This window comes from Paenibacillus sp. GYB003, from assembly GCF_036577625.1.
GTDB lineage: Bacteria > Bacillota > Bacilli > Paenibacillales > NBRC-103111 > Paenibacillus_AB.
This window is the reverse complement of the sequence record NZ_JARBDC010000042.1, coordinates 1-56875: the sequence shown is the minus strand read 5'-3', so window position 1 is coordinate 56875 and position 56875 is coordinate 1. Positions and strand designations below refer to the sequence as shown.

Genomic DNA, 56875 nt, shown 5'->3' with positions numbered 1-56875 from the left:
CGTGGAGCTCGCATCTGTTCATGATGGGGTTCGCCTATCTCCTTTCCCTTTGCTCGACGTCCGACGCGTTCGTCGCCTCCTCGTTCGCCTCCACGTTCACATCCGGCTCGCTGCTTACGTTTCTCGTTTTCGGCCCGATGCTCGATTTGAAAAACACGCTCATGCTGCTGTCCGTCTTCCGCGTCCGGTTCGTGCTGGCGCTGGCCGCCTTGTTGGCCGCCGCCGTTCTGACCGGCTCGCGTCTGTTCGAGCTGTATGTTTTGAATTAACGCGAACCCGTCCGCGATTGGAGATGAAAAGGACGCCATGAACAGCCGAACGGCCTGGATCCATCCGCTCGTCAAGGCGGTGTTGTTGATCGGCTTCGCCGCATATGTCGCCTATTTGGTCAAAACCGATCGGATGCTGTACTACATCGCTCCGCGCATGACGCTTTACGTGAAGCTTTCCGCGCTCGGCTTGTACGCGGTCGGGGCGTTCCAGCTGTATGCCGCGTACCGGGCGGCCTCGGGAAAACGCGACGCAGGCTGCGATTGCGGTCACGACCACGATCACACGGCCGCCGGTTCGCCCTGGAAAAGCGCCGCCCTGTACGGGCTGTTCGCGTTTCCGCTGCTGCTCGGCTTTTTGACGCCCGACGCGACGCTCGGCAGCGCGCTAGCCGCCAAAAAAGGGATGAATCTCAGCTCCGCTGCGCCGATCAAACCGGCGGCGCGGGGCGACGGCGAAGCCGGGGATGCGGGCGGCGCCGACCGGCTTTTTCCGTCCGATCCGTTCACCGCCCCGTTCGCCAAGCTCGCGCGCGAGCTGTATCCGCTCGACGTCGTTCCGGTTTCGGACGATCGGTATATCGAAACGCTGACGACGCTCGACCTGTACGCCGACCGGTTCGCCGGCAAAACGGTCAAGCTGAGCGGGTTCGTCTACCGCGACGAAACGATCCCCGCCGGCCGGTTCGTGCTGGGCCGGTTTTCGGTCGAATGCTGCTCCGCCGACGCCGCCCCGTACGGCGTTCTCGTCGAATACGACCGGGCCGCCCTTTACGCCACGGATCAATGGCTCGAAGTGACCGGCACGATCGGCAAAACGAAACGGGACGGCGACGAACTGCTCTCCGTCCGCGCGCAAAAAATCGTCAAAATCGACGCACCGAAGGAGCCGTACGTATACCCGAATTTCGAGCTCGGCCGGTAGCCTCCGCGCGAACGCGACGGACCGGACCGCCCTGCCGGCAGCCGGTCCTTTTTTTGCGCGCAAAAAGGCCAATGACAGCGTCCGCCCCGTTTGCTACAATGGATAGCGAGAATTTGTAAGCGGGGAGGAGCTTGACGCCGCATGGCAGCAGTTCAGCAGCAGCAATGGGACGGAGCGACCGTATACGTTTTGGAAAACGGCCAATTTTCGCTTTCCGTCATTCCCGAGCTCGGCAGCAACGCGATTCGGCTTTGGGACAAAATCGCCGGAAGAAACGTGCTCCGTACGCCGGACAGCTTGGACGCCCTGCGTCTGAAGCCGGTTCATTACGGCATTCCGCTTCTGCTTCCTCCGAGCCGGATTCGCGAAGGAACGTTCCGCTTCGGCGGACGGACGTATCGAATGGAAAAAAATACGCCCGACGGCCACCACATACACGGCTTCGTGCTGAATCGGCCTTGGCGCGTCGCGGACACGCATGCGGACGGGGAAGCCGCCTCGATTACGACGGAGTTTCGGACGACGGATTTTCCGGAGCTTCTGGAGCAATATCCGCACGATTTAACCATCCGGCTGCGCACGGAAATCCGCGGTGCGTCGCTTCTGCAGACGATCGCGTTCCGCAACGACGGCGAGACGGCGGCCCCGTTCGGCTTCGGAACGCATACGTGGTTTATGCTGGACGGCGAGCCCGAAGCGTGGACGCTTACGCTGCCCGTCGCGGACATTTGGGAGCTGAACGACAAGCTGCTGGCGACCGGAAACCGGCTGCCGCTCGGCCGCTTCGAGAAGCTGAACGAAGGCTTGAACCTGCAGGGCCAAAACATGGACATGGCGTTTCGGATCGGCGCCGGCCGGCCGGCATCCGCCGTATTGGAGAAGCCCGGCTATACGATCCGGTACGAGGGCAACGAGCCGTTTACGCAGTGGGTCGTCTATACGAGAGGGGAAGCGCGCGACACGATCTGCGTCGAGCCGCTCACCTGGACGCCGGATGCGCCGAATTTGGACGCGGGACCGGAGCTGACCGGCATGCGCTCGATCGGCCCGGGCGACGAGCTGACGCTGACGCTTGCGCTTCATATCGAGCGAGAGTGACATAGAGGGAGAGAACGAGATGAGTTTGAATGCTGCGGTCATCGGGACCGTATTTATCGATTGCAAAGGTTTCGCCCGGGACGCGTACATCCCGACGGGGCGCAACCTGGGGACGATCCGGTTCGTGCATGGCGGCGTAGGACGCAACGTGGCCGAAAATTTGGCCCGGACGGGCTTGCCGACCCTCTTCGTATCGTCGGTCGACGCGAGCGGACTCGGCCAGGAGGTGATCGACCGGCTGAACGGAACGAACGTGGACACCCGTTACGTGAAAGCCGCCGAGCAGGCGGGCATGGGCATGTGGCTCGCCGTGCTCGATCAAGCCGGAGATTTGGCCGGCTCGATTTCGCAAATGCCCGACTTGTCGACGATGGAGCGGATGATCGCCGAGCACGGCGAAGAGATCGTGAAGACGGCGTCGCACGTGTTGCTCGAGCTCGATTTGAACGCCGGCATTTCCAAAACGGTGCTGGAGCTCGCCGCCCGTTACGGGAAACCGGTATACGGCATACCGGGCAATCTCGACGTCGTGCTGAATCATCCCGAACTGATGCGCTCCTTGTCCTGCTTCATCTGCAACCACGTGGAGGCCGAACGGCTGACCGGCGTGCCGATTCACGAGCTGGATGCGGCGAAGCAGAAAGTAGCGCTTCTCGACTATATGAGCCGCAGCGGCCTCCCCTCCATCGTCGTCACGCTCGGAGCGGAAGGCTCGCTGTACGCCGTTGCGGACACGGGCGAATTCGGCTCGCAGACCGTATTCCCGGTGCAAGTGCAGGATACGAGCGGCGCGGGTGACGCGTTTTTCTCCGGAACCGCGTTCGGGCTTATGCGCGGCTTGCCGCTCAAGGACGCGATCGTTTGCGGCACGAAGGTCGCCGGGTGGACGATCGAATCGCCGGAAAACAACTGCATGCGGCTCGGAGAGCTGATGAAGCGGGACGAAACGATCCGGCGGCTCGTCGGCGGCGGGGCATAGACGCAAAAAAAATAGGCCGGGCTTGCGGATCGGCATGGATCCGCAAGCCCGGCTTTCTTTTTCGGCTTACTCGGTCTGCGCCTTGCGCTTCAGCTTCTCGACCAGCTCGCGCACGATCGGCACCGTGTCGGCGAAATACGGCCGATAATCGAGCGGCGCGACGAATTCGAGAAATCGCTCGCCGAGCCCGATCAGCTGCTCCCGGCAAGGTCCGAGCGGCACGACGTACGTCTCGTGCTCGCGGAACGAGCCGTCCTCGGCTTCGTCGATCAGCGTCCATTCCGCTTCGTCTTCGCTCGTATGCGTCACCCGGAACGAGTGCGCCCTGCATTCCGGATCGCCGCAGCCGCACACGAAGAAAGGCATTTTCCGCCACTCGCGCGCGGGCGCCCAGCGATAGGGCGACATGTTTTCCAGCCCGCTCAGCAGCAGCGCCGGAAGTCCCACGTCGATGCACAGCGGCTCGTCGACGATCGCTTCCCCGCCGATCGCAAGCGATACGTCGGCCTGTATGATTTGCAGCCCTTTGTCGAACGACATCCGGCTCACGCGCAAATCGAACACGTCATCCCGCCTCCATTCCATTGGTCCAAATTTCCAATTCCGGACATGAGTATTATTTCGATTTCGGATCATACTACCATCATCGGAGGTGATAAATATGGCAGCAGGACAAAGTCGTTCCAGCAACCAACTCGTAGTTCCCCAAGCTTCCCAAGCTTTGGACCAATTGAAATACGAGGTGGCTCAAGAACTGGGCATTCAAATCCCTCAAGACGGTTACATGGGCTATATGGCTACCCGTGACACCGGTGCAATCGGAGGTCACATCACTCGCCGTCTCGTGCAAATCGCCGAGCAGCAACTGAGCGGCGGCCAATTCGCCCGCTAATCGATACTTAACCGAAAAAACCCGGCTTACGCAGGAGTCGATCCAGCGGAAGCCGGGTTTTCATTTGCCGGTCTGCCTAGTTCCATTATAGCACGAAACGGGCGCTTCGTTCATGCGGCCTACGCCTTCGCCGCTTCCTTCAGCTCGGCGAGCTGCCGCAGCGCGCATTCCACGAACAAGTCTCCGGTATTTTCCTGCAAACGATTGCTTGCCGTTATTCTCGGCTCATAGCCTCCGAGACGGTACGACTCGCGCGTGCAGACATACGTGCCGACGATCCCGTTGCACAGCTCGTTGACGAGCGTAAGGCCGAACGGAGAGCCGGCCTTGATGCTCAAGCCGAATTCGACAAACATTTCCGCGGGCAGCCCGACGATCGCCGCGTCGCCGATCGCGATCGTCTGAATTTCCGCCGACGTCTCGCCTTCCCCGCGCCTCGCCGCTTCGAGCAGCTCCAAGGCGAAGCTATATTCCGCGTCGGTCTGCGGCAGCGCGGCAATCGCGCGGCGAGCCGCCTCGATCTGCTCCCCGGTCGGCTGGCGGTACCGGAGAACGACGTCCGACTTCCGCTCGTCGATCCGCGCCTCCGGCGACGTAACGATTTTTTCCCGCACTTTGCAAACTTCCCCGGCCAAAATGCGCCCCATCTTCAAATAGTGGCGGGACGGCTTCGCATAATCCTCGGCCCGGCCGTTCAGCACGTCGTAATGGTTGATGTTGCCGCTCGCGCCCATCATGAACAGGCTGACCGTCCGCTCGCCGAGCGTCCGTTTCAGCACGGCGGACAGCTCGCCCGGAAAATCGGCGCAATATTCCGTTCCTCCGACCGTATCGGTATGAACGGCGTAATTCGTCACGACGCCCATCGGCCGTCCCTCCGCGTCGTCGATCCGGATGACGCCGACCTGCGGGTCGATCGGCCCGGCCGGCTTGACGACATCCGGATGACGCAGGCCGGGATTCGTCCGGACGGTGCCGTCCTTCATGAAAAACCGGCGATGGAAGGCGATGTCCGCCTCGAATCCGGAGCCGAAGCCGATGCGCGCCTCCCGGCGCGTCCGATAGGCGAGGACGACCGCGTCGGCCGCCTTGGCGGCCATCCATGCCAAATAAGCGTCGTCCGCCTTCAAAAACGTCGTATTCGCGACCGCCGGCCCGGTATGCGTATGCGTCGCCGAAACCATGACGCGGCCCGGAGGAATGCCGGTCAAGGCGCCGACCCGCTCGCGGACGGCGACGACGACTTCGCGCGGCACCAGGATGGCGTCCAGCACGACGAAGGCGACGGCGCTTCCGTCTTGTTCGACGACGAGCGCCTTGGCGTACAAACGGTCGATAATCCCCGTCGATTTCCGGTCGTGAAAATAGCCGGGAATCGTGCTCCCGATCGGCGGGGTAATGTCCAATTCGCTTACACCGCAAAGCAGCATGAAGCGTCACTCCTCGTTCAGCCGTTTTCGTTATTCTATACTATAGAAGCAGTCGAACGGAAAATCTTTGGACAAAGCGACTTGAAAGTTGTACTTTTCGAGCGAGAGCCTTTGTTGTCCTCCCAAACGTTTGCGCGGCTGGGGGAACGGCAAAGTTTACCGGGAAAACCTCCTGTTCTTTTACCGGTTTTTCCTCGCTCGCCCAAAGCTGCAGGAATTCCTCCCGTTAAACTCGCCCGAATCGCGCTTTTTGCCGATGGGGTGCCGATTTATCGGGAGCTTTTCCCGTTCGTACGAGCCGGCACCCGTTTTGGGTAAAAATAGCATGAGAAATTCCAGTATGCTTTGGAGGCGAGCGGCTTCGACATGTCAAAAAAAGAACCGCCCGCGGTCGTCGCAAAGACGCCCGGGCGGCCCCCTCCTGCATACCAGCTATGCCGAATTCCCCGGCCTTGACCCACACTGCCCCGCCCCGCCCCGACCAACCCGTCTCCGCTCCGTCACGGTTCCCGACAGCCGGAGACCGCCGGTTACGGCTTGAGCCAGGCGTACAGCACGTCGGCCATTTGCCGATACCCTTCCGGCGCGGGATGGACGCCGTTGTTTTGCCGGATCTCCGTCCGCACGTTGCGGGCGTTGCCTTCGATCAGCTCGACCGGCATGTTGCGCGCCGTATCGAGATTGACGTGCAGCGGGATGAGCTCGATGCCGGCGCGATCCGAAAACCGGCGGAGCAGCTCGCGATTCCACATGTACCATTTGCGCTTGTACCGTCTGCGGCTTTGCAGCGCGCCGTAGCTTTTGCCGAAGCTGTCCTGCGTCCGGGAAGGCGGAATCGCGATCATGATCCCGACGCGGACGTTCGGGTTGAAACGCCGGAACTGCCCGATCATCGTTTCGAGCATCGGCATCGACTGCCCGAGCAACGCCGACATTCCGTCTTCTTCGCTCGCGTGGAACACGTCGTTGATGCCGAGATGGATGCATACGTCGTCCACCGCGTCGTATCCGCAGCGCTCCATATACTTCGCAAAGTCGAACCGGCCGTCGAACAAAAACGGACTTTCCGGGTTGCCGAAGTAATCGGCCACCTTCCAGCCGCCGCGTCCTTCGTGCCGGTTCAAACCCGCCCCTTTCGTTCCGAGCAGCTCGATTCCGCCCGGGTCGGCGGCGAACAATCGGAGCAGCTCCGCGGTGTACTGTCCCGCCGCCGTCGTGCTGTCACCGATGAACATCAAGCGCCGGCGCTCGCCGGAAACCGCGTCCGCCGCCTTGACGCGGACGATCGTATCGCCCGCCGTCAGCAGCTCGCCTTCCTCGGAATACACTTCGACGGTCAGGGCGTAATCGCCCGGCCGGTCCGCGACGCACGTCCAACGGTCGTCGCAGTGGCGTCCGATCGAGACGCGTACGTCGAAATCGTAGCGGGATGCGTCCCCGGCGATCAAATTGTCGAAGTAAACGTTCATCTCGTGCCCGGCAACGGCCGGGATGACGGGCGGCAGAAGCAAATCGTAAGACCGGATCGTCTTGTCGCCGTTATCCATGCGAACACTCCTTTAGCGAAATGAGAACATATCAAGATTTCGCCGAAGGGAACTTCAATTCCTTGTAGGTGACGGCGAAAGCTGCGCCGTCGTAGCCCGGATAGCCGTCCGGAATTTCCTGCAGAGCGATCGCGCTCCCTCCCTGCTCGGACGACAGCTTGGCGGCGATGGCGGCGAGCTCGACCTCGATCAGCTCCCCGATCGGCAGCGGGGCCGGGGCTTCGCCGGCCAAGTAAGGCAGCGTCGCCTCGAGCAGCGAACGATACAGCTTGCCGTTGTCCGCCTTCAAATGATCGACCCGCTTCTGCGTCACGACCGTGGCGTAGAACGGCAAATAGCCGGGCGTCTTGCCGACGCTGACGACGCCCGTTTGGCCGTCCTCCCATGTCAGCTCCGCCTGCCGCTGGCCGCCGGACTCGCCGAGGCAGCGGACGGACCGGACGCCGGGCCCCAGGAGCCCGTGCAGCATCGCGTAAGCGTGAATGCCGTAATTGAATTCGTCGACGGCGCAGCCGACCAGCGCGTATACCCATTCCTCGCGCGGGACGCCCAGCTCGCGCCACTCGCGCACTTCGCCGCAGCAGCGGAGCGCCGAGCCGCCTGTAATCCGCGCCCCGCCCCGCACCCAATCGGCGATTTGCCGCAAATCGCGGACGTTGCCGGCGAGCGGCTTGTCGATGAACACCGCTTTGCCCGCTTCGACGAACGGCTTCGCCCGCTCGACGTGCACGTCCCAGTTGCAGCTGTGGATAATGGCCGCATCGACTAGCGGAACCATGTCCGCCAGCGTTTCGCATACGCCCGCAATACCGTGGTCCTGCGCGAATTTCGCCGCATAACCGTCGGGATAAATCGTTCCCCCGTCATAGACGGCGGTCACTTCGTGCCCCATCTCCCGCAAAATCGGCACGAAGCTGCCGGGATGGGACGTATCCAGATCGACGAGCCCGATCCGCAGCTTTTTCGTTTCGCTCATGCCCGCTTTCCTCCTTCGAATAACGACTCGTACGGGCCTCCCGCTTCGAGAGCGCCCCCGTTCGTTTCGTAAAACGGCGCCTCGAGCCGGTACACGCCCTTCCGCGCGTCGATCCAATCCGCTCCCGCACGGGGGTGCCAGCTTTTCATCCGTTCCCAGTCGCGGTAATTTTGATGGCCGTTCGTCTCGACGACGCCGATCCGGAAGCCCGGCAGCGGGGCGAGTCGGGCCGCAAGCGTCTTGTTCCAATCGGCAAGCACCGGGTTCGCCGTCAAATCGGCGCAAAAGCACGGAACGCCTTTGCTTTGCGCCAGCTTCGCCACCTTCAGGCTCATGCTCATCGTTTTGGCGACCGGCTTGAGCGCCAACGCCCCGTAGCCCAGCTCGATCCGCTCCAGCGCGTCGTGCGCATCGTGGACGCTTTCGTCCGCCGCCAGCCGAACCGGGACGTCCGAGACGTCGAGCTTCGCTTCTTCCGGAAACGGCTCCTCGAACAGCGCGATGTTATCGAGCGCTCCGATCCGGTCGGCGTGATCGAGCAATCGGAGCAGCCGGTCTTTGCCGTCATAGCGCCCGTTCGCGTCCAAATAATAGGCGATTTTGCCGTTCAACGTATGCTCCGTCTCGTATGTCGAGGCGATCGCGTGAATGTGCGTCAGCCGGGCGCAGTCCCATTCGAGCATTTTGTCCTGGCTGCCGTCCCGGTCCGGATCGGCCCCGACTTTGATTTTCAGCAAAAAATAGCCGTCGTCCAGCACTTGGCGGATTTCGTCCTCGGCCATCCCGTACGGAATGAGCGGTATGCCCGCCAGCTCGTCCTGGCGCCCGGCAAGCGCGGACCGGTATTCTTCCGGGACGAGCCGCTCGAAGGGCAGCCGCTTCTGTTTCGCGTACAGCGCCCAGGCGGCGTGATCGACCGTAACGAGCGCGTTCAGGGCGAACGTGCTTCTCAGGTCGGGAAGACCGGCCGACTTCATGCCGAAGGCGAGCGCCTCCGGATATATCCGCTCCAGCAGCTCGAGAGGCGTGGCGAACTCGCCCCCTCGGCGGGCGGCTTCGAGCGCGCAGCGGGTAATGCCGGCCATCAGCTCGTTGCCGGCCGCTTCCCCGGCGGAGACGAACACGCGCGCGTCCGACCAGAGCACGCTTTGCACGCCGACCCCGATGCCGGTCGAGCCCTCCTCCCCGCGCAGCATCGCCACGGACTGCCACAGCTCGGTCAAATATGCGCCCTTGAAGCCGAACGGAGACAGGAGCGGCTCCTTGACGACCGCATGCTTCGCCTCCGCGATCCGGATCATGCCCGCACCTTGCCGGAACCGGCGGAAACGGCGCGCTCCACGACCGATTTGATCGGCTCCGGCTTGCCGCTGCGCAGCGATTCGAACGCCTGCAAAATCATCAGCGTCGCGTACAAGCCGTCCACATGGTCGATCGGCGCCGGCGCATCGTCCTGCAAGCAGCGCAGAAACGCCTTGTTTTCCTCCATAAAGCCGGATTCCGTGCCTTTGAAAACCTGCGGCTCCTTGCCGGCCTCCGTATACGTCAGCGTCGTCAGCCGGTCGCTGATCGTAATCGACTTGTTTTCGGCGAACAGCTGCATGAAAAATTTGCTCGTCAGCGGCGGACAGCCGGCGTCGCCCTGAACGAGATTGCCGGCCGTTCCGTTGTCGAACCGGAACACCGCGGCCATATTGTCGACGACGCCGGTCGGTTGGTAGTAGTTGCTGCCGGCGGCGTACACTTCGATCGGGTCGCCGCCCGCCACGAAACGAAGAATATCGGCGGAATGGCAGCCTTGGCTCAGCACGTTGCCGCCGCCTTTGACCGGATCGTTCGCCCAAGACGCGTTGCCCCAGCGGTTGTCCATCATTTGCATCGTCACCATGACCGGCTGCGGAATAAGCTCCTTCGCTTTCCAGAGCAGCTCGTAATACCGCATCTTGAACGCGGTGAACAGCTTTTTGCCGCTGCGCGCGACCGCGTCGCCGATCCGCAGGCAGTCCTCCGCCGTCATCGCCAGCGGCTTTTCCACGAGAACGTGCTTGCCGGCTTCCAAGGCGCGAATGCAATAGTCCGCATGCGTGTCGTGCTGCGTCGTCACGTAAATCGCGTCGAGCGACGGATCGTGAAAGAAACGGTCCGTGTCCGTCGTCGCGTAGTCGCCCCCGAACCGCTCCAGCATCGCTTGAGCGCTCGTCTCGAATACGTCGCAATAGGCGGACAGCTCCATTCCTTCGAGCTCCGCGATGCATGTCGCGTGCGTTTTTCCGAGATTGCCGCAGCCGATAATGCCCACCTTAACCGTTTTCATGTGAAGGCTCCCTTCCTCGTTCGGATCGATTGTTTCGCTTCACTGATGTACATCTTAACCAATGATTGCCGTAAATGAATGAACTGATGTACATGTTGATGTACATGTTCGCCTTAATCATACATACGCCTTCCGCCTACTGTCAATACGCAAAAAGCGCATTTTCGCAGCTCCTTGTCCGACTGTGCGCATCCGCCGCTCTGCTGTACATTCAACGGGGAATCCGCTATGATAGGAAGCAGAATACGAATCGGAAAGGTTGCTCTCCATGAATGACGCTACTTTCGACAAGCCGAGCCGCAAATCGTTCGACGCCCGCCTGAAGCGCATGGTCGACCGGCTGCGCTCGCAAATTTGGAACGGCGAATACAACCCCGGCGACTTCCTGCCGTCGGAAAAAGCTTTGACCGAGCAGTTCGGGCTGAGCAACAAATCGGTTCGCAAAGGGCTCGAGACGCTCGTTCGCGAAGGGCTGATCGTCAAAATCGACCGGGTCGGCAGCCGCGTCACGGAGGGCGCTCCCGGCGGCTCCGCAACGATTACGCTCGGCTATACGCATTCGATCGAGCGCGATATCGCGCTCTCGGCGCTGCTGGACGATTTTCGCCTCGCCCATCCGTCGATTCGCGTAAAGACGCTGGAAATCAGGTCCGTCTCGAATTATATGGCCGCGGTCAAAGAATATTCGGACAACGGCCTGCTCGACGTGTTTACGCTGAACAACATGGATTTTCAAATCGCGCTCGACGAAGGCGACCGGCTGCGGCTGGAGCGGTTTCCTCCCGATCCGCGGACGTACCGGTTCGCGCAGGACGCTTTCGTCAGCGACGGGGAGCTGCATGCGCGGCCGCTCGTCTTTTCGCCGATCATTTTGGCTTACAACCGGGCGCATTTTCGCGAAGAAGGCGTTCCCGAGCCGGACAGCAGCTGGACGTGGGACGAGGCCATCCGTCATGCCGCGGCGCTGACGAAGCCGGGAACGCGCCACGGGCTTTACTTTTATTTGCTGTCGGACAACCGGTGGCCGGCCTTTTTGCTGCAAAGCGGGGAACGATTCGAAACGGACGCGGACGGCAGGCTCCGGCTCGCCGGAAGCCGGCTGTTGGAAAGCGTGCGGCTGTGCCGCCGCATCGTCGCCGACCGCACCGTGTTCCCGAGCTATTTGTCCGAAAACAGCGACGATGTGAACGAATTGTTCCAGCAGGGCAAAGTATCGATGATCATGACCAACTATATGACGATCAACGATTTCAAGCATTCGGATTTGGAGTACGACATTTCTCCGCTGCCGTACATGTACGAGCCGAGGTCGCTCATGAACGTAATCGGGGTGGCGGTGTCTTCGAAGACGAAGCATCCCGAGGCGGCCCGCCAGCTGGCCGATTATTTGGCTTCGCCGCGGGCGCAGCGGATCATTCGGGAGCGGACGCTCAGCTTGCCCGCGCACAAGGAAACGGCGGAAATGCCGAGCGATCCGTCGGAAGGAATGAACCGGCCGTCCCGTTACTTCTTATTCCGCGAAATTATGGCGTCGTACCGGCTTCACCGGGAGCTCAACTTGTCGCCTTCCGCGTTCGCCGCCTTCCGTCAGCTGCTCAAAAAATACGGCTCCGGCCTGATCGACGAGGACGAGCTGTGCAGGCAGACGGCGCAGCTCCCGAACGGGGCGGGACGGGGCGCCGCGGCCCATCCGGCGCCCGCCCGGGACTAGCGGCCGCTCAGCCGCCCCATGCACGAAAACGCCTCCGAAACCGCGAACGGGCGGTGACGGAGGCGTGTTTGCGTTTTCATAAAAAGGAATGGGGATAAACGGAATCAGTTCGTCTTGCGCATAAGCAAATTCGACATATTATAATTCGACTCAAACTGGACGCTCGCGCACAGCTTGTTTTGCCGGACGGTGAAGTCCAGATTGATTTCGCCGTGCGTCCAATTCGTTTTGTACTTCAGGGCGTCCAGCGCCATTTTCTGAAATGTTCGCTGCTGGATGTCCGTAAGACCCGACCCCTTCGGCTCGACTTTGCCGTCCGTTCCTTCCAGCGGCAAATGGCGAACTCCGAATTTCCCGATGACATTGTTGCGGATTTGAACGAAAATCGTACCGGAAGACAGCTCGGACAATTCTTGATGCAGTTCCTTGAATACGATGTCCAACTGCCTTGCTAAAGACAGCTGATCGAAAAACATGAATTCCCTCCTTTTTCGCAAATTTTAACATTTTTGGAGTTTATGTCATGGTGCTTAAGTCACATTATACGAACTATTCGCACAACTTTCAACAACAATTTACAAATTCAACCAAGAATGTGGTTAAATAGACCTACAAAACAAAAAAAAGCCCGTCCCTCGCGGAACAAGCTCGTCCGTCAACATGTTGTCCGCCCCGATCCTCCGAACGGGACGTAGGCGTCTCCCCGGATTTCCAGCACTTTCGCGATCGGAATTCCGGTGTTTTCGTGAATGTCGAGCACCGTGCTGCGCGGATGCGTCTTCAAATATTCGCGCACGGCGAAATAATAGCGGTCGTGCATATCTTGACATTCGGCGCAATAGGGCGATTTTTGTCGCACGTAAAGCCGGCCGCAATGTTTGCAGTTGGCGAGCGGCATCGTATCCCTCTTTCCTTGACGGTGCTGGCTTTACTATACCCATTCGCAGCCGTCCTGCCGGTTTATGGGGGTAATTATAGGCATTGCCGCTTCGCCGTCCAAGGGCCCGCGGACCTATTGTTTCGCATAAGACGATAGACCGATATAGTTCGACATGATATAATCGACAAGTACAAAATATGGAAATGGGGTAGATCAGGATGAACGGTTTCCAAGCGCTGTCGTTCAAACGGAAACTGCAGTTCGGCTGCTATACGCTCGTGGCGGCGTTTTCCTTGCCGACGCTCGCGATCGCCCTTGTCTCGGACGTCTCCTTCGTCGTCTCGCTGCCGATCGTGCTCGCGCTGTGCGGCGCCAGCATCCCTTTCGTCGGCTGGCTGGAGAGAGCGCTTACAAGCCCGATCGAAAGCATGTCGCGCGTCGCGCTGGGCGTCGCGAAGGGCGATTTCTCGATGAAAGTCCATGTCGAATCGAACGACGCGCTCGGGGAGCTGGGCAGAACGTTCAACCAGATGATCGACAAGCTTCGCGGCATTTTGAACGAAACGACGACGATTACGCGAACGGTCGTCGATACGACGCGCGAAGGAAGCGACAAAAATCGGCAGCTGAAGGACGTCATGAGCCAAGTGACGCAATCGGCGGGCGAGCTTGCGTCCGGCTCGATCAAAATTACGGAGGAAATGGCGAACATTGCGGCGGCGATCAAAAATATCGAGCAGATGGTCACGACGTACGCGCAGTCGACGAAAGAAATGAACGACAAGTCGGAGGCGATGATCCGCTACGTCCAGCAAGGCAGACAGGCGGTCGTCAGCCAAAACGAAGGCATGCAGCGGAACGTCGAAGCGACGACGACCGTTTCCGAGTCGATCGACAGGCTTGCCGAGCAGGCGAGCGGCATTTCGCGCATTACGAAGACGATTTCGGAAATCGCCGAGCAGACGAACCTGCTGTCGCTGAACGCCTCGATCGAAGCGGCCCGAGCCGGCGAGCACGGCAAAGGGTTCGCGGTAGTCGCCCAGGAGGTGCGGAAGCTCGCGGAGGAATCGACCGCCTCCACGAAGGAAGTGTTCGACCTCGTGCGCCGCATCGAGCAGGGCATCGGACTCGCGCTGGAGCAAATGGCCGCCAACCAGGACATCGTCCGCACGCAGACGACGCTCATCCGCGAGACGGAATCGATTTTCGCCCGAATCGTCGACAGCATCGAATTCATCGCGGAGACGATATCGCGGTTCGCCGAGGAAAGCGACCGGATGCTGGAGAGCGCCCGGACGATTTCGGCGACGATGGAAAACATCGCGGCGATCACCGAGCAGTCGGCGGCCGGCACGGAGGAAGTATCGGCGAGCATGAACGAGCAGATCGCCGTCGTCGACGCGCTCGTGAGGCAGTCCGAGCAAATGATGCAAACGGCCGCGCAGCTTCAGCGGACGATCCAAATCTTCAAGTTTTGACGATACCCCGGACTGACGGTTCCGGCCGAAACAAAAGGCGGCCCCGCCCGGCCTGCGCCGGCGAGCCGCCCTCCTTCGACAATCGTCGCGAAGCGTTCGTTCCGATTACGTTTTCGTCATTTCCATAAACTGATTGACGTCCCGTACCGCCAGGTCGACGGCGCCTTGCCAAAAGTCCGGCTGGGTCAAATCGACGCCGAGGTGCTTCTCCGCGAGCCGCTCGACCGTCATGCTCCCCGTATCCCGCAGCAGCGACACGTATTTGTCCTCGAAGGCGGCGCCTTCCCGCTGCGCGACCGCGTAGATGCCGGAGCTGAACAAGTAGCCGAACGTATACGGGAAATTGTAGAACGGCACGCCCGTAATGTAAAAATGCAGCTTCGACGCCCAAAAATGCGGATGGTACTCGCCGAGCGCTTCTTTGTACGCGCGCCGCTGGGCGTCCTCCATCAGCTCGCAAAGCTGGTCGACGCCGACGAGCCCTTGCTTGCGCCGCTCGTAAAATTCCGTCTCGAACAAAAAGCGCGCGTGAATGTTCATGAAAAACGCGACCGACCGCTGGATTTTGTCCTCGATCAGCGCAAGCCGCTCTTCCCGGTTTTCCGCTTGCCCCACGGCCGCATCGGCCACGATCATTTCCGCGAACGTGGACGCCGTCTCGGCGACGTTCATCGCGTACTCCTGCGCGAGTGCAGGCATATCGTTCATGACGTGCTGATGGTAAGCATGACCGAGCTCGTGCGCGAGCGTGGCGACATTGGAGGCGGTGTTCGCGTACGTCATGAAAATGCGGGTTTCGCCCTTGATCGGGAACGACGTGCAAAATCCGCCGGGCCGTTTGCCCGGCCGGTCCTCCGCTTCGATCCACCGTTTCTCGAACGCCATCTCGGCGAAATCGGCCATTTTCGGACTGAAGCTCCGGAACTGGCTCACGATCATGCGCGCGGCTTCGTCGAACGGCACCTCCTTGGCCGACGTCCCGACGGGAGCGTCGACGTCGTGCCACGACAGCGAACCGAGCCCGAACATGTCCGCCTTGCGGCGCAAATAGTCGACGAACGGAGCTTTGTTCCGGTCGATGACGTCCCACATCACGTTCAGCGTTTTCTCCGACATCCGGTTGATGGCGAGCGGCTCTTTCAATACCGAATCCCAGCCGCGATGTTTATACACTTGAAGGCGGAAGCCGGCGAGCCGGTTGAGCGCGTCCGCGGCGTAGTCCGCCGAATCGGCCCACGCTTTTTCCCAATCCGCGAACAGGCGGACGCGAACGTCCCGGTTCGGGCTGTGCAGCTTGTTCGCCGCCTGCCCGGCCGACAGCGATACCGATTTCCCGTTCTCGTCGAAGTCGATCTTGAATTTGCCGACGGCGGTATTGTACGCCTCCTCCCAGCCGTGATAGCCGTCAACGGCCAAATCGGCGATCAGCGATTCCTGCTCCGGGGCGAGCTTTTCCATGGCCAGCCGGCGGCGCTCGTCGAGCGGATAGGCGATCGCGCGGAAGGGCTCTTCTTGCAGCAGCGCGGCCCAGTCGCCGTCCGGTATTTGCCGGAGCAATTGGTCGAACCGGGTCAGGGCGGAGGTAAACGAAGCGTTCAGCGAAGAAATGCGGCCGGCGAGCTGCACCGCCTTTTTATCGTGCTGATTTTCCGCGGCCAGACAGCTGGCGAACGAATCGGCTTCGCGCAGCATGAGCGTCACGTTCTGCATCCGCTCGACCAGCCCGGCGATCGTTCCGCGATCGGCGACGGCGCCCGCTCCGGCTGCCGCCAGCACGGCTTGCCGAAACTGCTCGACGTCCCGCTCCATTCGCTGCAAAAATTGCGCGAACTCCGCGGAGCCGCTCCCACCGGGGAAAAAGACGTCCAAATCCCAAACGAGACTGTATTGTGACATCGCGTTCCAACCTCCTATGTACGGATATGACACCATTAAATCATATTTCGCCCGAAGAAGAAAAGTTTCGCCTTGCGCCCCGGTTGGCGAAGCTTTCGGACAGGCATGACGCGTAACCGAAGCCGATCCCGCGTTTTGAGGCGAAACGATTAAAGACCGATCAATTTTTCTTTACCGATAATGAATCTCGAGTTACTCGAGAAGTGAAACGATTTTGAGTATAATATAGAAATACGAGAAATGCGACTAACGTACCATAGGGAGGTCCTATACCGATGAGACCGTTGCAAATATCGCCCGAAACCGCCGTCAAGCTGGCCGAAGCGCTGAAAGTGCCGATCGAGCAGCTTATGCATATGCCGCAGCACATTTTGATCCGGAAGCTGGCCGAGCTGGCCGAAACGGAACCGTCCGGACCGTCGGACGAATCGTCGGACGGAAAGCGATAACGACATGATCCCTTTCGAAAACACGCTGCCTTACGAAACGATCGGCTCCGACGTCTACATGAACGAATGTCCCCTCTGCGGGGCGGGCAACGTCTTGCTGCCGCTGCGGACGAAAGATCTCGGGCCGATCCGGGAAGGGCGAAAGCGGCTGATCGTATTCCCGTGCTGCCGCGAAAAAATAACGGCCGTCGACGCCGATCGCGACTACTTGCTGGCCGATCGTCCGGTTCGGCCCCGCTGACACCTTATGCGCATGGCGGCTCGGCGCCCGTTTGTCTCACACCTGTATGACCGTATGCAGCCCTTTCAGGAGCGATAAGCAATGAACGAATACCTCACACCGGTAACAACCTCCTGCACTTTAATCGCGCTCAGCTACATCGCACTGAAGCTGCGGAATCGCCTGACGGGGAGCGCCAACGAAATGGTGCTCGTCCCCTTGTATACCGGCTTGGCTTCCATTCTTATGATGCTGCTGCCGATCGAAACCGAGCCTTTCGTCTTGGACTTTCGACATATTCCGATCATTATGGCCGGGCTGCGGCTCGGTTTGCCTACGGCGCTTCTGTCGACGATTCCTCCGGCCGCGTTCGCCTTATGGCTCGGGCATCCGAACGGGCTGATGGAGATCGCCCTGGACATCGCGGCTCCCGCCGTCTTCGGCTCGCTTATGCACCGCAAGGAATACGCCTCCGGCTTCGAGCGGCTTCGGATGATCGACGGCGTAACCATTGCGGCGCTGCTGTTGTTCGTCAAAGCGGCCGCCGGATTTTTTACGCTGACCGCGCCGTGGCCCGATTATTTGCGCATGCACGCGTACATGTTCGTCCTTACGGCGCTGTGCCTGCTCGTTTTGATCGCCCTGCACAACGACGAGAACAAAAGCTGGCTTTTGCAGCGCCAGCTCGAGCTGGAGGCGAATCAGGACCGTTTGACGGGACTGCCGAACATCCGCAGCTTTTTGGAAATCGCCGGGAATATGCTGAAAAAGCGCCGCATCAGCATTTTGATGATCGACATCGACAACTTCAAAAATTTCAACGATACGCTCGGCCATTTGCAGGGCGACCATTTGCTCCGCGAAGCCGGCCAGCTGCTGCGGACGACGATCGGCGAGAAAGATTATATCGCCCGCTACGGCGGGGAAGAGTTTATCGTGCTGTGCGATTCGGTCGACCGCCAGCTGCTTGCGTTTTTGGCCAACCGGCTATGCCATGCGGTAACCGCCCATCCGTTCGCCGGAAGGGAAATCCAGCCCGGCAAAGCGATCTCGATCTCGATCGGCATTACGATCGCCGCCCGGCCGGACGACGACCTGTACCGTCTGATCGCCGAAGCCGACGAAGCGCTGTATCATTCCAAACGCAGCGGCAAAAACCGCTTCTCGTTTTACGAACGCGCCGACTCCCAATCGTTATTGTCGTAAACCCCTATCGGGCAACCGGGAGGGGGATTCGCGCTTTCCGCGAATCGCGGTCTTGCGCACCTACATTTCGCGAAATAAGAAAAGACCGGGAATCCCGGTCCGGTCTGTCTTCGTTCGCCTCGACTTTTGCGCGCGGGGCCGTTTAAGCGCCGCCTTCCTTCATCTCGTCGGGCAGCTCCAGCTTGGCCGCGAGCATATCTTCGCGCGTCTGCACCCACTGCTCCCGGCACGCCCGAATCATGGCCGAGTCCATAATTTTTTTATCGTTGATGACCTGCCCGAACCAGAGCACCGCCTTGCTATAGTTGCCGAGCCTGCGGTTGATTTCGCCGATCAAATACATGAGACGGGCGTTGTTTACGTCCGCGCCTTCGGTTTCGAACACTTTGACGTAGGCGTCCAGCGCAAATTCGAGAAAGCGGTTCTCCTGCTCCTTGTTGTCCTTGTACCGGTACAGCCAGGCGATATGGTGGAGCAGTCCGGCGATGACGCGGTCTTTCTCCTCCTTGATCTGGGCGCACAGCAGCGCCAGCTTGTACGACTGCATCGCCGCGTTCCAGTCCCTTTCGCCCGTCAAATCGAGCGCGTTCCAATTTTTCCCCAGCTTCTCGTAGTACAACTGCTTCGACTTCGGCGTCATCCGATCCGAGAAATTTTCCGTAAACGCGTAGCCGCAGTAAGGGCAAACCCGCACGACGTAATAATCCGGGTTATGCTGCTTGTAATGGATGCAAAAATCGCTGTCCGTCTTCGCCGTCTTCCTGAAGCTGGGCCGAACCCGGGATGTCTGAAACGACTGCTCGCAGCAGATGCAGTTCACTTTAATCAAATAAAGAGGCTCTACTTCCGTCACTGGCTACGTCTTCCTTTCCGCCGCTTCCCGATCCGGCCGTCCTTCCGCATGCGGGGCGCCTTACGGCGTATTGACAAAATGGTAGGCGGGACCCTTCAACCGCTCCAACACGATCGCCCGCCATTCGTCGTCCAGGCCGATTTCCTCCAACGCCCGCCCCATGCACGCAAGCCAGGCGTCGGCCCGCTCCGGCGTTATCGGAAACGGCAAATGCCGGGCCCTCATCATCGGATGGCCGTACTTGTCGGAATACAGCGTCGGTCCGCCGAAAAACTGGGTCAAAAACATCTTCTGCTTCTCCATCACCGGATCGATGTCGTCCGGAAACAGCGGCCCGATCAACGGATCGGCCTGCACTTTCGGATAAAACGCTTCGACGAGTTTCGCTATCGTTTCGGCCCCGCCGATCGCCTCGTATAGAGAAATAGTCCCGGGTTCGCGTCCGTTCATATGAGTCACCTGTCCTATCGATGTCCACCACATTATACACTACAACAACAAAATGGTGCCAACTTTTTTCAAAGCGGCACCATGCGTTAAGCCGGCTCGGCCGGACATGTCACTTTTCAATATCTTCCTCGGAGGCGCCCATGAGCGTTTCCCGGATGACAAAAACGAAGGCGCATACAATCAGGCCTGTGACTACACTCATCATTACGCATCACTCCGTCTGCACTTTTTTCTAGTTTACCATATTCGGCGGAAAATATCAGCCTTTTTAGCAAAAATGTATCCGATTTCACCCGCGCGGACAAACCCGCATGTCCGGCCGTTTCGCGTCATAAGTATAACTAACTATATCGTACGATCGAGGTGTTCATCGCATGCCGGCTGCCCGCAAATGGACAACCGCGTTGACGGCGGCCAGTTCGCTGGCCGTCGCCGCGCTCATGATGCTGTTCCCCGCCCAGTCGCTCGACGCGGCGCTGCGAGGACTCGCGATCTGGTGGGACATTTTGTTTCCCGCACTTCTGCCGTTTTTCGTCATCGCCGAGCTGATGCTCGGCTTCGGCATCGTTCATTTTTTCGGCACGCTGCTCGATCCGATGATGCGGCCGCTGTTTCGCGTCCCGGGCATCGGCGGCTTCGCGATGGCGATGGGCTTCGCGTCCGGCTATCCGGTCGGCGCCCGGCTGACCGCCCAGCTGTGGGAGCAGCGGCTCATTCGCCGCGACGAGGGCGAACGTCTCGTCTCGTTCACGACGACGTCCGACCCGATTTTTTTGATCGGCGCCGTCTCGATCGGCTTTTTCCACGACGCTTCGCTGGCCGTCATCCTCGCGGTCGCGCATTACGGGACGAGCGTCGTCATCGGGCTTTTGATGCGGTACCACGGAAACCTGCAATTCGTAGCGGCGGCGCCCAAATTAACTGGCGCCAATCCGATCCGGAGAGCGATGCAGTCGATGCACCGCGCCCGCCTGCTCGATAGCCGCACGTTCGGCGAAATGCTGCGGGACGCCTTGCAGTCGTCGCTCAAGCTCATCATGGTCATCGGCGGGCTTGTCGTCTTTTTTTGCGTCGTGCTGGAGGTGATGACGCTGTCGCATCTGATGCGCGGCTTGTATGCGGCCGTCACGTTCGTGCTGCAAGGCGCGCACGTCCCTCCGGAGCTGGCGCAGGCGGTCGTGGGCGGTTTGTTCGAGGTGACGCTCGGCGCCAAATCGGCGGCGGGGGCCGGCGTTCATTTGTCGCTCGTCAGCAAGGTCGCCATCGCCGCGTTTATTTTGTCCTGGGGCGGATTGTCCGTTCACGCGCAGGTCGTCAGCCTGCTGAACCGCACCGACCTGCGGTATATCCCGTTCGGCATCGCCAGGCTCGCCCACGGCTTTATGGCCGCCGCCGCCGTCTTCGCGTTGTGGGAGCCGCTCGCCCCGGCCCGGTCGGCCGTCTCGCACGCGGTGCCGACGCTTTCGACGGACGGCGGCTTGCTTCCGGCTTTGCCGGCGCTGTTTTCGTTGTCCGGCCTCTTGTTCGTCGGCACGCTCCTACTTCTATGCGCGCTGTATGCGGTCTATGCGTGCTTGCGTCCGTTCGTTCGCCGGTTTCGGGCGTAAGAAGCGTTTCGCGTACGGGCCTATCGCGAAAAAAGGCGGCTTCGGCCGTCCTCGAACGGCGTCTGCGGCGATCCAAGCCGCGGACGCCATTGTTTTGCGGCTCAAGATTTATTATGATGGGAGAGGGCGGCTCAAGCACGCCGCACGGCGCCTCATCGGGCGCGCGCAGTTATTCGATCGCTTACGATGCCGGCTTTTGCTTCGCAAAAGCCCTGCTTATGCTTACGATGCCGGCTTTTGCTTCGCAAAAGCCCTGAGGAGGATAACGGTGTGAAGTACAACGTAGTCAATCGGGGCGACGACGTTTCGGTCCGGACGAACAACCGATTCCACGAGCTTGCCGCCGAATGCGGACTGACGCTCGATCCGGAACATCCCGACATCGTCGTATCGATCGGCGGAGACGGCACGATGCTTCACGCGTTCCATCTGTACGCCGACCGGCTGGAGCGGACGTCGTTCGTCGGCATCCACACCGGACACCTCGGCTTTTACGCCGACTGGAAGCCTGCCGAGCTGGAGACGCTCATTCGCCATATGGCCGCCGAATCGGCCGAGCCGGTCCGGACGGTCAAATACCCGATAGTAGAAATCCGGATCGCGACCGAGCAAGGAACGGAGACGCATTTGGCGCTTAACGAATGCACGCTCAAGGGTGTCGAAGGCACGCTCGTCGCGGAGCTCCGCATTAACGACGAGCGGTTCGAAATGTTCCGCGGCGACGGCATATGCATTTCCACGCCGACGGGCAGCACCGGCTATAACCGGAGCTTGAACGGAGCGATTTTGCATCCGTCGCTCGAAGCGGTGCAAATCGCCGAGATGGCTTCGCTGAACAACCGGGTATACCGGTCGCTCGGCTCGTCGATCGTGCTGCCGAAGCATCACCACTGCGACATTTACCCGAAGAAGGGGCAAAAAATTTTACTTACGCTCGACCACCTGAACATGCAGATGACCGATTTGATATCGATTCGCTGTTTGGTCGCGGACCGGAAAGTATCGTTCGTCCGATATCGTCCGTTCCCGTTCTGGAACCGGGTGCGCGAGTCGTTTATCGGGGATATAGTGGAGTAGCGGAGAAAGGCCCTCGAACGGATCGTCCGGCCAATCGGGCGAAACGGGGAGGGCCGGATGGAGTATCCGATAATCGCAAAGCATTGCAAGGCTGCCTTCAAGCTTTCGGTCAAGCCGTCCGGCCTTTCCGCTCGTAAGAGGTCATCCGCTTCACTGCGCGTCCCCCCTCCCGAGACTCCGGATTGCGAAGCTCCGCCGCAGCCGTTCTTCTTCCTTCCCGTTCAACCGCAAATGCGCGCCTTCTTTTCTCCTGCATCTGTCCTTCTTCACGATATTCCGCTTGCTCAAAAGAGCGTCAGCCGATCGCAGGTCGGTCGCTCCGCCCGCCTAGGCGGCCGGAAAGCGCATCGACACGTCGGCCCCGCCCGACTCCCGGTTGCGCGCCGCGATACTTCCGCCGCACCGCTCCACGATGGCCCGGGATATCGCGAGCCCGAGCCCGGTCTCGCCGTCCTTCCCTTTGACGAAACGGTGAAACAAATGCGGGAGCAAGCTGTCCGGTATGCCGTCGCCGTCGTCCGCGACGGAAATGTCGATCTGCTTTTTGCCGACGGTTATCCCGATGCGAATCCGCTTTCGGGCATAGCGCGTCGCGTTCGACACGACGTTCAGCAGCGCCTGGAGCAGCTTGTCCCGGTCGGCCCGAACTTCCGCCAGACGAGCCGCCTCGTCCGCATATGCGGTTTCGATCGTCAGCCCTTTATCGACCAGCAGCGGATTGATCCGCTCGATCGTTTCGGTAACGATGTCGGCAATGCCGACCGGCGCCATCCGAAAGATGCCTTCTTCGCCGTCCAGCTTGGCCAGCAGCGTCATTTCGGTGACGATGTTTTTGAGCCGGCCGCTTTCGCTGATGATAATATCCAGCCCTTTGCGGACGCCTTCCCCTTCGAAAACGCCATCGCGTATTCCTTCGGCGTAACCCGCGATCGACATGAGCGGCGTCTTCAGCTCGTGCGAGGCGTTCTGGATAAACTGCTTCTGGATCCGGTTATACTTCTCCAGCTCCCCGGCCATTTCGTAAACCGTCTGCGCGACGTCGCCGATCTCGCCCCCGGCCCGAACCCGTTTCACGTCGGAAAACCGGCGGTTTTCCACCTTGCGCAGCTCGCCGCGCAACTGCAGCAGCGGGTTGATCAGCCTTCTCGTAATGACCAGGCTGAGCAAAAACACGAGCGCGCCGCCGATGCATAAAACGACGAGCAGCCGCACGAGCAGCGATTTTTCGGCCTCCTTTATTTTACTCATCGGCGTAAATAGCGTGAGCGTTCCGTCGTCCAGCGCATTCGAGGCGATCAAATACCGCTCGCCCTTGTCTTCCTGCAGCATTCGAACGTCGTAGACGTGCGCGGCTTCCAGCTTCGCCAAGGAAAACCGCACGGTCGCGACGGGAACGGTGCTGTAAATAATATTCGCATCGCCGTCGGTAACGATCGCGTCGAAGCCGAGCCCCGGAGGAATCGCCGCGGAAACCGGCGTCATGGCGGTCGACGGTACGGCGGCAGCGGCGATCGGCTCCACGGCGACGGTCTTCATCTGCGTGGATATCGTCGCGCTCGCCTTTCGCATATCGTCTTTCTCGACCTCGATGAAATGATCCAGCAGCACGACATGAAAAATAACGGCGGCGATCGACAAAACGACGACGAGCAGCGCGCCGAAAGCGACGTTAATCTGCACGAACAGCTTCATCCGCGATCCCCCCTTCGTCCGTACGCAGCCGGTAGCCGTGGCCCCAGACGGCTTCGACCGGCAGCCGCGCGATTTTTTTGCGCAGCCGTTTCAATAAATGGTCGACGGCCCGGTCGCTGCCGAAGTAGTCGTCGCCCCAGACGAGCGACAGCAGCTCGTCCCGCGTGAACGCCCGGTTCGGCCGTTCGGCGAACGCCTGGAGCAGGGCGAACTCCTTCGACGTCAGCTCTACCTCGTTCCCGCGCCAAAATAGGCGGCGCTGCTCCGCCATCAGCTGCAGCTGCCCGCTCCCGGTTTGCAGCACGACCGTCTCCTCCCGCTTGCTTTCGTCCATTGCCTTCAGCCGATAAGTGCGGGAAAGCTGCCGCTTGACGCGGGCGACGAGCTCGCGCGGACTGAACGGCTTGACCAAGTAATCGTCGCCTCCGAGCTCCAGTCCCAATATTTTGTCGACTTCGTTGTCCTTGGCGGAAATCATAATGATCGGCACTTCCGCCTCGTAGCGGATTCGTCTGCAAAACTCGTAGCCGTCCATGCCCGGAAGCATAATATCGAGCACCCACATATCCGGGGGCGAAGCTTTCCACAGCTCCCAAGCCTCCTCGGCGGAAGACAGCCCCACGGTGCGAAATTGCTCCTTCCGCAAATAAGCCTGCACCAGCTCGCGTATATGTCGATCGTCGTCGACGACGGCAACGCAATAATCGTTCATAAGCCGCCCTCCAAACGCCATTTTTCATTTATTGTACCAAAGACGGAAGCGCGGCGGCGGCTTTGCCATCGTTTTTCCACAATCCGTCGCTTGGATTGCCACCGTTCGCCTATACACTGGGAACTGCAACAACCCAAATCGATCCAAGCGAAAAGGAGTGCTGTACCCATGATTCACAACCGACTGTTTCACAAAATCGCGCTTTCGACCGTTCTGCTGTCGGCTGTCGCCGGTCCGACCGCCTTCGCCGAGACGACCGAGCCGCAAGCCGTGGGGAGCGGCGCATCGATCGTCCGGTTCGCCGCCGTTTCCGCGCTCGATCCGCTGAAGCTGGCCGAAACGTATGCGCCGGAAACGGCGGCCGAATGGAAGCAAACGCTCGAGCTGTACGAGCAGGCGATGTCGGCCAAGTTCCAAGTCCTCGACGGCATAGACGGGGCTTTGCGGAAAACGGTCGCGATCGGTCCGGCGATTCCGCCGGAAGGAAGCGCGGAGCGGATCGCTGCGGTTTCGATCAAGCTCGAGGAAGCGAACGCCGAGGGCGGGTTAGCGGTCGTCACCGAGGCGATGCCGCTGTCCGATACGGCCGCTCCGGCGATCAAGGAAGTCGCTTGGGCGTCGGTCGTCGCGAAGGATGGCGCACCGGAAGCCGTACCGGATGAAGCGGCCAAGCTTGTCGTCTCGGCCGCCGGCGGCGATTCGCCGAAAACCGCATTCATGGAAGGATGGCGGGAGCTGGACGAAGCGGTGCGTTCCAAAAACGGCGACGCGATCAAACAATCGCTCGCCAAGCAATTGACGCTGTACAAGCAGGAAATCGCCGCCTTGAACGAAAGCGGATCCGGCGATCCACACGCCGCGGATATCATTCAGGCCGTACCGGCAACAGCCCCGCAAGCGCCGCAGCCGGATAACGGCTGATCGGCGAACGCTGCCGCATGTCGGCGCCCCCGTCATACGACGCACGAACACCGCGCCGGGAGCTTTGTGCGGTGCGGAAAGAGAAGCCGGATCCGGCAAAACGAACCCGGCAATCGTTATCACAGTTGAATGCGGGGGCTTGTTACTGTAACGAACCCCGGTATCGCTACTTCCGGCAAATCGGATCGTTTTGTTCCACTTTCGGCTCGATAACGAGGCTAGGATTCATTCGCTTGGAAAAACGATCGTTTTTCCGCAAATAAGCATGCTGGGATTCGTTGGCCATCGACCCGAATCCGCCCGGCGAAGGCGCCCGGAGTCGGGCAGTAGGTCACCCCCTACGGGCATCCTTACCGGTTTAGGAAGTCGTTCTTCGCTGCAGCGCTTCGGCATCGTACATCAACGTTAAAACAGCCATGAATCGGTCCGATTCATGGCTGTCGTTTTCCGCTTTCGCCTGCGGCCGGATTCCGGGTGCGAATACGGATAAGCGCGCCGCCGCCGGGAAGCCGAACGGGCGGCCTTACCGGCTTTTCAAAGCGGCGACCGTTTGGATCGCCTCCTCTTCGACTTTGCGCAGCATCGAATTGAGATCGATATTGCCGACCGCCAAATCTCCGAGATATTTCCGGTATAGCGCCGACAAATCCGGATCGTAAATCGTCCGCTTCGAAAGCGGGGCCAGCTTGTTGATGAACACCGACTGCACGTTGCGGTCTTTGTAGTACGTATTTTGCGCGAACTCTTTTTTCCGCTGGTCGTTCACCACGACGGGGACGTTGCCGTCGCGGGCCGTAATCGTCTGGAACTCGTCGGAATACAAATATTGGATGACTTCCATCGCCTGGTCTTTATGCCTGCTCATGTTGGTGACGCCGAACAGCAGCAGGTTCGCTTGGGCGCTCGTGCCCGGCGCCTGGCTGTAGGTCGGGTACGAAACCATGTCCCAGTTCATTTCCTTCATCTCGAGGTAAGAGAGCGGCGCATGAACGAGTCCCGCGAGCATGGCCGCGTCGCGGCTTTTCGTAAAGTTGGCGTCGCCCGGAATCTTGTTTTTCAGGCTGACGACTTTGTCTTTGTACCCTTGCGCGGCGAGCGGCCGGACGGCGATCGTTTCGTATACCGTCTTCCACTTCGCCTCTTCCTGGCTCAGCGTCGGCTTCCCCGTCTGCGCGTTGAAGTAAGGCAGCGAAAGCGCGTTCAGCGCGAAATGCTGCGATTCGCCGACGGCGAGACCGACATACTGCACGCCTTGGTCGACGCGGGTCAGCTTGTTGTTCAGGTCGAACACGTCGTCCCACGTCATCTTGTCTCTCGGATACGCGACGCCGAACCGGTCGAACAAATCTTTATTGTAAAACAGCGTAAGCGTTTCCACACTGATCGGCAGCCCGTATAGCTTGCCGTCCCATACCGGGCTGAGGCCCTCGACCCAATTCATCCCGACGCGGTTCGGATCGACGCCGTGCTTCTTCATCAGCTCGGTCATGTCGTACACCATGCCGTTTTTCAGCGGTCCGTTCGTAAAGTCGTTGATCGCCGCATAGACGATGTCGACTTCCGTCTTCGTCGCGACCAGGTCGGCGAATTTCACGGCGCTGTTCGGAATGAACTTGATCGTGTAATTCGGGAACTTTTTGCGGATCGAATCGCCGAAACGGGTGTTGAACGCCTCTTCCGTATGTCCGGCGTTCGTGACGATCGTAAGCTGGACCGGCTCGGCCGTTTTGGGCGGCTGCCCGTCCGCGGCTTTCGGCGTCTCGCCCCCGCTTCCTCCCTGACTGCAGGCGGACAACATCGCGGCGGCGGCAATCGCCGCGAGCAGGACAGATTTCGTTGCGGCCATATGAACCCCCTCCTCTTCTTATACGGCTCCGGCAACCCGACAACCGCGCGGCGAAGCCCGGCGAAACGTCTATCCGGTTGTCGGAAGCGATTTCAATACAACTATATCACGGAGGAAACGAAAAGCATTTAACCGCCGCTGGGGGGCTCTTCCTTTTTTTTAACCGTGAGTGGTCAGTTTCGAAGCGGAAAAAGACGCCCCGCGCATCGTAGCGGGGGCGCCTTCACCGCTCGCCATTTACGAATACAGCAGCGAAATGACGAGGAGCTCGTATAAAACGAGCGGCAGTATGACGTTGTTGTACGTGTAAGCCTGGTACAGCGGATTGAAAAACCCGCGCGCATCGTGAGCTTTGACGCTCAAGTACAAGTGGCGGTCGTCAATCCCGGCGATCACGCCTTCATGGACATGGCCGTGAATCGTTTGGATGCGCACGGGGCGGTTCGCGCATTGGCGGCATACGTCGTTCAGCCGTTCCCGACAAGACTTCAACGCTTGAACGAAAGCGGGATCGGCTTCATATAGCGCCTGCGACGCTTGCATGGAGCCGTTCGTCATGAAACAGTCCCTCCGTTTCATCGTTCTCGGCTCCATTGTATGCGAATGCCTACCCGAATGTGCGAATGCCCTCCATAAATCGAAGGAAAGCGCTGCAGCTTTCGCCTCCGCCCGGAAAATCGCCCGAACGGGCGAGACCGCGGCCGCGGTCGCGGTCGGCCGTCAGACGGTCTGGAACACCTTCAAGGCGTTCCGCAGCTCCTGCGCCAGCTGTTCGAGCTGTTCGCCGGTTCGCACCAGCTCTCCGCCGGATTCGTGCTGCTCGCGAATAAGCGAGGCGACGTTTTCCGTCGTTGCGGTCGATTGCTGCGATACGGCGCTCACCTGCATCATCATGCCGGCAAGCTCCTCCTGCGCCTCCATCGAAAATTGCAGCGAATTCCACACTTGCTGGAAGCTGTCCATAAAACGGGCCATCGACGACTCGACATGCCGGAACACGTCCTGGGACGTACGCGATATATCGCTTTGCCGCGCAAAGATCGGCAGCGACTCGGACACGAGCTTGCCGGTCTCGTCCATTTCCGCCTGGATGTTCCGGATGACCTCCTCCACGGATGAAATCGATTCCTTCGACTGGTTCGCCAAGCTGCGAATTTCGCCGGCGACGACCATAAAGCCTTTGCCCGCTTCGCCGGCCGAAGCGGCTACGATCGAGGCGTTAAGCGACAATATGTTGATTTGCTTGGAAATGTTCGCGACGATATCGAGCACGACGGAAATCGATTCGGTGCCCGCCTGAAGCCGGGCCATTCGTTCGCTGAGCGACGATACGACCGCTTCGGCTTCCTGATTGTATTTCGACAGCTCGTCCATCGCCTGGGCGCCGCTTTTGCCCGACTCCTCGACCTGAAACGCGATGTCCTTCATCGAACGATTGACCGCCAGCACGTCCTCCAGCCGGTTCGTCAGCTCGCCGGTGAGCGCGCTGCTTTTCTCCGCGTCGCGCGACAGGCTGTCCGCTCCGGACGACACCTCGTTCATCGCGACGGCGATTTCCCCGGAAGCGTCGCGCGACCGCTGTACGAGCTCGTTGATCCGTACCGTCGCCTGCATGAGGCGATCGGACGATTGGCCGGTTTGCGCCACGATGCTGCCGATCCGCTCCATCATGCTGTCGAAGCTTCTCGACACCGAGCCGATCTCGTCGCTCCGTTTCATATTCAGCCGGACGTTCAGGTCGCCGTTTTCCGCCTGCCGCATTTTCGTGACGGCGACCATGAGCGGCCTGCCGATCGTCCGGTATCCCCAAAAGCCGAGCAGCAGCGCGAGCGCGGCGCCGCCGACGCACAGCAGCACGAGACTGTTCGCGATCGTCTTGGCGTCCTCCAGCAGCCGGTTTTCCGGAATGGCGCCGGTCAGCGTCCAATCGATGTTTTGCAGCGATTTCGTAGAGGTGAGAACTTTTTGCCCGCTTCCTTCCGCCGATACGTCGGCGGGCTGGCCGAACGCCGCTCCTTCGCGGTTGGAGTACAGGTTCGCTCCCGAGGCGCCGATCAGGTGAATATCGCCGATGCCGCCGAAGTTGATCGGCTTCAGCAAATTTTCAAAGAAGCCGAGCTTGAATTCGATAATGAGCACGTCGGCCCATTTCTGGTCCTCCGGACTCCAGAACGATTTGGCGACGACGAATACGCGCGTTTCTTCGTCGGCCATCAGAAACGACCCTTTTTGCGGCGGCAGGTAGACGTTTCTCCCTTTTGCCTTGAGCGCTTCGTTCGCCCATTCCGTTTCGTATAAGTTGGTCGTCCGCGGTTTGCCCGAGCTGCTGAACAATTGGTTTTCCCCGTTGAAGCGGACGATGCCGATCGAGAAAATCATGTCCGAGTTCGTCATCGCATAGGCCGATATGTATGCGTTAATCGCCGTGTCGAGCGCCGCTTTTTGCGTATTGAGCGCGTTGAAGCGGGTCGTGATCGTATTTTTCGTCTGCGAGGCGCGGGCGATATCTTCGTTCAGCTTGATCCGCTCGTTCGAATCGGTCGCCTTGCCCGCCTGCGCCGTCTTCTGGGCGATTTCGTCCTCCAGCGAGCGCAGCTGCGCGATCAATTGCCTGTATTCCTTCGCCTCGGGGTCCGTTTGCGGCTCCAGATTGCGCCGGTCTTTCGTCGTATACTGGTTTTTGTCGGCGTAAATCGCCAGCTGGTTGAACGTTCCGTCCATCACTTTGAACCAGCGGTCCGAGTTGCTGGCGGCATCCGCAACGACCTGTTCCATGTTGCTTCCGACCTTTTGCTTGAGAGCGCTTGCGGAAATTTGGTACGCGATGACGCCGGCGGCGGCGCTGGCCAGCACGATGCTCGCCAGAAAGGCGGCGAACAGCTTGAAGCCGATCGAACGATACCATCCCTTTTGCAGTTTGCCGATTGAAAACGGCAGCTTCCGTTTCGCTTTGTTGCCACTCATCAACATTCCCCCAACCTTATGTCCCATTTTAGACGGAGTTCGGCTCCCGATCTGGTTGAAAAGGCTTACTTTTTAAATGGGAACTTCCCCCTAGCCTCTATTGTAATGGAATAAATATGAATTTTATGTGAGCTTTTCCGACAAAATCTACTATATACTGGAACTTCGCCGGGGGCCAAACGGTTTATGCCGCTCGCGGCCGGCCCCGCTCGGTCGACAAAAAATTGCACGAGCTGCACCAAATGACGAATCCTTCTGGCTGAAAGGAACGAACGTGAATATCGTCTATCGACGTATTTCGAGGATGAGCGCAACAGTCGGCTTCCGAATAATAACGGACGCCACAGCGCTTATTTCGCGAAAATCGGCCGTTTCCGATCGTAACGGACACCACCTACGCTTATTGGCTCCGAACCGCCGTCCAAAAGGGGGTTTTTCGCCCAAATTGCTGCGCCTGTGTCCGTTAGAAAAAAAAAGGCCGGAATGAGGCTCATTAGCGGCCGCCATGTCCGTTACACATTTGGAACTTGGGGCCCGTCCCGCCGCCGCCCCATGCTCGCCCCAACTCCCGACAACCGTACATTCTAAAAAAAAGAAGCGCCCCGTTACGGGTACGCTTCGCCGTTCTTCTCGATTGCGCGGCTCGGCTTCGGCAGGCGCCGGCCCTGCCGGTTCAGTTGTTCAAAATCACCTGCTGGCCGGCCTTCAGCCCTTTGCGAATTTCGACTTCGGTCGCCGTTTCCAAGCCTTTCTCCACGTCGACCTCTTTCCGGCTTTCGCCGTCCTTCACATGGACGAAATTGCGGCCTTGGTACGAGCGGAGTCCGACGCGCGGAATCGTGAGAACGTTTTCTTTTTTGTCGGTCACGATCGTCATATCGCCCTGCGCGCCCAGCGTCGCATCGGGAGGCAGACTGTCGAGGGCGATCAATATCGTCCGCGAGTTGCGGTCGCTTTGCTGCTGGCTCGTCGCGGTCGGAGCGGTTCGCGGCGTTTGAACGACTTTGCCGGTATACGTATTGCCTTTGAAGACGATCTCCGCCGCCATATCTTTCTCGATGGCGTTCAAATCGGCGCCTATCGTCGTCGTAAATTGGAACAGCATATCTCCCGGCTCGGCCAATGCGATAATATCTTTATACGATGCGATCGTATCCCCCGGCTTCATGAAGTCGAGAAACACGACTTTGCCGCTCTTCTCGGCGACCAGCTTCGTCTTCGCCAAGCTCAGCTCCAGCCCTTCCAGCCTCGCCTGCTCCACCTCGCGGTTCAGGCCGGCCAGCCTCAGCTTTTCCGGGTCGCCCTCGCCTTTCGCCGTCTCCAGCGCGTCTTCCGCCTTGGCGACGACCAGCTTCTGCTGGGCGATTTTCAGCTTCATGTCGCCCGGGTCGAGCTCCAGCAGCACGTCGCCCTTGTTTACCGAATCGCCGGGCTTCGCGTAGATGGCGGCAAGCTTTCCGCCGACCGTATACTGATAAAATTTGGCCGACGCCGGAACGAATATGCCGGTTCCGCGCAGCTGCTTTACGATCGTTCCGCTTTGGACCTCGTACAGCTCCTCTTTCTTTTTGACCGGCTTAAGCAATTCCGGTTTCGGCTGCTCCCCCGCGCTTACGTACGAGCAGCCGGTTTGAACCGCCGCCAGCGCGCCGAGCAGCAGCAAGCATGCCAGGCGCTTCCCCGCCAAATGGAACAACGTCGTCGCCTCCCCAAGCGATGGTATCCTTGTTTCGACCGTTACTTCTGCGGCTGATGCTGCGGCCGCTCCTGCCGCTCGTGCCGGTCCTGCCTGTCGTGCCGCTCGTGGCGGCCCTGTCTTTCGCCCCGCTCGTGGCGCTCGTGTCTCGGATGCTCGTGCCTGGGATGATGGCGCTGCTCGGCGTAGGCCGGCCCGGTCGGCTTCGAAGCCGCCGGCTGCGGCGGATTGAGGCCCTCCCCCGCGTTCGGCTGAACGGCCGGCTCCGGCTGCGGCTTCCCGGTATTCACCTTGCGCAAAATGAAGTAGGCGCAGCCGAAATTGCAATATTCGTTCAAATAATCCTGTATGCCGGACGCGCACGTATCTTTGTTGCCGTGCTTGTTGCTTTCCTTGAAAAAGCCTTTCAGCCGCAACTGGCTGTAGCCCCAGTCGCCCACGATATAATCGTAGCGCTCGAGCACCTCGCTGAAACGGTCGCGGAACGCCTCGAAATTGTAGCCGTTTTTATGCTCCTGCACGAGCTCGTACGTTTTGCTGCCGATATGGATCAAAGGAATTCCCTCCCTGCGCCGTTTATACGGCCGTCCCGAATAGACAATCTATGGCTTCGAAAACGGATGGCGCGAGCCGGTTACGTCCGCGCCTGGGCCGATTTCACCTGCTCGTGGGCGTGATACGAGCTCCTTACGAGCGGTCCCGATTCGACGTGGCGGAAGCCGCGCTTCATCCCTTCTTCCTTCAGCCGCGCGAACTGCTCGGGCGTATAATATTCCGCGACGCGCAAATGCTGCTTCGTCGGCTGCAAATATTGGCCGATCGTCATAATGTCGCAGTCGACGGCGCGCAAATCGTCCATCGTCCGCAATATTTCGTCCCACGTCTCGCCGACCCCTACCATAATGCTCGACTTGGTCGGAATGTTCGGCGCGATCGTCTTCGAGCGGGACAGCAGCTCCAGCGAGCGGCGGTATTTCGCCTTCGAGCGGACGCGGTCCGACAGCCGTTCGACCGTCTCCATATTATGGTTCAAAATGTCCGGCTTCGCTTCCATAACCGTGCGCAGCGACTGCTCGTTGCCCATAAAATCCGGGATGAGCACTTCGACCGAGCAGAACGGCAGCCGTCTGCGGACGGCGCGAATCGTTTCGGCGAAAATCGAGGCGCCGCCGTCGGCCAAATCGTCTCTCGCGACCGAAGTGACGACGCAGTGGCGCAAACCCATCTGCTCGGCCGCCTCCGCCACGCGTTCCGGCTCCTGCAGATCGAGCTCCGTCGGCAGGCCGGACTTGACCGCGCAAAAGCGGCACGCCCGCGTGCATATATCGCCGAGAATCATGAACGTGGCGGTCCGGTTCGCCCAGCACTCGTGAATATTCGGGCATTTCGCCTCCTCGCACACCGTGTGCAGCGTCTTCGAGCGCATCGTTTCTTTCAACTGCTTGACATTATCGTAATCTTCGCCCGCCGGCAATTTGATTTTGAGCCACTCCGGCTTGCGAAGCGTTTGTTTCGTCGACATGTTGGACTCCCGCTTTCTTTTATCGAATAGCCCTATTATATCACGAAAGGGACAACAATCCACGTGCGGCCTGCCGGCGACTCGATCGACGAATCCGGGTCGGCCGCATCCGGCCGGGTCGGGTCGAACGCGGACTCCCATGCTCCCATTGTAACGACGCTTACACCGGGGCGCAGGCTCGAACTTGTTGGAAAAGGTGTCGATTTGTTCGGTACCGGCGGCTTTCGGACCAAACGTTGTTGTGATACACTTGCAGGTGGAGAGAATGCACACAATCAGCCCCCGGGAATCGGCGGTCAGCCGCCCGCTCGGAGCGGAGCTTGGGAGGGGAACTGCATGGAAACCGCAATGACGATTCGGGAAAAAGACGAGCGGCTCGGCCGCATTCTTAGGGATATGGGACGCGTCCTGATCGCTTTCTCCGGCGGCGTGGACTCCACGTTCGTGCTGAAGCGCGCGCATCAGGAGCTGGGCGATCAGGTGCTGGCCGTCACGGCCGCCTCGGAAACGTTTCCGACCCGCGAGTTCAACGCCGCCGTCCGGCTTGCCGAGGAGATGGGCGTCCGGCTTTTGCAAACGGAAGTGAAGGAGTTCGAGAACGCCGCCTTCGTCGCCAACAATCCGGACCGCTGCTACCATTGCAAAACCGGTCTGTATTCGCATCTGCAAACGCTGGCGAAGGAGCTCGGCTTTCCGTTCATCGTCGACGGCTCGAACGTGGACGATTTGGGCGATTACCGCCCCGGCTTGCAGGCGAAAACCGAGCAGGGCGTCCGCAGCCCGCTCCAGGAGGCCGGCTTCCTGAAAGCCGAAATTCGCGAGCTGTCCAAGGAGCTCGGCTTGCGGACGTGGAACAAGCCTTCGTTCGCCTGCTTGTCCTCGCGCATTCCGTACGGGACGAAAATCGACAAGACGAAAATCGACCAGCTCGACGAAGCGGAGGATTACTTGTACGCGCTCGGGTTTTGGCAGGTGCGGGTCCGCCACCACGATCAAATCGCGAGAATCGAAGTGATGCCGGACGAACTGGCGAAGGTGATCGAGCTGCACGATCAAATTCATCGAAAGTTTACCGAGATCGGCTTCACGTACGTCACGCTCGATCTGGCCGGCTATAAGACGGGCAGCATGAACGCCGTGCTCAAAAAGGAACTTCCCGTAACGGTAAAGGAAGCGGCGCGATGAACGATCTGGAGGAGCTGCTGCAGCAATTGAAGGACGGCCGGCTGGACGTTGCGGAGGCGAAACGGCTGATCGAGGAAAAGGCGCGGTCCGAAGCGGACGGCGCCAAAGTCGTCGACCTCGGCTTCGCCCAGCTCGACGTCGAGCGCGAGAAGCGGACGGGCTTCCCGGAAGTGATTTTCGGGGAGGGCAAAACGTCCGAGCAAATCGTCGCCATCTTCCGCCGGCTGACCGAGCATTCCGACCGGGTGCTCGCCACCCGCGTGGACGCGCCGAAAGCCGAAGCGGTGCTCGCCGCCGTTGATGGCGCGACGTACCATCCGGCGGCCCGCGCGCTGACCTGGTTCAAGAAACCGATATTGCACGTGCACGACGGCTATGTCGCCGTCGTCTGCGCGGGCACGTCCGATTTGCCCGTCGCCGAGGAGGCGGCCATTACGATCGAATGCATGGGCAGCCACGTGGAAAAAGTATACGACGTCGGCGTGGCCGGCATTCACCGGCTGTTCCGGCGTCTGCCGGTCATCCGCGGAGCGAACGTCATCGTCGTCGTCGCCGGGATGGAAGGCGCGCTCGCGAGCGTCGTCGGCGGACTCGTGGACAAGCCCGTCATCGCCGTGCCGACGAGCATCGGCTACGGCGCCAGCTTCCACGGCGTTTCCGCCCTGCTGACGATGCTGAACTCGTGCGCGACCGGCGTCACCGTCGTCAATATCGACAACGGCTTCGGAGCCGGCTACAGCGCGGGCTTGATCAACAAAAATATGTCGAAAAGGTCGTGAGATCAACGTGCGAGTCGTCTATTTCGATTGTTTCTCGGGCATTAGCGGCGACATGGCGCTGGCCGCGCTCGTCGATGCGGGCGCCGACCGGGCTTACGTCGAAGCCGAGCTGCAAAAAATTCGCATCGAACCGTTCGCGCTGGAATGGAAACGGGTGAACAAAAAAGGCATTTCCGCTTTGAAAATGGACGTCGTGCTCGATCCGGACAAGCCGCCGACGCATCATCGCCATTATGCGGACATCGTGCGGATGATCGAAGCCGCCGGCTTTAACGAGCGGGTTACATCGTACAGCCTGGCCATTTTCGAAAAAATCGGCGTCGCCGAAGGCAAAATTCACGGCATTCCGCTCGAAAAGGTGCATTTTCACGAAGTCGGCGCGATCGATTCGATCGTCGACGTGATCGGCGTCGCGCTCGCGCTCGATTCGCTCAATCCCGATTACGTATACAGCGCCCCCGTGCCGCTCGGATCGGGAACGGTGCGCTGCGATCACGGCCTGTATCCGGTCCCTGCGCCGGCCACGCTCGAGATGATGCGCGGGCTGCCGATCGCGCAAACCGACTACAAGATGGAGATGACGACGCCGACCGGCGCCGGCATCGTAGCGGCTCTCGCAAGCGGCTTCTCCGCCGGATTGCCGCAAATGGTCGTCGAATCGATCGGCTACGGAGCCGGTACGCGCGACTTGCCGAACCGGCCGAACGTGCTGCGCGTCGTCATCGGCACGACCGATTCGTATATCGCGAAGTGGGCGACGGCTCATCAGCTCGTTCACGCCGAGCACGTTCATGCGCACGAGCATCATCATCATCACGATCACGATCAAGGGCACCATCATGGGCACGGTCATCATCACGACCATGATCATCATCACGACCATGATCATCATCACGACCATGATCATCATCATGACCATGATCATCATCACGACCATGATCATCATCATGACCATGATCATCATCATCGACATGAGCATGAACACCGCCACGGTCACGATCATGGGCACGGACACCATCATCATGACGGCGAAGAACCCGACGATCATAAGCATGGCGAAGAACGCGCCCATCGTCACGAGCATGCTCACGGCTCCGGCCATCACCCGGACGACGACCATCGCGGAGCGTCCCACTCGCACAAGCATTGACGGTTTCAATCCTTGCATACGGCGAGGCTCTCCGGGAGCGAACGATTCGTTCGTCCGGAGAGCCTCATCCTTTTTCGGACCTTTACCGATCGATAGCAGAGAAGCGGATGCGACTGCGAATGTCGCGGCCAAACGTCTTGCGAACCTGACAATCGTTATCGGGGCCAAATACGGGGGGTTTAAACGGGTAACGAACTTTCCTGTCGTTATTCCCGACAAATCGGTTCGTTTCTTTCCTTTTCGCCGCGATAACGATATCAAGATTCGTTGGAGCGTAGAATCCTTCGTTTTCCCGCCAATAAGCATATTCCGATTCGTTAGGATCGACCACCGTCATGCGACGCCGAACACCGCGCGCCGGTAGCTTCGAACGGTGCAAAAAGCGTTCCGCCCGATTGCCCCGGTGCACCCTTTTTCAATACGTCCTTGCTTGGCTTGCCCGCCTGAAACTGAAACAAAGCATTACCCCTTCGGCTCCCCTGTCCGGCGCTTGTCCGCGTTTTCCGCATACTTTCGCCGGACTTCCTCGTACACCCGCTTGAGCGGCACGCCGAATCGTTTCGCCGCCGCTTCGCATTCCTTGAATTCCGGAGCCATCTGTACGAGCTCGCCCTTGTAAAACCCGAGCTTGACCGCGATCGGCCCCCACTCGGTTTCGACCTGCGCGAATTCCCGGCCGAGCCGATGGACGTCGGCCTTCGTATACCGAAGCCCGAGCGTGGTCGTTTCCGCGAAGACGACCGCCTCCATGTCGGAAAGCCGTTCCTCCGAAACGAGCACGTTCAGCATCAGTCCGGGTCTTCCTTTTTTCATGATGATCGGAATCCAATAGACGTCGTTCGCTCCCGCCTCGAACAGCCTGTCGGTGACGTACGAGCTGAATTCCGGGTTCATGTCGTCGATATTCGCCTGCAGCAGCACCATCCGATCGTCGATATGCTCGCGCCCGTGATCGAACATGATCATTAGCCGCCTCCTGTCCGGTTCCCCGTTTCTCTTCATCGTATCAAACCGCCGCCCCGGCTGTAAACGGGGACGCCTATCCGCCCCCGGGATCGGACCTGTGAAGCAGCCGGAGGACACGATTTCTCCACCAACCGCCATGAGCGGCTTCCGACGCGATACCCCCGCTCCCGCTCCCGCTCCCGAACGCGTCCGCCAAAGAATAGCGGAAAGCGCGAATGCGTATCCTAAGCGCATAGACGATGGCAATGATTGCGAAAGGAGGCAATACGATCTTGAAACGCGCAAGCCGGTTGTTTCGTTCGTCCGTCTTGGCTTTGTGCGGGCTGCAGCTCGCGTGGCTGGCGCCTGCCGCGGGAGAAGCCTCGGCAAACCAAGCTCCGCAAAACGAGACGAAGGACATCAAAGCCGTATTGGCCGAACGGAAGCAATTATTCGACGAAGTCAGCAGCATAACGGGCATTCCTTGGACTTATTTGGCGGCGATCGATCAGTACGAGCGGACGCTGACGATCGCCAATCCGAAAACCCGTCCGCGCCGGCAAGGGCTGATCGGCATTTATTATTCGGAACTGGAGTGGTCGGGCTTCGCAAACCCGATTCCGGGTGATACGAACCCGATGACGATCGCGCTGTTCGGAGGCAAAGGCAAGGACGGCTCCGGGGACGGCGTCGCGGACCGCAACAACGATCTCGACCTGCTGTCGGCGATGAGCTCCTTCCTGATGCCGTACGGCCGGGGCGAAGAAAACTTCAAGCTGGCGCTTTGGAACTATTACCGCAATCCCCGCAGCGTAGAGCGAATCGGGCAATTCGTGAAAATATACGAGACGTTCGGAAGGCTCGATCTGCACGAGCACGCCTTTCCGCTGCCGCTCGGCTCCGCATATTCATACCGCAGCACTTGGGGAGCGAGCAGAGCCTGGGGCGGACACCGGATCCACGAAGGAAGCGACTTGTTCGCCGGCTACGGCGTGCCGGTCCGGAGCACCTGCTACGGCATCGTCGAGATCAAGGGATGGAACCCGTACGGCGGATGGCGCGTCGGTTTGCGCGATTTGAATAACGTCTATCATTATTACGCCCACCTGTCGGGCTTCGAGAAGACGCTGCAGCTGGGCAACGTCGTAAAGCCCGGTCAAATTCTCGGCTGGGTCGGCAGCTCCGGCTACGGCAAGCCCGGCACCCAGGGGAAATTTCCGCCGCACCTTCATTTCGGCCTGTACCGCGACAACGGCAAGCTCGAATGGTCGTTCGATCCGTATCCTTATTTGAAAAAATGGGAGCGCGAGGAACGGCTGCGCAAGGAGAAAAAAAACGGCTGAGCCGAAGCGGGCCGCCTCCGTCTTCCCGAAAAAAGACGGCGACCGGCGGCGGAGCCGGACGGTTCGGCTCGCAAAAAGCTTCCGATCCGCTATCGCGGCGAATCGGAAGCTTTTTTGTATCGGTCGCACGAAACGGACGGCAAATATTCGCCGCTGTACCGGAATCGCACCTTATGCCGTCATGCCGATGCCGTTCGCCTCAGTTGCCGCTTTTCCCTTTCGCCGCGCCGTCCGCCGCTCCGGCCGCTCCGGAAGCCCCCGCTTCGGGCTTCGCGATATCCTGCTTGATTTGCGGGATCGCGATGCTCGGCGGCGCCGACGAGCTTTTTCCCGTCGGATTGCCCTTGTTGTCGTAGTAGTACATCGGCACGTCTCCGACGACGAGCACGTACGAGATCGGAATTTCCGTCTCGACCACTTCGGGCTCCGAGTCGAACGGAATGATGATCGCCACTTCCGTCGTAATGCGGATATACACCTCGACCAAAATATTGTTGATGCCCGTATCCTGCTGGCGCGTGCTCAAATCGACCTTCACCGCGCCGACGGGGGTGAACTTGATCGGAATTTTCGGGCCGAACGAAGCGATGATGGCGCTGTCCATCGCCTGACCGACCGGAATATGCTCCGGTATTTCCTTCAGCTCGTTCAGCACGCTTTGCACCGTGTTGATCGCATCCGACGTAATCCGCATATGCTCGCCGTAGTTGAGCATAAAGCCGGTAATTTTGCCGTTTTTGTCCGTCCGCCAATCGATCAGCCTGTCGAAGCTTTGCCCCCGCGAGATTTGCTCGGTGATGGCCGTGTTGATCGACTGCGTGGCGACCTGCTTCACCCGCAGCATGGCGACGTGCTGCAGCGCGGGACGCAAGTTTTTTTCGATGAAAACGAACGATTGGAGCGTGAATAAAAAGAAGATGAGCAGCGCGATGAAAAAAGCTCGCCGTCTCCCCTTCTTGGCCGGCCGGCTCCGCCATCCGCGTCGTAGCATGCAGCGTATCCCCCGATCCGAAAATCTTCTCCGCTAGTCCGTACAGTGTATGCGAAGGGACCGGAAAAAAGACGAGAACTCCCGGCTCGGCCCGCGAGCGGCCCGACTTCGGAAGCGGGGTCCGCGCCCGCTTGCCCCCGTTTCGCCGCCGGTCCTTCTTCGGTTTCGTCGCGCCGCGCTTTGTTTTGCCGCCGATCGCGACGGGTCCGTTTTGGAATCGCCGGAAATGGAGTACAATGGGAATGTAGGACCGAACTCGGATCGCTAGAGGGGGCTGAACTCGATACATGAAACGAAACACTCGATACATGGCCGCCGTATCGCTCGGCGTGATGGCGGCGGGCTTTGTCGTCACGATTCCGTTCGATGCGGTGCCGTGGGTCCGCTTCATCCGCAGCGGCTTCGAAGCCGGTCTCGTCGGCGGGCTTGCCGACTGGTTCGCCGTAACGGCGCTGTTCCGGCACCCGCTCGGCATCCCGATTCCGCATACGGCCATTTTGCCGAACAACCGGGAGAAGGTGACGAAGGCGCTCGTCGCGACGGTGCAAAACGAGCTGCTCAGCAAAGAAAGCATTCGCGACAAAATGAAGCAGTTTTCCGTCGTGCCGAAGCTGCTGGACGGCATCGAGGCTCACCTGCGCACGGAAGAGGGAGCGCGGACGATCGTGCGGATCAGCGACTTCGCCGTCCGCTCGTTTCCGTGGGACAAGCTCGCCCCCGTGCTGGAGCGGGAAATCGGGCGGCGCCTCGACGAGGTCGATCTTGCCGCGGTCGCGTCCGGACTGGCGCAGTACGGCTTCGCGAACGATTGGGACGGCAAGGCGCTCGATTTCGTCCTCGACTTCGCCGAAGACTATATCAACCGCGAATCGACCGTGCGGCAAATGGGCGTCATGGCTTCCGACGCGATCGGGCGCATTCAGGCCGGAGGGCTGATGTCGTTCGCGCTGAACGCGTTCGCCGGCTTCATGAGCGAGGAACGTCTCGGCGAAACGATCCGCCAGCTGCTGCAATCGCAAATATGGGAGCTGCGCAGCGCCCGCAATCCGACCCGCGTCGCCATTTCGGAGACGCTGCGCGCCAAAATCGCAGCGATGCTCGAGAAGCCCGAGACGAAGGAAGCGCTGGACGGATGGAAGCGCGAGCTGAAGGAACGGCTGCGGCTGTCCGAAAAGCTGAACGCTTTTCTCGAGCAAACGCGCGAAAAGCTGCTCGCCTATATCCATACGGAGGCGTATCCGCGCGACGTCGCCGTCCCCGTGCTGGAGCAGGCGCTCGGACGTTTGCGGGCCGACGCCGTGCAGGTCGGGCGCATCGAAACGTTCGTTCAGGACAAACTTGCCGATTGGATCGAGCGCAATCATCACCGGATCGGCACGCTGATCGAGGAAAATATCCGGAAATACGACAATGAGACGCTTATCGCGCTTATCGAGGACAAAATCGGCTCCGACCTGCAGTGGATTCGCGTCAACGGCGCGATATGCGGCTTCGTCATCGGTCTCGTGCTGGCCGGCGTCCGCTTTCTCGTCGAATAGACGGCAAGCCCGAACCGCTCATGCGGCTCGGGCGCAAATGTACAAAGCGCACGGAACGGCCGCGAACGACCTTCCGCACGTCAGACGGGCCGCGCCGCCCGAAAAAAGGCGGATTCGCCCGCAAAGCTCGTTACGTCTCCCGCGTCGTCCGTGCGAATCGCGAAAAACCGCCGCAGCTCCGGCGAGGCGTTCGCCAGCTTGCCCGCGAGCCGGGCGGCTTCGGCCTCCGGCAGCCCCGCCCGGGTGCACCAATCGCGGAACCGAAACGTTTTCGGAAAACGCACCATCGACTCGACCCGAAATCCGGCCGATTCCAGCATCCGGACCCATTCGGACTTTTTCCACGCCCGTACGTGACTCGGGTCTCTTTGCTTCTCGACTTCGTTGTAGAACGAATCGAAATCGTCGCGCTCCGGCGCCGTATTGTCGATCAGCAGCAGCTGGCCGCCCGGCTTTACGACCCGAAACGATTCGCTGACGAAGGCGCCGACGTCGGGAAAATGGTGCGCCGCGATGCGGCAGGCGACCCGGTCGAAGACGCCGTCCGCAAAAGGCAGCCGTTCCGCGTCGCCCTGAACGAACTCGACGTTCGAATGGCCGTTTCCGCGGATGAAGCCGGCCGCCGCCTCCAAAATTTCCCCCGTCAAATCAAAGGCGACGACGCGCCGCACGAGCGGGGCGAGCGCATTCGCCACATGTCCTCCTCCCGTCGCAACGTCGAGCACCTCCATGTCGCCGCCCGCTTCCGAAGCGGAAACGAGCAAAGCCAAGTCGTCGCCCTTCGCATGCAGCGGGCTCGTCACGTAATGCTGCGCCTGTCTGGAAAATTGGCGCCGCACCTGCTCCTTGATGGAATCGTTCGAGGTCATCGACGTCTCCGTCCTTTCTCTTTTATGTTTCACTTGATGAAACTCGATTCCAATAAATGAAACCATACTCATCATACTATACATCCCGGCCGCTGTACATGTCGAAAATTTCGCGGCTGCGGATAACGGAAAAAGGCGGGCAAGACGCTTCGATGCGCTCGCCCGCCTTTCGCTATGCAGCTTTTTCCTTACGAATAGACGCGAATTTCCGGCAGCTCCGCGCGCGGGCAGCCGTTCGTCCGCTCGACGACGACGCGAATCCGGTTCGTGCGCACCGTATCGAACCGGTGCGTCCGTTTGCGTCTCCGGTTCCCCGTCTCCCGGTGCACCGTCGCCCATCCGCCGTCCGTCCACGCCTCCAGCCGGTAATCGGCGGCGAGCTCGGGGATAATGTCGAACGGCATCCGGATATAGTGCAGGTTGATCAAATATTCGTTGACATCGTCGTTCCAGACGAGCTGGATTTCCGAAACGGCAACCGGCTCGGGCCATGACAGCTCCAGCCATTCGCCGCTTCCTTCCCGCATCCGCTCGGATACCCACATGTTCGGTCCTCCGTATGGCCGGGCGAAACCGCCTGCGGCTTTCCCCGCCCCGTAGGCGGCCGTCTCGTCCGCAAGCCGGAAGCAGAACGGCTTTCGCGCCATGCGCCGCATGCTCCATTCCGCCACGGGCTGCCCCGGCTGCTCCTCCAGCTTCGGATCGACGATCGGCTTCCGCCCGCGGACGAACGGAAGCACGCCGGTCATCGGCTCGTCGGAGCGCCACAGCGAGACGGCCGCGTTCGCCTTGACGATGACGAACGCGTTGCACGGCGCGGCGGGACGCCACGGCAAATCGAACGCGATCCATTGGCGTTCGCCTCGCTTGACGGAGACGGAAGCATCGACGATTTTCGCATGCGGAACGTAATTTTCCGCTCGTCCGGTATCCCAAAGCTCGACCGCGATCGCGGTGTCCGCCTCGACGTCGACCAGCAGCTCCAGCCGGCCGATTGCCGGATCGACCGGGAACAGCAGCCCGGCGTCGCTTTCCAGCTTATGCGGCTCGGCCGGCCGCTCGACCGCGAGCGAAACGAGCTCGCTCGACGCGGACGCCGTCGCCCGCCGCGCCAAATCGCGGGGATCGCGGTTTTCGAGTCCGATCAGCGCCGCATCCCGGCGCAGCAGCGTCTGCTGCAGCTCCTCCAGATGATGGTCGTATACGTCGCGCGGCGTTATGCCTTTCTCGGCGCACAGGGCCGCCGCCGTCCCGGCCGCCTCCCCGATGACCGCGCAGGTGGCCATCACCCGCGTCGTGCCGAACGCGACGTGCGAGGCGCTGATGTTGCGGCCGGCCATCAGCATGTTCGACACGTTGACCGAATACAGCGACCGGTACGGAATATGGTATATGCCGTCCGCGTACATATGCTTCGAGCCGCTCTCCGCGGCATACATCCCTTGCGGCGGATGCAGATCGATCGACCAGCCGCCGAAGGCGATCCGGTCGGCGAACGGCTCCTGCCGCAGCACGTCGTTTTGCGTCAGCATATAGTCGCCGACGAAGCGGCGGTACTCGCGTTTGCCGGGCACCGCCCCGACCCATTCGAGCGTCAGCGTGTCGGCCTGAAATTTGCCGGAATTTTTGATGTAATCCCATATGCCGTAAATGACCGACCACAGCTCGTCGCGAATCCGTTCGTTGTCGTGGACCGTGTCGAGCTCGCCGCCCCATTCGATCCACCAGTAATAACAGCCCGAATCGCCCGAGCGGATGATGCGCCGCTCCGGAATCGTCGTTTTCGTCACGTCTTTGGCGAACGAGGGAGGGATGTATTTCACCGGATGACCCGTATCCTTCGTGTAAAAAAGAAGCGTGCTGCCCAGCGTAATGTCGTCGGCCTCCTCCGGGGCCCACGATTCTCCGAACTCGCTTCTCGCCTCGCGTCCGATGCGGTATTTCGCTCCGGCCAAAAAGCCGACGAGCCCGTCGCCCGTACAGTCGAGAAAGACGCGGCTTTCGAACCGGATTTTGCGCTCCGAGCCCATCATCCAGCCCGTCGCCGAACGGATGCGCCGGTCGTGCTCCGGTCCGTCCGCTTCGACTTCATGGACGTCGGTATTCAGAAACAGCCGGATGTTCGGCTCGGCCAATACCGTCTCCAGTACGACCAAATCCCAGTAATACGGATTGCCGTCCGGGTTGCGGTACTCGTTCTCGACGAACATTTCGCCCATGATTCCCGTTTCCCTCGCATAGCGGTGCGTTCCCGTGGCGCTCGCCCCGCTGACCCATACCCGCACTTCGCTGCTCGCGTTCCCTCCGAGCACCGGGCGGTTTTGCACGAGCGCGACCGTCCGGCCGTGCCGGGCCGCCGCCACTGCCGCGCAAACGCCCGCCAATCCGCCTCCGATGACCGCTATGTCCGTTTGGACCGTTTCGAACCGCATATTCCTCACCCTTCCCCAACAATGATCGGCTTGCACATAATTTCATCATAGGGGAACGCGTTTTATTTTGACATTCAATAAGTTATCATCTATTTATACTTTATTTCGCTGGAAGGAGAACGAATCGCCATGGACGGCATGCTGCCCGAACGCGTCGCCCCGATCCTCCATTCGGTCCGGTATTGGCGGCACAAAGAACAGTTTTTGCTCGAGACGGATACGCACGACGCCTGGATGATGTTCGCCGTCGAATCGGGCTCGTTCCGGTACGACATCGCCGGAAACAAAGGCATCGCGGGGCGCGGCGACCTCGTCTTTTGTCCGCCCTTCACGCCGTTTAAGCGAACCGTCCTGAAGCCGCTTACGTTTTTCGCGTTCAACCTTGCGTTCGCCGCGGCCGATTCGGACGAACGGGCCGAGCCCGGTCCGGCCGCGGAAACGCGTCGTCTTCATTCGCCGGGCGAATGGCCGTCCGGGAAAGTGACGATCCGGGACGTGCAGCGGCTCTTTTCCGATTTCGATTATTTGCGGGCGATTTGGGAGCTCGGGGAGCCGACGTACGTGCGCAGGAAGCAATACTTGCTGCAGGACATTTGGCGGCTGTACGGCTGGGAGACGGATGCGGCGCGTCAAACGGCGAAGGCGAAAAACGATCCGCTCATGGAGCGGGCCGAGCGGCTCATCCGGGAAGGGGCGCACGAGGCGTTCAGCATGAAGGAGCTGGCCGGGCGGCTCGGCTTAAGCCCGGTCCAACTGACGCGAAGGTTTGCCGCGGCCTACGGCAAAACGCCGCTCGCGTACTTGACCGCCCTGCGGATCAACCAGGCGCGCGCCCTGCTCGTGGAAACGGATTGGACGCTGGACGATATCGCCCGCCGTTGCGGCTACGACAACGGCTTCTACTTCAGCCGGGCGTTCGCCGCCAAAATGGGAATGCCGCCTTCGCGCTACCGCGAGGCGAACCGGCTTTAGGCCGGCTTGCGGAGCGGGCCGGGATTCATCTCGGCCGAGCGGGCAAGACGTACGGCCCTAGCGGCGGCGGGCTCTCGCGGGTTCAAATCGAAGCCTAGCGAACAAGCCGGAAACGTAACGGACGCCACGGCGCTTATTTCGCGAAAATCGGCCGTTTCCAAATCGTAACGGACACCACCTGCGCTTATTTGCTCCGAACGGCCCCCAAAAGAGGAATTTTCACCGGTTAACCGCACCGGTGTCCGTTAAAAATAAAAAGGTCGAAATTCGGCTAAATAGCGGCCGTCATGTCCGTAAGATTTTTCCCCTCTCCCCCGGTCCATGCTCGGTCCGCTTGTTTCACTCCCAACGTAGACGCAGTTGATCATGTTTGATATAAAAACGGCACTCGGGCAGCTTGGCCCAAATGCCGTCTACGGTTTTCGTTATGCTTGCTTGACGCCTTCGATATCGAGCGAAATTTTGATCTCGTCCCCGATCAGCACGCCGCCCGCTTCCAGTACGGCGTTGTACGTCAAGCCGTAGTCGCTGCGCTTGATTTTGCCTTTGGCGCTGAAGCCGGCTTTTTCGTTGCCCCAAGGATCTTTGCCGGCGCCTTCGAACGTCACTTGGAACGTTTCCGAACGGGTGACGCCGTGAATCGTCAAATCGCCGGTTACGTCGTATTCCCCGTCGCCTTTCGATGCGATGCGCGTCGATTTGAACGTTATTTTCGGATATTTCTCCGTGTCGAAAAAGTCCGCCGAACGCAAATGCGCGTCGCGGTCGCCATTGCGCGTATCGATGCTGTTCACGTCGATGGCGAATTCGACGTCCGCCGTCGTCAAATCTTCCGGATCGGCATTCACTTTCGCTTCGAACGAATGAAACGATCCTTTCACGTTTGCGATCATCATATGCTTGACCGAAAAGTCGATGCTGCTGTGCGTCGGGTCAACCGCCCAATTCGTTTTTGCCATTGTAAAATTCCTCCTTCTAATTACTTACAAATTATTATTAACTTACGTTTAGTAACGATAATCCTATTCTAACGGGTCGCCTTTCGTTTGTCAATCTTAATTTTGAGATTATTTTGTTACTTTTCGTAAGTTAGTGTATAATAGTAACTATCTTGTGTCAAGTGAAATTAAGGGGTGATTCGAATGGAACAGCCGACGTCGTGCGCCCGGTTCGAGAAAGGAATGGAGTTGCTGAGCAAACGCTGGATCGGACTGATCGTACACCGGCTTTTGCCCGGCCCCTCCCGCTTCTGCGCCATCGAATCGGCGATTCCGATCAGCGCCAGACTGCTGTCGGACCGTCTGAAATATTTGGAGAACGAAGGCATCGTCCGCCGTGAGGTGTTCCCGGATACGCCGGTTCGCGTCGAATATTCGCTGACGGAAAAAGGCCGGGCGCTCGAGCCGGTCGTACGGGCTATCGAAGCGTGGTCTTACCGCTATATCGATCCGTCATGCGAATAAAACGGCGCGGCCGAAGGCAAACTAGCAGCCGTACGGCGAGAAAATACCGAGTCAATCACGCCCTGCGACTGTACTTTGACGCGCAAACCGATACGCTTGAATATGGAGAGGGGACGGGGACCAGGCTCAGGCCGCCGGTGAAGTCGCGTTGTTGATTCGATCTTTGGGACACAACACGACTTCAAAGGCGACCCGTCAACGTTTCGCCTTCGTCCACGCTCCCTCTAAGATGCCGCAGCCGCTTTCGGCTTTCATTCGCTTCTTTCGGTTTCGGTCATACGGCTAACGAATCGCTATATCGTTATCGGGGCCGAATGCGGCGGTTTGAATTTGTAACGAACTTTAGTAACGTTATTACCCGCGAATCGGATCGTTTTCTTCCATTTTTCGGCTCGATAACGATATTCGGATTCGTTAGCCTTGAAAAACGAACGTTTTTCCGCCGATAAGCATCGTAAGGTTTGCTAGCCGTTGATCCGGATCGGCCCGGTTGCCGCGAATACCTGGTACGCTGTGACGTGCTTCCGTAGAGAAACGAAAGAAAAAGAGATCCCCTGCCTTGGACCAGGGTGCTGCGCGGTTAGGGGCATCGTCTCCGGTACGGATCGCCGCGCTTCGCTCCAGTGCATTAGCCAGAACTGACGAACGTTTCGGCGCAAACCGATTTGCACGCCGAAACGGCGGCGGAGCGGGAAACGAACGGGAATTGCTCCCGCTATTTTCGGTCGTTTCCCGTTTCCGGGCAAAACAACGGGAAAACGTCCCGCTGCATTCGTCCAAACCGCGCTTTTCGCCGATCCAACGCCATTTTATCGGGAGCTTCTCCCGGTATTTCGATCCGACGGCTGCACGAGAGCGAGTGAACTGGAGGTTTTCCGGTTTGTTCGATTCCAGCGGCCCGGCGGGAATAGGATACGTCGGACGCGGAAACGACAGGCGCCATTCGCTTCATGCTTTGGCGTTCTTTGCGGCGGTCTATTTGTACATAAGGTTCTGATCGAAGCCTTTCGATGATGCACATCCATGTTTTAGCGGCAGGCTTGTTCTGGGTAAAGAACGTCGCACTTCCTCTAACCCTTTAGCGAAGTTAAACCTTCGATAAAAAAAGCGCACGGAGCCTGCACGCTCCATGCGCTTTTCCCATATAGTCGTCCCGGCGGACCGCCGCGTTCGGGAGTCAGACGAGCCGATTCGCCAGCTCGGGTATGTCTTTTTTGTTCGCGTACTTCAAATGCTTCACTCCGAGCGACCGGTAAACGGCACGGGAATAATCGCTCCGCGTGACGGCGTGAATCGCCTCCGTCTTCCACGACTTGCATATATGGATGTATCGGCAGCACAAGTTCATGCTGTCTTCGAACAGAAACACTTTGCCGATCCGGATGTCGGGCGGCGTCCAGCTGCCGCGGTCCCTTGTGTCGACGACGAGCACGCGGCGGATGCCTAGCGATTCGAGACGGTTTTTCTCGTACATATTGTTGGCGATCGCCATATGCGGCACGCCCCGCTGACGCAGCCGCGACAAAAACAGCTCGCCCGCCCGATTCGGCGCGGATACGAGAATGTGGGCCGGCTCTCCCGCTGCCGCTCGGACTCGCTTCATCGAACCGGCTCCCGGGAGGCGATATAGTCGGGCCGCGGCGGCTGACCGGAAAAAGGCTCGACCAGCCGGTTATGCACGCTGTTGTAGACGAGAAACACGTTGCTGCGCGGATAGGGCGATAGGTTGGAGCTCGAGCCGTGCATCAAATTGCAGTCGAACAGCAGCAGCGAGCCGGCTTTGCCGACGGGCGTCTCGATGCCGCCTTCCGCGGCGAGCTTCGTCAAGCTGTCGTCGTCCGGAACGCCGTACTGCTGCTTGCGGAGCGACTCTTTGTAATGATGCTGCGGCGTTTCGCCGACGCACGAGACGAAGCGGCGGTGCGAGCCGGGAATGACCATGAGCGGACCGTTGAACGCGTAGTTGTCCTCCAGCGCGATCGAGCAGCTGAGCGCCCTCATCCGCGGCATGCCGTCTTCGACGTGCCACGTTTCGAAATCGGAATGCCAGTAAAATTCTTTCCCCGTAAAGCCGGGCTTGAAATTGATGCGCGACTGGTGAACGTAAACGTCGCTGCCGAGAATTTGCTTCACGACCGCCGTCAGCCGCTCGTGGCCGGCGAGCCGCCGAAACACGGCATTGTCCCGATGAACGGCGAAGACGGAACGGACCGCATCGCCGTCGGGCTCTCGAATGATTTCCGGACGGTCGTCGCCTTCCGCTTCGCGCCATATTCGTTTCAGCTCGTCCTGAAGCGTCCCCACTTCCTGTTCGGTAAAAAAGCGGTCGAGGAACAAGTAGCCGTTGCGCTCGTATTCGGCCAGCTGCTCGGCGCCGATGACGGACTGGCGGATCGTTTTGTCGTAGACGACGGGATCGCCGCGCTCCAGCAGCCTCGGCTCGGGCTCCGTCCGGGACGGGTAGGCGTCCGGCCCGCCTCCGAGCGAGTAGGCGCCGTCGGCGTCGTGCACCTCCTTGCCGGTGCAGGGCGGGTTGAACACGCAGACGACGCGAAGCGCCGACTTGCTGCGCAGCTTGTGCTTTTCGTGTCCGTCCAGCACGTACAGCGTGCCCGGCGTAACCGGGTACGTTTTGTTTTCGTCCACGACCTCGAGCTCGCCTTCCCCTTCGATGCAGTATACCGCCTCGACGTGATGCTTGTACCACATTTCCGTCTCCGTGCCGGGCTTCATCGTCGTATCGTGCAGCGAAAATCCGACCCCGTCCCGGCGCAGCAGCAGCCGTCTGCTGAACCAGGTTGCCGTGTCGACATCGTGCTCTCCTCCGATCACCTGCTCCAAATGTCTGACGATCATGCGCGTTCTCCTCCGTTTCCCGCCGTTTTCGGCAATTGAGTCGTCCGGCTTGCGCCGGCCGCTTCGTCCACGCTTTGCTCGAGCAGCTTGAGCCCGCGCAGCAGCGAGGCGTCGTCGATCGTAAGCGGCGGCATCACCTTCGCCACCTCGCCGTCCGTCCCGGACGTCTCCATAATGAGTCCCCGCCGGAACGCCGCCTTGCAAACCGCTTCGGCCATTCCCTCTGCCGGAAAGGCGATGCCCTGCATGAGCCCGCGTCCGCGCCGCTCCGCCCGCAGCTGCGGATGCTTCGCGACGATGCTGTCCAGCTCGCCCGCGAGCATGCCCGCTTTCGCCCGGATCCGGCGCTCGAACTCGCCGGTTTCCCAGTACCCGAGCGCTTCCTCCGCGCAGACGAAGGCGAGATTGTTGCCGCGGAACGTGCCGTTATGCTCGCCCGGCCGCCACAAATCGAGCTCCGGCTTCATCAGCACGAGCGACATCGGCAGCCCGTAGCCGCCGATCGATTTCGACAGGCATACGATATCCGGCTCGATGCCGAACGGCTCGAAGCTGAAAAACGGTCCCGTCCGGCCGCAGCCCATCTGGACGTCGTCGACGATAAGCAGCATGCCGTGCTCGCGGCAGAGCGCCTCGAGCTTTCTCAGCCACATGCCGCCGGCCGCGTTCAAGCCGCCTTCCCCTTGCAGCGTTTCCACGATGACCGCCGCCGGCTTGGCGACGCCGGAGCCGCTGTCGCGGAGCATGCTGTCCAAATAGTCGGTCGTGTCGACATGCTTGCCGCAAAATCCGTCGTACGGCATCATGACCGCGAACTGCAGCGGAACGCCGGCGCCCTGCCGCTTGAACTTGTTGCCCGTTACGGCGAGCGCTCCGAGCGTCATGCCGTGGAACGCGTTCGTGAAGCCGACGACGTCCGTGCGCCCGGTCGCTTTGCGGGCCAGCTTCAGCGCCGCTTCGACCGCGTTCGCGCCGGTCGGTCCGGGAAACATCGCCTTGTAAGCAAGCCCGCGCGGCCGTAAAATCACATCGCGAAACCGGCGCAAAAACGTCTCCTTCGCCTCGGTCGCCATGTCGAGACTGTGGCTGATCCCGTTGCTTTGCACATAGCGGATCAGCTTCTCCTTCAGGCGGGCGTTGTTGTGCCCGTAATTGAGCGCGCCCGCCCCGGCGAAAAAGTCGATGTAGGCGTTGCCTTCGCGGTCCCACAACGTCCAGTCGCGCGCTTTTCGGAATACCGCCGGAAACGACCGGCAATAGCTTCTCACTTCGGACTCCAGTTCCTCGAACACGGTTAACTCGTTGCCCGATTGCAGCAATCCTCGGTTCGTCATTTGCAGGTCCCCTCCTCAGAACTTTTGCGCAAGCAAAAGTTGGCTTCATAAGCATGGACCGAACTTTTGCGCGAGCAAAAGCCGGCTTCGCAAACATGGCTGAGCTTTTGCGCAACGTCAAAACGCTATCGATCGGCCAGCCGGATGCGAATCAGCGGCTCGGCTTCGTGGCCCGGCTCCGGAAACGACTCGGCCGGAAACCCGCCGCCTTCGACCGTTTCGCACGGCGCGCCTCTTTCCCGGGCGAGCGCCTCGAACAGCCGTCTCGACGCCGCATTGCTCCCCGACACGGTCGCTTCGAGGCGGAGCGCGCCGCGGCCGGCCGGCAGCTCGAGCAGCCGGCGCAGCAGCGCGGAGCCGATTCCTCCGCCGCGCGCATCGGGTGCGACGGCGATCTGCCAGACGAACAGCGTGCCGGCTTCGGAAGGCGGCTCGAAAGCCGTGACGAAGCCGAGCAGCCGGCCGTCCCGCTCCGCGACGAGGCACGTATCGGCGAAGCAGCGAAACAGCAGCATGTAGCAGTACGCCGAATTCGCGTCGAGCCGGCCGTCGTCCCGGACAAGCCGCCATACGGCGCCCGCGTCCGAAACCTCGGGCCGCCGATATACGATCGATGCGCCGGTTTGCGTCGGATTCAAACGCATGCAGCTCCTCTCTTCCCTCACCGCCCGCGGAAACGGGCCAAAAACGATTGCAGCCGCTCGCTGCGCGGACGCTCGAACAGCTCCTCGGGCGGCCCCTCCTCGACGATCAGGCCGCCGTCCGTAAACAGGACGCGGTCCGCCACGTCGCGGGCGAAGTCCATCTCGTGGGTAATGAGCAGCATCGCCATCGAGCTTTCCTCCGCCAGCTCCTTGATCACCTTCAGCACTTCCCCGACGAGCTCCGGATCGAGCGCCGACGTCACTTCGTCGAACAGCATCACCTTCGGCTTCATGATAAGCGCCCGCGCGATGGCGACGCGCTGCTTCTGCCCGCCGGACAGCTCGCCCGGATAAGCGAGCGCCTTCTCCTTCAAGCCGACTTTGTCGAGCAGCATCAGCGCCTCCGACTCGGCCTGCTTCTTCGGCATTTTCAGCACGTGAACGGGCGCTTCGGTCACGTTGCGGATGATGGACATATGCGGAAACAGGTGAAAATGTTGAAACACCATGCCGATCGACTGCCGCACGCGATGCAGATGCTTTTCGTCGGCGCGCACCGTGCGGCCCTTCCGCACGCGATGCCAAAGCTGCTCGCCCTCGACCTCGACGGTGCCGCCGGTCGGGCGCTCCAGCGTCATCAAAATGCGCGCGATCGTCGTCTTGCCGGAGCCGCTCGGACCGATGACGGCGACTTTCTCGCCGGGGTACAAATCGAGGTCGATGCCTTTCAGCACCTCCGTGTCCCCGAACGTTTTGCGCACGCCGCGGAACCGGACGACCGGCTCCCCGACCCGCCGGCGCTCCGGAGCGGTCTCGGCGGCGGCGTTTTCCGTATCGATCATGCCGATCGCCTCCTTCGGTTGTCGATCATGTACGATCCTTCCTTTATCGTTTTGGACTCGGACTCGAATGCCCGCGCAGCCGCCTCTAGCCGCAAACCGGGCAAAACCGGGCAAAACCGCGCGGACGTCGAAGCCCGCTTGCGCCCGTCACTTGCGCGGAAGCCCGAGCTCCAGCCGCTTCACCAGCAGCGCCGACCCGTAGCTGACCGCGAAAAAGAGCAGGCCGACGAGCGTGAACGCTTCAATATAGCGGAACGAGGCCGAGCCGAGCGATTTCGCCGTTTGCAGCATTTCCACGACCGTGATCGCGGATAAAATCGGCGTTTCCTTGAACATGACGATCAAATAGTTGCCCATGACCGGAAAAACGGGCGGAATCGCCTGCGGCAGGATGATGCGGAACCACGTTTGACGCGGCGTGAAATTGAGCGATTTGGCCGCCTCCCATTGTCCGGCCGGCACCGCTTCGATGCCCGAGCGGTACACCTCCGCCATATAGGCGGCGTAATGAATGCCGAGTCCGAGCGTTCCGGCCGCGAACGGCGACAACGATATTCCGTACTGCGGCAGCGCGTAAAACAAGAGAAGCAGCTGAATGAGCAGCGGCGTCGAACGGATCAGCTCCAGCGCGAACGCGACCGTTCGCGACACCGCCTTCCGCTTCGACCGTTTGCCCGCCTCGAGCGGCAGCCCGAGTACGGCCGCGAGCGCGAACCCGCACAGGGCGGCGGAGATCGTCACCGGCAAAACGGCAAGCAGCTGCGGCAAAATATCCCGCGCGTACTCCCAGCTCCAGTTCACGTCCCCGACCTCCTAAACGCGGACCGCCGTTCCGGAAGCCGGATCAGCAGCGCGAGCAGTTGGGCGATGACGAAGTAGACGACGAGGATGAGGCCGAAAATGAGCGCCGTCCGCGACATGTCGTACGATCGCAGCAGCATCCCTTGGTACGACAGCTCTCCGAGCGTAATGAGGGACACGAGCGACGTTCCTTTCAGCAGCTCGATCTGCAGGTTGCCGAAGGACGGCAGCGCCATCGCGAGCGCCTGAGGACCGACGATGCGCCGAAGCCGCTGGCCGCGCGTCATGTTCAGCGCGATCGCCGCCTCCGTCTGCCCTTTCGGGACGGCGTTCACGGAGCTGCGCACGACTTCCGAGCCGTAAGCGCCGTAGTTGAGCCCCAGGGCGAGCACCGCCGCGACCATCGCCGGCATGCGGATGTCGAGCAGCAGCGGAAAGGCGAAGTAGAGCCAGAACAGCTGCACGAGCAGCGACGTACCGCGGAACGTCTCGACGTAGACGGCCGTCAGCCAGCGGACGGCGCGAAACCGCGACAGCCGGGCGAGTCCGGCGGCGACGGCAAGCAGCAGCGCCAATACGGTCGCCATCGCCGTCACCTCCAGCGTCACGACGGCCCCCTTCCAGAGCGCCGGGAGCAGCTCCGCTGCCGCCGTCATCGGCCCCTCCTCCTTCCGGCGCGGGAGCGGGGACCGACGCCGCCGGGCGCGCGACGCTCCGCGCGCGGCCGGGAGGACGGCATTCGGCCGGTCATGGCTTCGCCAGCTCCTCGGCGGTCATGTCGCCCGGCAGCTCCGCCTCCGTAAATCCGAACGGCTGCAGCAGCTTCAGCAGCTCGCCGGACGCCTGCAGCTTTTCGAGCTCCGCGTTGTACGCCTTGACGAATTCGTCGTCTTCTTTGCGGAACGCGGCGGCGCCGTACCCCCGCACGCTTTTGCCGTCGATCGTCGGCTGCTCGAACGGCTGGACCCGCTCGATTTTGCCGTCTTTGGCCGAGTCCAGCATCGCCTGCAAGGACGGGCCGGTCATCGTCACCGCCTGGACGCGGTCCGATTGCAGGGCGGATATCGCTGAAGGCTGATCGGGCACGGTGACGATTTGCGACTCGGCCACGCCCGATTTGACCAAATATTGTTCTTCGATGGCGCCGACCATGACGGCGATCTTGACGTCTTTGTTTTTCGCTATGTCCGCATAGCTGTGAAGGTTTGCGGGATTGCCTTTCTTGACGGCGACCGCCTGGCCGATGCTGTACTCGGGATTGGCGAACAATACTTCCTTGCTCCGTTCCGGCGTGACGAACATGCCCGCCGTAATGATGTCGAACCGTTTCGCCTTCAAGCCGGGAATGAGCGACCCGAATTCCGTCAGCACGCCGTTCATCTCTTTGATGCCGAGCCTGTTCAGCACGACCCTCGCCACCTCGACCGCTTCCCCGGTCAGCTTGCCGTCCGGCGTCGCGTAGGCGTAAGGCTTTTCGTTGGCGAACCCGACCGTGATAAATCCTTGCTTCCTCGCTTTTTCTAACGTCGAAACGTCGGATGACGCCTCGCCGCCCCCGGCCGCCGGGCTGCCGGCGCCCGCAGGTGCGGAATCGCCGCCGGAGCAGCCGGCAACGAGAACGGTGCCGAACAGCAGCGCCAGCAGCAGACCTGACCCTTTTCCCATATGCGAACTCCTTTCGTTTCAAGCGGACTTTCGAAAGCTTCCGGATCGTCCGCCGCTTGCCGAATTCGGGGCCCCATACAAGGGTATCATGATCGTCCGGGCGAACTCACCCCCGGTCTCGCCCGCTGATCCGGGCTGAGCCCCGCTATCCGTCCGTAACGGGAGATTACGGGAACGATATGGTAAAATCCCCCCGCATCCCCCCAAATCCTCCCATATGCTTCCGGGGAGGGGAGAGGAGACGAGTTCCAAAAAAGAAAGCGCGTCCTGCGAAGAAACGTTCGCAATACGCGCATTTCGATGAAGGGACGAGCGGCAAAATGCCGGTCGGACATTGTTTCGACAGGTGCGGTTATCGCCGCCTCGCCGTATGCCCGCGTATCCTTTTTGCGCGGCCGTCCGCCGCATGGCCTCGAAAAAGCGGTCGATCGCTTCCGGGAAAGCGGGGTCGCCGAACACCCAATTGATGATGGCATCGCCGGGGAATACGACCGAATTCGTTACGCGCCCATCGTTTGGAAACGTCAGTTGGGCAACGGCGGGGACCGCTTTTCCTTCCAAACCGACGAAAATGTCGTGCGTATGCTCGAATCTTTCGTACCACATATCGATATACACGTTCGGCTCGCGGATGATCGAACGGATTTCGCGATCCGATGGGGCATGGAAAGGCGGGATCATACGGATATGGCGGCGAATCAGATCGAACGTTTCGTTTTCCGGCGAACGGTGCAAAGGAACGATTTCCATTCGGACACACCCTTCGTGGAATCAGCTTGTTCCTTCCATTTTATCCGATTCGAGGCGATTTTGCAGAACAGAATCCGAAGGAATCCGCCGCGGCTTTCCCGAATACTACATAAAAAAACGAATGGAGGCCCGCAGCCTATGTATCTCGTAACGTCGGAAGAAATGCGCGCGATCGACCGGGACGCCATCGAACGGATCGGCATTCCCGCGATCGCGCTCATGGAAAACGCCGGACGCGCGGTCGCCGAGGAAGCGATCCGGATGGCGGAAAGCGCCCCGGCCGGCGCCATGAAGCGATGGCTCGTCCTGGCCGGCAAAGGCAACAACGGCGGGGACGGCGTCGTCGCCGCCCGGCATTTGGCCGAAGCGGGCTACGACGTCGCCATCGTCTACGCCGTCGATCCGGCCGGCTTCGCCGGCGAGGCGGCCGTACAGCGCGACATCGCGGCGCTGCTCGGGCTGCCGGCGGCCGTTTACGGCGGCGCTGCCGGGGGCGGCGCGGGCGCGAAAGCGGAGGCCGGGAGCGAAGCGATCGACTGGCGCCGCTTCGACGGCGTCATCGACGCGCTGCTCGGCACCGGCAGCCGCGGCGCGCCGCAAGGCCCGTACGCCGCGCTCATCCGCGAAGCGAACGAAAGCGGCCTGCCGATCGTCGCCGTCGACGTCCCGAGCGGGCTCGACGCCGACACCGGCGAGACGCGCGACC

At 60.4% G+C, this 56875-nt stretch carries 54 protein-coding genes and 1 pseudogene (1 of these 55 cut by a window edge); 21 read left to right on the top strand and 34 right to left on the bottom strand.

Annotation, left to right across the window (positions count from 1 at the left end; all coding sequences use genetic code 11):
• From PV407_RS14735 to PV407_RS14720, 4 genes are all read left to right on the top strand, one after another.
• A protein-coding gene (locus PV407_RS14735; protein WP_332090685.1) for a permease crosses the window boundary here: on the top strand, positions 1-269 show its end. The gene continues 787 nt to the left of window position 1, outside the view; only the last 269 of its 1056 coding nucleotides appear in the window; the start codon falls outside the window, past its left edge; it ends in the stop codon at positions 267-269.
• 37 nt (positions 270-306) lie between these two features.
• Positions 307-1194, top strand: coding sequence for a TIGR03943 family putative permease subunit (locus tag PV407_RS14730; RefSeq protein WP_332090684.1), 888 nt, complete (start codon positions 307-309; stop codon positions 1192-1194).
• 141 nt (positions 1195-1335) lie between these two features.
• Positions 1336-2292, top strand: coding sequence for an aldose 1-epimerase (locus PV407_RS14725; RefSeq protein WP_332090683.1), 957 nt, complete (start codon positions 1336-1338; stop codon positions 2290-2292).
• Between the two features lie 19 nt (positions 2293-2311).
• Positions 2312-3271 (top strand): PfkB family carbohydrate kinase, encoded by a 960-nt coding sequence (locus PV407_RS14720; protein WP_332090682.1) that lies wholly within the window; start codon positions 2312-2314, stop codon positions 3269-3271.
• A 66-nt stretch (positions 3272-3337) separates the two neighbouring features.
• Here PV407_RS14720 and PV407_RS14715 read toward each other — a convergent pair whose 3' ends face one another.
• The gene (locus PV407_RS14715; RefSeq protein WP_332090681.1) at positions 3338-3835 is read right to left on the bottom strand and encodes a hypothetical protein; all 498 of its coding nucleotides are present in this window, start codon (positions 3833-3835) and stop codon (positions 3338-3340) included.
• Positions 3836-3932: 97 nt separating this feature from the next.
• On the opposite strand from PV407_RS14715, the gene PV407_RS14710 reads away from it, so the two are divergent.
• Complete coding sequence (locus PV407_RS14710; RefSeq protein ID WP_332090680.1) at positions 3933-4163, top strand: alpha/beta-type small acid-soluble spore protein; 231 nt, start codon at positions 3933-3935, stop codon at positions 4161-4163.
• 119 nt (positions 4164-4282) lie between these two features.
• Here PV407_RS14710 and PV407_RS14705 read toward each other — a convergent pair whose 3' ends face one another.
• The 5 genes from PV407_RS14705 to PV407_RS14685 form a co-directional block, all read right to left on the bottom strand.
• Positions 4283-5593, bottom strand: a complete 1311-nt coding sequence (locus PV407_RS14705; RefSeq protein WP_332090679.1) for a neutral/alkaline non-lysosomal ceramidase N-terminal domain-containing protein — start codon at positions 5591-5593, stop codon at positions 4283-4285.
• Positions 5594-6123: 530 nt separating this feature from the next.
• On the bottom strand, positions 6124-7140 hold the full coding sequence (locus PV407_RS14700; protein ID WP_332090678.1) for an SGNH/GDSL hydrolase family protein: 1017 nt from the start codon (positions 7138-7140) through the stop codon (positions 6124-6126).
• Positions 7141-7171: 31 nt separating this feature from the next.
• On the bottom strand, positions 7172-8116 hold the full coding sequence (locus PV407_RS14695; RefSeq protein ID WP_332090677.1) for a Gfo/Idh/MocA family protein: 945 nt from the start codon (positions 8114-8116) through the stop codon (positions 7172-7174).
• Complete coding sequence (locus PV407_RS14690; RefSeq protein WP_332090676.1) at positions 8113-9417, bottom strand: enolase C-terminal domain-like protein; 1305 nt, start codon at positions 9415-9417, stop codon at positions 8113-8115. The genes PV407_RS14695 and PV407_RS14690 overlap by 4 nt, the downstream gene beginning before the upstream one ends.
• Positions 9414-10430 carry a Gfo/Idh/MocA family protein gene (locus tag PV407_RS14685; protein WP_332090675.1) on the bottom strand — a complete coding sequence of 339 codons (1017 nt, stop codon included), beginning with the start codon at positions 10428-10430 and terminating at the stop codon, positions 9414-9416. The genes PV407_RS14690 and PV407_RS14685 overlap by 4 nt, the downstream gene beginning before the upstream one ends.
• 268 nt (positions 10431-10698) lie before the next feature.
• On the opposite strand from PV407_RS14685, the gene PV407_RS14680 reads away from it, so the two are divergent.
• Complete coding sequence (locus PV407_RS14680) at positions 10699-12141, top strand: extracellular solute-binding protein (RefSeq protein WP_332090674.1); 1443 nt, start codon at positions 10699-10701, stop codon at positions 12139-12141.
• A 104-nt stretch (positions 12142-12245) separates the two neighbouring features.
• Here the strand turns inward: PV407_RS14680 and PV407_RS14675 are convergent, their stop codons facing one another.
• On the bottom strand, positions 12246-12617 hold the full coding sequence (locus PV407_RS14675) for an O-methyltransferase (RefSeq protein ID WP_332090673.1): 372 nt from the start codon (positions 12615-12617) through the stop codon (positions 12246-12248).
• A gap of 179 nt (positions 12618-12796) precedes the next feature.
• A complete protein-coding gene (locus tag PV407_RS14670) occupies positions 12797-13039 on the bottom strand; it encodes a hypothetical protein (RefSeq protein ID WP_332090672.1) in 243 nt (80 codons plus the stop codon).
• 200 nt (positions 13040-13239) lie between these two features.
• Between PV407_RS14670 and PV407_RS14665 the strand changes: the two genes are divergently transcribed.
• A complete protein-coding gene (locus tag PV407_RS14665; protein ID WP_332090671.1) occupies positions 13240-14499 on the top strand; it encodes a methyl-accepting chemotaxis protein in 1260 nt (419 codons plus the stop codon).
• A gap of 105 nt (positions 14500-14604) precedes the next feature.
• Here PV407_RS14665 and PV407_RS14660 read toward each other — a convergent pair whose 3' ends face one another.
• Complete coding sequence (locus PV407_RS14660) at positions 14605-16395, bottom strand: M3 family oligoendopeptidase (RefSeq protein WP_332090670.1); 1791 nt, start codon at positions 16393-16395, stop codon at positions 14605-14607.
• A gap of 275 nt (positions 16396-16670) precedes the next feature.
• Between PV407_RS14660 and PV407_RS14655 the strand changes: the two genes are divergently transcribed.
• The 3 genes from PV407_RS14655 to PV407_RS14645 all read left to right on the top strand — a co-directional run bounded on the left by PV407_RS14655 (position 16671) and on the right by PV407_RS14645 (position 18270).
• A complete protein-coding gene (locus PV407_RS14655; RefSeq protein ID WP_332090669.1) occupies positions 16671-16844 on the top strand; it encodes a YycC family protein in 174 nt (57 codons plus the stop codon).
• Positions 16845-16848: 4 nt separating this feature from the next.
• On the top strand, positions 16849-17085 hold the full coding sequence (locus tag PV407_RS14650) for a hypothetical protein (protein WP_332090668.1): 237 nt from the start codon (positions 16849-16851) through the stop codon (positions 17083-17085).
• A gap of 81 nt (positions 17086-17166) precedes the next feature.
• Positions 17167-18270: a GGDEF domain-containing protein gene (locus tag PV407_RS14645; RefSeq protein WP_332090667.1), complete on the top strand. Its 1104-nt coding sequence runs from the start codon at positions 17167-17169 to the stop codon at positions 18268-18270.
• Positions 18271-18412: 142 nt separating this feature from the next.
• Here the strand turns inward: PV407_RS14645 and PV407_RS14640 are convergent, their stop codons facing one another.
• Positions 18413-19123 (bottom strand): DUF2225 domain-containing protein, encoded by a 711-nt coding sequence (locus PV407_RS14640; protein ID WP_332090666.1) that lies wholly within the window; start codon positions 19121-19123, stop codon positions 18413-18415.
• 60 nt (positions 19124-19183) lie between these two features.
• Positions 19184-19573 carry a globin domain-containing protein gene (locus PV407_RS14635; RefSeq protein ID WP_332090665.1) on the bottom strand — a complete coding sequence of 130 codons (390 nt, stop codon included), beginning with the start codon at positions 19571-19573 and terminating at the stop codon, positions 19184-19186.
• 374 nt (positions 19574-19947) lie between these two features.
• Between PV407_RS14635 and ylbJ the strand changes: the two genes are divergently transcribed.
• Together ylbJ and PV407_RS14625 are read left to right on the top strand one after the other, a co-directional pair.
• Positions 19948-21180, top strand: a complete 1233-nt coding sequence (ylbJ, locus tag PV407_RS14630) for a sporulation integral membrane protein YlbJ (RefSeq protein WP_332090664.1) — start codon at positions 19948-19950, stop codon at positions 21178-21180.
• Between the two features lie 270 nt (positions 21181-21450).
• On the top strand, positions 21451-22257 hold the full coding sequence (locus PV407_RS14625) for an NAD kinase (protein ID WP_332090663.1): 807 nt from the start codon (positions 21451-21453) through the stop codon (positions 22255-22257).
• Positions 22258-22584: 327 nt separating this feature from the next.
• Here PV407_RS14625 and PV407_RS14620 read toward each other — a convergent pair whose 3' ends face one another.
• Both PV407_RS14620 and PV407_RS14615 read right to left on the bottom strand, forming a co-directional pair.
• Complete coding sequence (locus PV407_RS14620) at positions 22585-23949, bottom strand: sensor histidine kinase (RefSeq protein ID WP_332090662.1); 1365 nt, start codon at positions 23947-23949, stop codon at positions 22585-22587.
• Complete coding sequence (locus PV407_RS14615) at positions 23927-24661, bottom strand: response regulator transcription factor (RefSeq protein ID WP_332090661.1); 735 nt, start codon at positions 24659-24661, stop codon at positions 23927-23929. Before PV407_RS14615 ends, PV407_RS14620 begins: the two co-directional genes overlap by 23 nt.
• Positions 24662-24829: 168 nt before the next feature.
• On the opposite strand from PV407_RS14615, the gene PV407_RS14610 reads away from it, so the two are divergent.
• Positions 24830-25582 (top strand): hypothetical protein, encoded by a 753-nt coding sequence (locus tag PV407_RS14610; RefSeq protein ID WP_332090660.1) that lies wholly within the window; start codon positions 24830-24832, stop codon positions 25580-25582.
• A gap of 523 nt (positions 25583-26105) precedes the next feature.
• Here PV407_RS14610 and PV407_RS14605 read toward each other — a convergent pair.
• The 6 genes from PV407_RS14605 to lipA all read right to left on the bottom strand — a co-directional run bounded on the left by PV407_RS14605 (position 26106) and on the right by lipA (position 33751).
• Positions 26106-27428, bottom strand: coding sequence for an ABC transporter substrate-binding protein (locus PV407_RS14605; protein WP_332090659.1), 1323 nt, complete (start codon positions 27426-27428; stop codon positions 26106-26108).
• A gap of 237 nt (positions 27429-27665) precedes the next feature.
• Positions 27666-27986 (bottom strand): acetyl-CoA acetyltransferase, encoded by a 321-nt coding sequence (locus PV407_RS14600; RefSeq protein ID WP_332090658.1) that lies wholly within the window; start codon positions 27984-27986, stop codon positions 27666-27668.
• A gap of 162 nt (positions 27987-28148) precedes the next feature.
• The gene (locus tag PV407_RS14595) at positions 28149-30392 is read right to left on the bottom strand and encodes a methyl-accepting chemotaxis protein (RefSeq protein WP_332090657.1); all 2244 of its coding nucleotides are present in this window, start codon (positions 30390-30392) and stop codon (positions 28149-28151) included.
• Between the two features lie 673 nt (positions 30393-31065).
• A complete protein-coding gene (locus PV407_RS14590; protein WP_332090656.1) occupies positions 31066-32088 on the bottom strand; it encodes an efflux RND transporter periplasmic adaptor subunit in 1023 nt (340 codons plus the stop codon).
• Between the two features lie 41 nt (positions 32089-32129).
• On the bottom strand, positions 32130-32642 hold the full coding sequence (locus PV407_RS14585) for a YutD family protein (protein WP_332090655.1): 513 nt from the start codon (positions 32640-32642) through the stop codon (positions 32130-32132).
• A gap of 80 nt (positions 32643-32722) precedes the next feature.
• A complete protein-coding gene (gene lipA / locus PV407_RS14580) occupies positions 32723-33751 on the bottom strand; it encodes a lipoyl synthase (protein WP_332090654.1) in 1029 nt (342 codons plus the stop codon).
• Positions 33752-33946: 195 nt separating this feature from the next.
• On the opposite strand from lipA, the gene larE reads away from it, so the two are divergent.
• Genes larE through larC (PV407_RS14565) form a run of 3 tightly spaced genes read left to right on the top strand, consistent with a single transcriptional unit; the run spans position 33947 to position 36724 of the window.
• On the top strand, positions 33947-34795 hold the full coding sequence (larE, locus tag PV407_RS14575) for an ATP-dependent sacrificial sulfur transferase LarE (RefSeq protein ID WP_332090653.1): 849 nt from the start codon (positions 33947-33949) through the stop codon (positions 34793-34795).
• A complete protein-coding gene (gene larB, locus PV407_RS14570; protein WP_332090652.1) occupies positions 34792-35574 on the top strand; it encodes a nickel pincer cofactor biosynthesis protein LarB in 783 nt (260 codons plus the stop codon). Before larE ends, larB begins: the two co-directional genes overlap by 4 nt.
• A 7-nt stretch (positions 35575-35581) precedes the next feature.
• Positions 35582-36724, top strand: a complete 1143-nt coding sequence (gene larC, locus PV407_RS14565) for a nickel pincer cofactor biosynthesis protein LarC (RefSeq protein WP_332090651.1) — start codon at positions 35582-35584, stop codon at positions 36722-36724.
• Between the two features lie 82 nt (positions 36725-36806).
• Here larC (PV407_RS14565) and PV407_RS14560 read toward each other — a convergent pair whose 3' ends face one another.
• Positions 36807-37061, bottom strand: a complete 255-nt coding sequence (locus PV407_RS14560) for a hypothetical protein (protein WP_332090650.1) — start codon at positions 37059-37061, stop codon at positions 36807-36809.
• 125 nt (positions 37062-37186) lie between these two features.
• Entirely contained in the window at positions 37187-37690 is a 504-nt protein-coding gene (larC, locus tag PV407_RS14555; RefSeq protein WP_442951663.1) for a nickel insertion protein, read from the bottom strand.
• A 245-nt stretch (positions 37691-37935) separates the two neighbouring features.
• Here larC (PV407_RS14555) and PV407_RS14550 point away from each other — a divergent pair, with 245 nt between their 5' ends.
• The gene (locus PV407_RS14550; protein WP_442951664.1) at positions 37936-39012 is read left to right on the top strand and encodes a M23 family metallopeptidase; all 1077 of its coding nucleotides are present in this window, start codon (positions 37936-37938) and stop codon (positions 39010-39012) included.
• A 199-nt stretch (positions 39013-39211) separates the two neighbouring features.
• On the opposite strand, the gene yunB is transcribed toward PV407_RS14550, so the two are convergent.
• A complete protein-coding gene (yunB, locus tag PV407_RS14545) occupies positions 39212-40003 on the bottom strand; it encodes a sporulation protein YunB (RefSeq protein WP_332090647.1) in 792 nt (263 codons plus the stop codon).
• 287 nt (positions 40004-40290) lie between these two features.
• Here yunB and PV407_RS14540 point away from each other — a divergent pair, with 287 nt between their 5' ends.
• Positions 40291-41541, top strand: a complete 1251-nt coding sequence (locus PV407_RS14540; RefSeq protein ID WP_332090646.1) for a DUF445 domain-containing protein — start codon at positions 40291-40293, stop codon at positions 41539-41541.
• Positions 41542-41621: 80 nt separating this feature from the next.
• Here PV407_RS14540 and PV407_RS14535 read toward each other — a convergent pair whose 3' ends face one another.
• Both PV407_RS14535 and PV407_RS14530 read right to left on the bottom strand, forming a co-directional pair.
• Complete coding sequence (locus PV407_RS14535; RefSeq protein WP_332090645.1) at positions 41622-42410, bottom strand: class I SAM-dependent methyltransferase; 789 nt, start codon at positions 42408-42410, stop codon at positions 41622-41624.
• Between the two features lie 188 nt (positions 42411-42598).
• Positions 42599-44842, bottom strand: a complete 2244-nt coding sequence (locus tag PV407_RS14530) for an FAD-dependent oxidoreductase (protein WP_332090644.1) — start codon at positions 44840-44842, stop codon at positions 42599-42601.
• Between the two features lie 129 nt (positions 44843-44971).
• On the opposite strand from PV407_RS14530, the gene PV407_RS14525 reads away from it, so the two are divergent.
• Entirely contained in the window at positions 44972-45814 is an 843-nt protein-coding gene (locus tag PV407_RS14525; protein ID WP_332090643.1) for an AraC family transcriptional regulator, read from the top strand.
• A 425-nt stretch (positions 45815-46239) separates the two neighbouring features.
• Here the strand turns inward: PV407_RS14525 and PV407_RS14520 are convergent, their stop codons facing one another.
• Positions 46240-46773, bottom strand: coding sequence for a YceI family protein (locus PV407_RS14520; protein WP_332090642.1), 534 nt, complete (start codon positions 46771-46773; stop codon positions 46240-46242).
• Positions 46774-46956: 183 nt separating this feature from the next.
• Between PV407_RS14520 and PV407_RS14515 the strand changes: the two genes are divergently transcribed.
• Positions 46957-47277, top strand: coding sequence for a winged helix-turn-helix transcriptional regulator (locus PV407_RS14515; RefSeq protein WP_332090641.1), 321 nt, complete (start codon positions 46957-46959; stop codon positions 47275-47277).
• A gap of 1177 nt (positions 47278-48454) precedes the next feature.
• Here PV407_RS14515 and PV407_RS14510 read toward each other — a convergent pair.
• From PV407_RS14510 to ehuB, 9 genes and pseudogenes are all read right to left on the bottom strand, one after another.
• Positions 48455-48880 (bottom strand): hypothetical protein, encoded by a 426-nt coding sequence (locus PV407_RS14510; protein WP_332090640.1) that lies wholly within the window; start codon positions 48878-48880, stop codon positions 48455-48457.
• The gene (gene thpD / locus PV407_RS14505; protein ID WP_332090743.1) at positions 48877-49710 is read right to left on the bottom strand and encodes an ectoine hydroxylase; all 834 of its coding nucleotides are present in this window, start codon (positions 49708-49710) and stop codon (positions 48877-48879) included. Before thpD ends, PV407_RS14510 begins: the two co-directional genes overlap by 4 nt.
• Positions 49711-49758: 48 nt before the next feature.
• Positions 49759-50133, bottom strand: a pseudogene (locus PV407_RS14500) (ectoine synthase); the annotation flags it as partial.
• Complete coding sequence (gene ectB / locus PV407_RS14495; protein ID WP_332090639.1) at positions 50130-51467, bottom strand: diaminobutyrate--2-oxoglutarate transaminase; 1338 nt, start codon at positions 51465-51467, stop codon at positions 50130-50132. The gene ectB and the pseudogene PV407_RS14500, both read right to left, overlap by 4 nt.
• A gap of 125 nt (positions 51468-51592) precedes the next feature.
• Positions 51593-52111, bottom strand: coding sequence for a diaminobutyrate acetyltransferase (gene ectA / locus PV407_RS14490; protein WP_442951662.1), 519 nt, complete (start codon positions 52109-52111; stop codon positions 51593-51595).
• A gap of 17 nt (positions 52112-52128) precedes the next feature.
• Positions 52129-52953, bottom strand: a complete 825-nt coding sequence (gene ehuA, locus PV407_RS14485) for an ectoine/hydroxyectoine ABC transporter ATP-binding protein EhuA (protein WP_332090637.1) — start codon at positions 52951-52953, stop codon at positions 52129-52131.
• A 147-nt stretch (positions 52954-53100) separates the two neighbouring features.
• The gene (gene ehuD, locus PV407_RS14480) at positions 53101-53754 is read right to left on the bottom strand and encodes an ectoine/hydroxyectoine ABC transporter permease subunit EhuD (RefSeq protein WP_332090636.1); all 654 of its coding nucleotides are present in this window, start codon (positions 53752-53754) and stop codon (positions 53101-53103) included.
• Entirely contained in the window at positions 53751-54410 is a 660-nt protein-coding gene (gene ehuC / locus PV407_RS14475) for an ectoine/hydroxyectoine ABC transporter permease subunit EhuC (protein ID WP_332090635.1), read from the bottom strand. Before ehuC ends, ehuD begins: the two co-directional genes overlap by 4 nt.
• Positions 54411-54501: 91 nt before the next feature.
• Positions 54502-55419 carry an ectoine/hydroxyectoine ABC transporter substrate-binding protein EhuB gene (ehuB, locus tag PV407_RS14470; RefSeq protein WP_332090634.1) on the bottom strand — a complete coding sequence of 306 codons (918 nt, stop codon included), beginning with the start codon at positions 55417-55419 and terminating at the stop codon, positions 54502-54504.
• 888 nt (positions 55420-56307) lie between these two features.
• On the opposite strand from ehuB, the gene PV407_RS14465 reads away from it, so the two are divergent.
• On the top strand, positions 56308-56875 hold a 568-nt coding region (locus PV407_RS14465), incomplete at its 3' end, for an NAD(P)H-hydrate epimerase (protein ID WP_332090633.1).

Excerpts from the sequence above, each read along its gene's own strand:
- PV407_RS14660 (WP_332090670.1), bottom strand. The coding sequence starts at position 16,395 with ATGTCACAATACAGTCTCGTTTGGGATTTGGACGTCTTTTTCCCCGGT.
- ectB (WP_332090639.1), bottom strand. The coding sequence starts at position 51,467 with ATGACGAACCGAGGATTGCTGCAATCGGGCAACGAGTTAACCGTGTTC.
- PV407_RS14560 (WP_332090650.1), bottom strand. The coding sequence starts at position 37,061 with ATGACGGTGGTCGATCCTAACGAATCGGAATATGCTTATTGGCGGGAA.
- PV407_RS14540 (WP_332090646.1), top strand. The coding sequence starts at position 40,291 with ATGAAACGAAACACTCGATACATGGCCGCCGTATCGCTCGGCGTGATG.
- PV407_RS14510 (WP_332090640.1), bottom strand. The coding sequence starts at position 48,880 with ATGAAGCGAGTCCGAGCGGCAGCGGGAGAGCCGGCCCACATTCTCGTA.
- ectA (WP_442951662.1), bottom strand. The coding sequence starts at position 52,111 with ATGCGTTTGAATCCGACGCAAACCGGCGCATCGATCGTATATCGGCGG.
- PV407_RS14595 (WP_332090657.1), bottom strand. The coding sequence starts at position 30,392 with ATGAGTGGCAACAAAGCGAAACGGAAGCTGCCGTTTTCAATCGGCAAA.
- PV407_RS14680 (WP_332090674.1), top strand. The coding sequence starts at position 10,699 with ATGAATGACGCTACTTTCGACAAGCCGAGCCGCAAATCGTTCGACGCC.
- PV407_RS14665 (WP_332090671.1), top strand. The coding sequence starts at position 13,240 with ATGAACGGTTTCCAAGCGCTGTCGTTCAAACGGAAACTGCAGTTCGGC.
- PV407_RS14645 (WP_332090667.1), top strand. The coding sequence starts at position 17,167 with ATGAACGAATACCTCACACCGGTAACAACCTCCTGCACTTTAATCGCG.
- PV407_RS14705 (WP_332090679.1), bottom strand. The coding sequence starts at position 5,593 with ATGCTGCTTTGCGGTGTAAGCGAATTGGACATTACCCCGCCGATCGGG.
- lipA (WP_332090654.1), bottom strand. The coding sequence starts at position 33,751 with ATGGGAGTCCGCGTTCGACCCGACCCGGCCGGATGCGGCCGACCCGGA.
- PV407_RS14605 (WP_332090659.1), bottom strand. The coding sequence starts at position 27,428 with ATGGCCGCAACGAAATCTGTCCTGCTCGCGGCGATTGCCGCCGCCGCG.
- PV407_RS14530 (WP_332090644.1), bottom strand. The coding sequence starts at position 44,842 with ATGCGGTTCGAAACGGTCCAAACGGACATAGCGGTCATCGGAGGCGGA.
- PV407_RS14670 (WP_332090672.1), bottom strand. The coding sequence starts at position 13,039 with ATGCCGCTCGCCAACTGCAAACATTGCGGCCGGCTTTACGTGCGACAA.
- PV407_RS14615 (WP_332090661.1), bottom strand. The coding sequence starts at position 24,661 with ATGAACGATTATTGCGTTGCCGTCGTCGACGACGATCGACATATACGC.
- PV407_RS14520 (WP_332090642.1), bottom strand. The coding sequence starts at position 46,773 with ATGGCAAAAACGAATTGGGCGGTTGACCCGACGCACAGCAGCATCGAC.
- ehuB (WP_332090634.1), bottom strand. The coding sequence starts at position 55,419 with ATGGGAAAAGGGTCAGGTCTGCTGCTGGCGCTGCTGTTCGGCACCGTT.
- PV407_RS14730 (WP_332090684.1), top strand. The coding sequence starts at position 307 with ATGAACAGCCGAACGGCCTGGATCCATCCGCTCGTCAAGGCGGTGTTG.
- PV407_RS14675 (WP_332090673.1), bottom strand. The coding sequence starts at position 12,617 with ATGTTTTTCGATCAGCTGTCTTTAGCAAGGCAGTTGGACATCGTATTC.
- PV407_RS14695 (WP_332090677.1), bottom strand. The coding sequence starts at position 8,116 with ATGAGCGAAACGAAAAAGCTGCGGATCGGGCTCGTCGATCTGGATACG.
- yunB (WP_332090647.1), bottom strand. The coding sequence starts at position 40,003 with ATGCTACGACGCGGATGGCGGAGCCGGCCGGCCAAGAAGGGGAGACGG.
- PV407_RS14550 (WP_442951664.1), top strand. The coding sequence starts at position 37,936 with ATGATTGCGAAAGGAGGCAATACGATCTTGAAACGCGCAAGCCGGTTG.
- ylbJ (WP_332090664.1), top strand. The coding sequence starts at position 19,948 with ATGCCGGCTGCCCGCAAATGGACAACCGCGTTGACGGCGGCCAGTTCG.
- larC (WP_442951663.1), bottom strand. The coding sequence starts at position 37,690 with ATGATCATGTTCGATCACGGGCGCGAGCATATCGACGATCGGATGGTG.
- PV407_RS14610 (WP_332090660.1), top strand. The coding sequence starts at position 24,830 with ATGATTCACAACCGACTGTTTCACAAAATCGCGCTTTCGACCGTTCTG.
- PV407_RS14725 (WP_332090683.1), top strand. The coding sequence starts at position 1,336 with ATGGCAGCAGTTCAGCAGCAGCAATGGGACGGAGCGACCGTATACGTT.
- PV407_RS14535 (WP_332090645.1), bottom strand. The coding sequence starts at position 42,410 with ATGACCTCGAACGATTCCATCAAGGAGCAGGTGCGGCGCCAATTTTCC.
- larE (WP_332090653.1), top strand. The coding sequence starts at position 33,947 with ATGGAAACCGCAATGACGATTCGGGAAAAAGACGAGCGGCTCGGCCGC.
- PV407_RS14690 (WP_332090676.1), bottom strand. The coding sequence starts at position 9,417 with ATGATCCGGATCGCGGAGGCGAAGCATGCGGTCGTCAAGGAGCCGCTC.
- PV407_RS14720 (WP_332090682.1), top strand. The coding sequence starts at position 2,312 with ATGAGTTTGAATGCTGCGGTCATCGGGACCGTATTTATCGATTGCAAA.
- PV407_RS14685 (WP_332090675.1), bottom strand. The coding sequence starts at position 10,430 with ATGAAAACGGTTAAGGTGGGCATTATCGGCTGCGGCAATCTCGGAAAA.
- PV407_RS14600 (WP_332090658.1), bottom strand. The coding sequence starts at position 27,986 with ATGACGAACGGCTCCATGCAAGCGTCGCAGGCGCTATATGAAGCCGAT.
- PV407_RS14515 (WP_332090641.1), top strand. The coding sequence starts at position 46,957 with ATGGAACAGCCGACGTCGTGCGCCCGGTTCGAGAAAGGAATGGAGTTG.
- PV407_RS14710 (WP_332090680.1), top strand. The coding sequence starts at position 3,933 with ATGGCAGCAGGACAAAGTCGTTCCAGCAACCAACTCGTAGTTCCCCAA.
- ehuA (WP_332090637.1), bottom strand. The coding sequence starts at position 52,953 with ATGATCGATACGGAAAACGCCGCCGCCGAGACCGCTCCGGAGCGCCGG.
- PV407_RS14700 (WP_332090678.1), bottom strand. The coding sequence starts at position 7,140 with ATGGATAACGGCGACAAGACGATCCGGTCTTACGATTTGCTTCTGCCG.
- PV407_RS14635 (WP_332090665.1), bottom strand. The coding sequence starts at position 19,573 with ATGAACGGACGCGAACCCGGGACTATTTCTCTATACGAGGCGATCGGC.
- PV407_RS14620 (WP_332090662.1), bottom strand. The coding sequence starts at position 23,949 with ATGAAGCTGTTCGTGCAGATTAACGTCGCTTTCGGCGCGCTGCTCGTC.
- PV407_RS14650 (WP_332090668.1), top strand. The coding sequence starts at position 16,849 with ATGATCCCTTTCGAAAACACGCTGCCTTACGAAACGATCGGCTCCGAC.
- PV407_RS14655 (WP_332090669.1), top strand. The coding sequence starts at position 16,671 with ATGAGACCGTTGCAAATATCGCCCGAAACCGCCGTCAAGCTGGCCGAA.
- PV407_RS14525 (WP_332090643.1), top strand. The coding sequence starts at position 44,972 with ATGGACGGCATGCTGCCCGAACGCGTCGCCCCGATCCTCCATTCGGTC.
- ehuC (WP_332090635.1), bottom strand. The coding sequence starts at position 54,410 with ATGACGGCGGCAGCGGAGCTGCTCCCGGCGCTCTGGAAGGGGGCCGTC.
- larB (WP_332090652.1), top strand. The coding sequence starts at position 34,792 with ATGAACGATCTGGAGGAGCTGCTGCAGCAATTGAAGGACGGCCGGCTG.